At 68.5% G+C, this 57,671-nt stretch carries 47 protein-coding genes and 2 tRNA genes (1 of these 49 running past the window's edge); 26 read left to right on the forward strand and 23 right to left on the reverse strand.

Going from position 1 to position 57,671, the window contains the following annotated elements:
* Positions 1–190: 190 nt before the first annotated feature.
* The 9 genes from B7Z76_RS06980 to ubiG form a co-directional block, all read right to left on the reverse strand.
* Positions 191–1,137, reverse strand: a protein-coding gene (locus B7Z76_RS06980; RefSeq protein WP_291342977.1) for an IS630 family transposase whose coding sequence is annotated in 2 segments (ribosomal slippage) — positions 191–789 and positions 789–1,137 — 948 coding nt in all. Because the reading frame shifts where the segments join, the coding sequence is not laid out codon by codon here.
* 90 nt (positions 1,138–1,227) lie between these two features.
* Positions 1,228–1,992 (reverse strand): electron transfer flavoprotein subunit beta, encoded by a 765-nt coding sequence (locus B7Z76_RS06985; RefSeq protein ID WP_291342979.1) that lies wholly within the window; start codon positions 1,990–1,992, stop codon positions 1,228–1,230.
* Positions 1,989–3,065, reverse strand: coding sequence for an electron transfer flavoprotein subunit alpha/FixB family protein (locus B7Z76_RS06990; RefSeq protein ID WP_291342981.1), 1,077 nt, complete (start codon positions 3,063–3,065; stop codon positions 1,989–1,991). The genes B7Z76_RS06985 and B7Z76_RS06990 overlap by 4 nt, the downstream gene beginning before the upstream one ends.
* Positions 3,062–4,909, reverse strand: coding sequence for a DUF3483 domain-containing protein (locus B7Z76_RS06995; protein WP_291342983.1), 1,848 nt, complete (start codon positions 4,907–4,909; stop codon positions 3,062–3,064). The genes B7Z76_RS06990 and B7Z76_RS06995 overlap by 4 nt, the downstream gene beginning before the upstream one ends.
* Positions 4,909–6,945 carry an FAD-dependent oxidoreductase gene (locus B7Z76_RS07000; protein ID WP_174502210.1) on the reverse strand — a complete coding sequence of 679 codons (2,037 nt, stop codon included), beginning with the start codon at positions 6,943–6,945 and terminating at the stop codon, positions 4,909–4,911. The genes B7Z76_RS06995 and B7Z76_RS07000 overlap by 1 nt, the downstream gene beginning before the upstream one ends.
* A 64-nt stretch (positions 6,946–7,009) precedes the next feature.
* On the reverse strand, positions 7,010–8,101 hold the full coding sequence (locus B7Z76_RS07005; RefSeq protein ID WP_291342986.1) for a hybrid-cluster NAD(P)-dependent oxidoreductase: 1,092 nt from the start codon (positions 8,099–8,101) through the stop codon (positions 7,010–7,012).
* A complete protein-coding gene (locus B7Z76_RS07010) occupies positions 8,098–9,369 on the reverse strand; it encodes an aromatic ring-hydroxylating dioxygenase subunit alpha (protein WP_291343042.1) in 1,272 nt (423 codons plus the stop codon). The genes B7Z76_RS07005 and B7Z76_RS07010 overlap by 4 nt, the downstream gene beginning before the upstream one ends.
* A 173-nt stretch (positions 9,370–9,542) precedes the next feature.
* Positions 9,543–10,598, reverse strand: a complete 1,056-nt coding sequence (locus tag B7Z76_RS07015) for a GlxA family transcriptional regulator (RefSeq protein ID WP_174502207.1) — start codon at positions 10,596–10,598, stop codon at positions 9,543–9,545.
* A 124-nt stretch (positions 10,599–10,722) separates the two neighbouring features.
* Complete coding sequence (gene ubiG, locus B7Z76_RS07020; RefSeq protein ID WP_174502206.1) at positions 10,723–11,475, reverse strand: bifunctional 2-polyprenyl-6-hydroxyphenol methylase/3-demethylubiquinol 3-O-methyltransferase UbiG; 753 nt, start codon at positions 11,473–11,475, stop codon at positions 10,723–10,725.
* Positions 11,476–11,572: 97 nt separating this feature from the next.
* Here ubiG and B7Z76_RS07025 point away from each other — a divergent pair, with 97 nt between their 5' ends.
* The 9 genes from B7Z76_RS07025 (at position 11,573) to B7Z76_RS07065 (ending at position 22,520) form a co-directional block, all read left to right on the forward strand.
* Positions 11,573–12,790, forward strand: a complete 1,218-nt coding sequence (locus tag B7Z76_RS07025) for an aspartate kinase (protein WP_291342990.1) — start codon at positions 11,573–11,575, stop codon at positions 12,788–12,790.
* Positions 12,787–13,824 carry a nitronate monooxygenase family protein gene (locus B7Z76_RS07030; protein WP_174502204.1) on the forward strand — a complete coding sequence of 346 codons (1,038 nt, stop codon included), beginning with the start codon at positions 12,787–12,789 and terminating at the stop codon, positions 13,822–13,824. Before B7Z76_RS07025 ends, B7Z76_RS07030 begins: the two co-directional genes overlap by 4 nt.
* Positions 13,802–16,069 carry a putative PEP-binding protein gene (locus B7Z76_RS07035; RefSeq protein ID WP_291342991.1) on the forward strand — a complete coding sequence of 756 codons (2,268 nt, stop codon included), beginning with the start codon at positions 13,802–13,804 and terminating at the stop codon, positions 16,067–16,069. The genes B7Z76_RS07030 and B7Z76_RS07035 overlap by 23 nt, the downstream gene beginning before the upstream one ends.
* Before the next feature lie 46 nt (positions 16,070–16,115).
* On the forward strand, positions 16,116–17,468 hold the full coding sequence (locus B7Z76_RS07040; protein ID WP_174502202.1) for a helix-turn-helix domain-containing protein: 1,353 nt from the start codon (positions 16,116–16,118) through the stop codon (positions 17,466–17,468).
* Between the two features lie 22 nt (positions 17,469–17,490).
* On the forward strand, positions 17,491–18,615 hold the full coding sequence (gene ispG, locus B7Z76_RS07045; protein ID WP_174502201.1) for a flavodoxin-dependent (E)-4-hydroxy-3-methylbut-2-enyl-diphosphate synthase: 1,125 nt from the start codon (positions 17,491–17,493) through the stop codon (positions 18,613–18,615).
* A gap of 83 nt (positions 18,616–18,698) precedes the next feature.
* The gene (hisS, locus tag B7Z76_RS07050) at positions 18,699–19,934 is read left to right on the forward strand and encodes a histidine--tRNA ligase (protein ID WP_291342993.1); all 1,236 of its coding nucleotides are present in this window, start codon (positions 18,699–18,701) and stop codon (positions 19,932–19,934) included.
* 12 nt (positions 19,935–19,946) lie between these two features.
* Positions 19,947–21,005 carry a peptide chain release factor 1 gene (gene prfA / locus B7Z76_RS07055; protein ID WP_174502199.1) on the forward strand — a complete coding sequence of 353 codons (1,059 nt, stop codon included), beginning with the start codon at positions 19,947–19,949 and terminating at the stop codon, positions 21,003–21,005.
* Positions 21,002–21,844, forward strand: coding sequence for a peptide chain release factor N(5)-glutamine methyltransferase (gene prmC, locus B7Z76_RS07060; RefSeq protein ID WP_174502198.1), 843 nt, complete (start codon positions 21,002–21,004; stop codon positions 21,842–21,844). Before prfA ends, prmC begins: the two co-directional genes overlap by 4 nt.
* 241 nt (positions 21,845–22,085) lie before the next feature.
* Positions 22,086–22,520 (forward strand): DUF4167 domain-containing protein, encoded by a 435-nt coding sequence (locus tag B7Z76_RS07065; protein WP_174502197.1) that lies wholly within the window; start codon positions 22,086–22,088, stop codon positions 22,518–22,520.
* Between the two features lie 30 nt (positions 22,521–22,550).
* Here the strand turns inward: B7Z76_RS07065 and B7Z76_RS07070 are convergent, their stop codons facing one another.
* A complete protein-coding gene (locus B7Z76_RS07070) occupies positions 22,551–23,240 on the reverse strand; it encodes a tyrosine-protein phosphatase (RefSeq protein WP_174502196.1) in 690 nt (229 codons plus the stop codon).
* 29 nt (positions 23,241–23,269) lie between these two features.
* Between B7Z76_RS07070 and B7Z76_RS07075 the strand changes: the two genes are divergently transcribed.
* The 3 genes from B7Z76_RS07075 to trpS are packed head-to-tail and all read left to right on the forward strand — an operon-like array spanning position 23,270 to position 26,391.
* Positions 23,270–23,758, forward strand: a complete 489-nt coding sequence (locus B7Z76_RS07075) for a CHAP domain-containing protein (protein WP_174502195.1) — start codon at positions 23,270–23,272, stop codon at positions 23,756–23,758.
* A gap of 55 nt (positions 23,759–23,813) precedes the next feature.
* A complete protein-coding gene (gene murJ, locus B7Z76_RS07080; RefSeq protein ID WP_174502194.1) occupies positions 23,814–25,346 on the forward strand; it encodes a murein biosynthesis integral membrane protein MurJ in 1,533 nt (510 codons plus the stop codon).
* A gap of 43 nt (positions 25,347–25,389) precedes the next feature.
* On the forward strand, positions 25,390–26,391 hold the full coding sequence (trpS, locus tag B7Z76_RS07085) for a tryptophan--tRNA ligase (RefSeq protein WP_174502193.1): 1,002 nt from the start codon (positions 25,390–25,392) through the stop codon (positions 26,389–26,391).
* Between the two features lie 97 nt (positions 26,392–26,488).
* Here the strand turns inward: trpS and pgmG are convergent, their stop codons facing one another.
* Complete coding sequence (pgmG, locus tag B7Z76_RS07090; RefSeq protein WP_174502192.1) at positions 26,489–27,907, reverse strand: phosphoglucomutase/phosphomannomutase PgmG; 1,419 nt, start codon at positions 27,905–27,907, stop codon at positions 26,489–26,491.
* Entirely contained in the window at positions 27,900–28,778 is an 879-nt protein-coding gene (galU, locus tag B7Z76_RS07095) for a UTP--glucose-1-phosphate uridylyltransferase GalU (RefSeq protein ID WP_174502191.1), read from the reverse strand. Before galU ends, pgmG begins: the two co-directional genes overlap by 8 nt.
* 146 nt (positions 28,779–28,924) lie before the next feature.
* Here galU and B7Z76_RS07100 point away from each other — a divergent pair, with 146 nt between their 5' ends.
* Entirely contained in the window at positions 28,925–29,347 is a 423-nt protein-coding gene (locus B7Z76_RS07100) for a MaoC family dehydratase (protein WP_174502190.1), read from the forward strand.
* 9 nt (positions 29,348–29,356) lie between these two features.
* Here B7Z76_RS07100 and B7Z76_RS07105 read toward each other — a convergent pair whose 3' ends face one another.
* The 5 genes from B7Z76_RS07105 to B7Z76_RS07125 all read right to left on the reverse strand — a co-directional run bounded on the left by B7Z76_RS07105 (position 29,357) and on the right by B7Z76_RS07125 (position 31,386).
* Positions 29,357–30,259: an alpha/beta fold hydrolase gene (locus B7Z76_RS07105; protein ID WP_291343000.1), complete on the reverse strand. Its 903-nt coding sequence runs from the start codon at positions 30,257–30,259 to the stop codon at positions 29,357–29,359.
* A gap of 81 nt (positions 30,260–30,340) precedes the next feature.
* Positions 30,341–30,871 carry a transcription termination/antitermination protein NusG gene (gene nusG, locus B7Z76_RS07110; RefSeq protein WP_174502188.1) on the reverse strand — a complete coding sequence of 177 codons (531 nt, stop codon included), beginning with the start codon at positions 30,869–30,871 and terminating at the stop codon, positions 30,341–30,343.
* Positions 30,872–30,880: 9 nt separating this feature from the next.
* Entirely contained in the window at positions 30,881–31,051 is a 171-nt protein-coding gene (gene secE, locus B7Z76_RS07115) for a preprotein translocase subunit SecE (protein ID WP_324482311.1), read from the reverse strand.
* Between the two features lie 87 nt (positions 31,052–31,138).
* A tRNA-Trp gene (locus B7Z76_RS07120) sits at positions 31,139–31,215 on the reverse strand.
* Between the two features lie 97 nt (positions 31,216–31,312).
* Positions 31,313–31,386, reverse strand: a tRNA-Gly gene (locus tag B7Z76_RS07125).
* Positions 31,387–31,491: 105 nt separating this feature from the next.
* On the opposite strand from B7Z76_RS07125, the gene B7Z76_RS07130 reads away from it, so the two are divergent.
* The 5 genes from B7Z76_RS07130 to B7Z76_RS07150 all read left to right on the forward strand — a co-directional run bounded on the left by B7Z76_RS07130 (position 31,492) and on the right by B7Z76_RS07150 (position 37,378).
* Positions 31,492–33,150: an acyl-CoA dehydrogenase family protein gene (locus tag B7Z76_RS07130; protein WP_291343003.1), complete on the forward strand. Its 1,659-nt coding sequence runs from the start codon at positions 31,492–31,494 to the stop codon at positions 33,148–33,150.
* 14 nt (positions 33,151–33,164) lie between these two features.
* Complete coding sequence (locus B7Z76_RS07135) at positions 33,165–34,190, forward strand: aldose epimerase family protein (RefSeq protein WP_291343005.1); 1,026 nt, start codon at positions 33,165–33,167, stop codon at positions 34,188–34,190.
* A gap of 169 nt (positions 34,191–34,359) precedes the next feature.
* Complete coding sequence (gene recA / locus B7Z76_RS07140) at positions 34,360–35,391, forward strand: recombinase RecA (RefSeq protein ID WP_291343007.1); 1,032 nt, start codon at positions 34,360–34,362, stop codon at positions 35,389–35,391.
* A 96-nt stretch (positions 35,392–35,487) separates the two neighbouring features.
* Positions 35,488–36,468 (forward strand): GDP-mannose 4,6-dehydratase, encoded by a 981-nt coding sequence (gene gmd, locus B7Z76_RS07145; protein ID WP_291343009.1) that lies wholly within the window; start codon positions 35,488–35,490, stop codon positions 36,466–36,468.
* Positions 36,469–36,478: 10 nt separating this feature from the next.
* Positions 36,479–37,378 (forward strand): GDP-mannose 4,6-dehydratase, encoded by a 900-nt coding sequence (locus B7Z76_RS07150; RefSeq protein WP_174502182.1) that lies wholly within the window; start codon positions 36,479–36,481, stop codon positions 37,376–37,378.
* 17 nt (positions 37,379–37,395) lie between these two features.
* Here B7Z76_RS07150 and aat read toward each other — a convergent pair whose 3' ends face one another.
* Positions 37,396–38,079 (reverse strand): leucyl/phenylalanyl-tRNA--protein transferase, encoded by a 684-nt coding sequence (aat, locus tag B7Z76_RS07155; protein WP_174502181.1) that lies wholly within the window; start codon positions 38,077–38,079, stop codon positions 37,396–37,398.
* 154 nt (positions 38,080–38,233) lie between these two features.
* On the opposite strand from aat, the gene alaS reads away from it, so the two are divergent.
* Complete coding sequence (gene alaS, locus B7Z76_RS07160) at positions 38,234–40,870, forward strand: alanine--tRNA ligase (RefSeq protein WP_291343012.1); 2,637 nt, start codon at positions 38,234–38,236, stop codon at positions 40,868–40,870.
* A 72-nt stretch (positions 40,871–40,942) separates the two neighbouring features.
* Here the strand turns inward: alaS and putA are convergent, their stop codons facing one another.
* On the reverse strand, positions 40,943–44,755 hold the full coding sequence (gene putA / locus B7Z76_RS07165) for a trifunctional transcriptional regulator/proline dehydrogenase/L-glutamate gamma-semialdehyde dehydrogenase (protein ID WP_291343014.1): 3,813 nt from the start codon (positions 44,753–44,755) through the stop codon (positions 40,943–40,945).
* A gap of 134 nt (positions 44,756–44,889) precedes the next feature.
* Here putA and B7Z76_RS07170 point away from each other — a divergent pair, with 134 nt between their 5' ends.
* The 7 genes from B7Z76_RS07170 (at position 44,890) to ilvD (ending at position 54,722) form a co-directional block, all read left to right on the forward strand.
* Positions 44,890–46,791, forward strand: a complete 1,902-nt coding sequence (locus tag B7Z76_RS07170) for a nucleoside-diphosphate sugar epimerase/dehydratase (protein ID WP_291343016.1) — start codon at positions 44,890–44,892, stop codon at positions 46,789–46,791.
* 9 nt (positions 46,792–46,800) lie between these two features.
* The gene (locus B7Z76_RS07175) at positions 46,801–47,955 is read left to right on the forward strand and encodes a DegT/DnrJ/EryC1/StrS aminotransferase family protein (RefSeq protein ID WP_291343017.1); all 1,155 of its coding nucleotides are present in this window, start codon (positions 46,801–46,803) and stop codon (positions 47,953–47,955) included.
* A complete protein-coding gene (pip, locus tag B7Z76_RS07180) occupies positions 47,942–48,892 on the forward strand; it encodes a prolyl aminopeptidase (protein WP_291343019.1) in 951 nt (316 codons plus the stop codon). The genes B7Z76_RS07175 and pip overlap by 14 nt, the downstream gene beginning before the upstream one ends.
* A 109-nt stretch (positions 48,893–49,001) precedes the next feature.
* Positions 49,002–49,985: a TAXI family TRAP transporter solute-binding subunit gene (locus tag B7Z76_RS07185; RefSeq protein WP_174502175.1), complete on the forward strand. Its 984-nt coding sequence runs from the start codon at positions 49,002–49,004 to the stop codon at positions 49,983–49,985.
* Positions 49,986–50,027: 42 nt separating this feature from the next.
* Entirely contained in the window at positions 50,028–52,604 is a 2,577-nt protein-coding gene (locus tag B7Z76_RS07190; protein ID WP_174502174.1) for an MMPL family transporter, read from the forward strand.
* Positions 52,601–52,807 (forward strand): ribbon-helix-helix domain-containing protein, encoded by a 207-nt coding sequence (locus B7Z76_RS07195; protein ID WP_174502173.1) that lies wholly within the window; start codon positions 52,601–52,603, stop codon positions 52,805–52,807. The genes B7Z76_RS07190 and B7Z76_RS07195 overlap by 4 nt, the downstream gene beginning before the upstream one ends.
* A gap of 61 nt (positions 52,808–52,868) precedes the next feature.
* Positions 52,869–54,722 carry a dihydroxy-acid dehydratase gene (gene ilvD, locus B7Z76_RS07200; RefSeq protein WP_291343023.1) on the forward strand — a complete coding sequence of 618 codons (1,854 nt, stop codon included), beginning with the start codon at positions 52,869–52,871 and terminating at the stop codon, positions 54,720–54,722.
* A gap of 12 nt (positions 54,723–54,734) precedes the next feature.
* Here the strand turns inward: ilvD and B7Z76_RS07205 are convergent, their stop codons facing one another.
* From B7Z76_RS07205 to B7Z76_RS07220, 4 genes are all read right to left on the reverse strand, one after another.
* Positions 54,735–55,952, reverse strand: a complete 1,218-nt coding sequence (locus B7Z76_RS07205; protein WP_174502171.1) for a YbfB/YjiJ family MFS transporter — start codon at positions 55,950–55,952, stop codon at positions 54,735–54,737.
* A gap of 99 nt (positions 55,953–56,051) precedes the next feature.
* Positions 56,052–56,762, reverse strand: coding sequence for an ABC transporter ATP-binding protein (locus B7Z76_RS07210; protein ID WP_174502170.1), 711 nt, complete (start codon positions 56,760–56,762; stop codon positions 56,052–56,054).
* Positions 56,759–57,523, reverse strand: coding sequence for an ABC transporter ATP-binding protein (locus B7Z76_RS07215; protein WP_174502169.1), 765 nt, complete (start codon positions 57,521–57,523; stop codon positions 56,759–56,761). Before B7Z76_RS07215 ends, B7Z76_RS07210 begins: the two co-directional genes overlap by 4 nt.
* Positions 57,520–57,671: the final stretch of a branched-chain amino acid ABC transporter permease gene (locus tag B7Z76_RS07220; protein ID WP_174502168.1), read on the reverse strand. 835 nt of this gene lie beyond the right edge of the window; 152 of the gene's 987 nt are visible here — the last part of the coding sequence; its start codon lies beyond the right edge, outside the window; its stop codon occupies positions 57,520–57,522. Before B7Z76_RS07220 ends, B7Z76_RS07215 begins: the two co-directional genes overlap by 4 nt.

A 57,671-nucleotide genomic window follows, 5' to 3' on the forward strand; every position in this document is an offset into this window, starting at 1 on the left:
AGGCTCGCTCAGGCGGGACGGAAAAAAAAGAGTCCCCGGTCCGCCTCCCCAACCCACCCTGCCAGCAGTGCGCCAAGCCATCCTTGACCGTCTTTCTCGCTCACCGCCGCGGCATTGCCCTCACTGCGGATGTAGCCTCATCAGTAATCACAACAAACTTCCGCCAAAGTAGTGCTAGAGCGGTAGTCGATCATATTGGATCATATCCAGCTGCGGCGAACATGTTTTGGCATTCTGCGGGTGTGATGAGGTCGACGAGTTGTCCGATTGCGGCCCAAAGGGTGTCGATGGTCCGCGCGCCCTCTTTTCGCAGCAAGGCTTTGAGCTTGCTGAAGGCGTTCTCGATGGGGTTGAAGTCCGGGCTGTAAGGCGGGAGGTGGCGCAATTCAGCGCCTGCCGCTTCAATCAATTCGTGCACCCTCGGCCCTTTGTGGCTGGACAAGTTGTCCATCACGACGATGTCGCCAGGCCGCAAGATCGGCACCAGGCCCTGCTCGATCCATGCCTCAAACACCATCCGATTGACCGGGCAGTCGATTACGAAGGGGGCAACGATGCCGCTGTTGCGCAGGCCGGCTATCACCGTCGTGGTCTTCCAGTGGCCATGCGGCACACTCATCCGCAAGCGTTCACCGCGCCGACAACGGCCATGGCGACGGGTCATATTGGTGCTGGCCCAAGTTTCATCGACAAAGATCAGCCGGTCGGGGTCGAGATCTTCCTGGCCTTCAAACCACGCCCAACGCCGGCTCAGGACGTCAGGGCGCTCCTGCTCGGCGGCGTGCGCGGTCTTTTTTTGCGCGTGATGTGATGCCGCTGGAAGAAGCGCCTCAGCGTCCCGTAACCGAATTGGTGGCCCTGTGTGGCCAGCGCGCTGCGCAGTTCCTCAATCGTCGCATCGCGCATCTGCTCCAGCAGGTCGAGAACCACATGCGCCTGCTTCTCGATCCGCCCGGAGCGTCGGTCGCCACCATGTCGACCGGGCTTCAGGTTCCCCTGCGCGCTCAGCAGGCTGCGCCACCGACTGACGCTCGCTGCGCTGACACCAAACCGTGCCGCCGCCTCGCGGTGCGTCGCTCCCTGTTCCACAGCCGCCACCACACGGCCCCGCAGATCCTCCAAAAGAGTCTTTGCCATTCCTGCCAGCCTCCAAACTCCGGCAGATAGCTTGAATCAGATTTCAACCGCTTCCAGTACCCCAGCGATTCAGATGGTTCGGCTACCGCTCTAGCGGGGCCTGAACCGCGCCACGAAATCGAGGATCGCCGCCGCCGCCTCGTCCGGCGCCGGCCGCACAAGCACCCGTCCGCCGGCATCCCGCGTCTCGCTCACCGCCTGCAGCCGCGCCTCGGCCGAAACGTCGCCGCCAACATCGCCGATCAGCTTCGGCCGCGCCCGGTAGGGCCGGATTTCGGCTCCTTCCGGCATCACCGCCGGCATCAGCGCCGGTCCCGCCACTTCGTTCACCCGCCCGGCCAGCCGCGCCCGATGCACATAGGGTAGCGCCGCCGGTGCCGCCGGATGCACGGTGATCACCGCCGCCCGGCGCACCGTGGCCGCCCGCCGCCCGCCGCGCGGCAGCGCCTGCGTCACGGTAAATTCACCGTCCGTTAGCCCGATCGAGATCGCATCGGCGACGATCGGCCATCCCAGCGCCCGCGCCAGCCGATAGGGCAGCAGCCCGCCATCCGCCCCGCCCCGGCCGCGCCGCCCGGCGAGGATGAGATCCGGCATCCTTCCCTCCAGCACCGCCACCAGCGCACCGAGCGGATCGTCCGCCGCCCCGGCGCCGACCAGCGTCAGACCATCGATCCCGTGGCCCAGCACATCCAGCACCGCATCGTCGCGCCCACCGGCATGCAGCCCCTCGACCACCCCGCTCGCCCCGGCAATGCGCCGCGCCAGCGCTATCGCTTGCAACTCCACCGGCACCGGGCAGGGCTCGCCCGTCGCCGGATGCCGGCCGGCGGATAGCAGCACGACGATCCTCACGCCTCAGCTTCCAGCCGCGCGAGCAGCGCCGGCAGCACCGCCTGCGCATCGGCCACCACCGCCAAATCCGCCCGCGCGATCATCGCCGCGTGCAGATCGGTATTCACCGCGACCACATGCTCCACCGTGCCGATCCCCTGCAAATGCTGCGGCGCACCGGAAATCCCGAACGCCACATAGCAGTCAGCGTTGAGTACGGTCCCCGAGGCGCCGACCTGCATCTCCCGCGGCAACGCGCCGGCATCGCATACCACCCGGCTCGCCCCCGGTGTTGCCCCGAGCGCGCGCGCGAGATCGAGAAACCCCGCGAAATCCGCCACCCCGTTCCCCGCCGCGATCACGAATCCCGCCTCGTCCAGCCGCACATTCGCCGCTTCCACCGGCAGGGGCGACAGCCGCACCGCCATCGCCACATCCCTCGCCGGATCGCCCGGCGGATCAACCGGCTCGGCCGCGTGCGCCGGCCCGCGCCAAGGCGCAATGCGGTCGGCCGCGATGCTCAGCAGATGCGGCGGCGCCGCCCGCCATTCCACCCGCCCTGCGGCAGCCGGGCGGATCGCCTGCCGCGCCGACAGGCTCTCGACCGCATCGAACAGCGTCTCGTCGCGGAGTGCGGCCACCCGCCGCGCCAGATCCCCGCCATCCGCGCTCTCGGCGAATACCACATGGCGCGGCCGATGCGCGCCGATCACGGCGGCGACCGCTGCCGCCAACGCCGCCGGATCGTCCCGCTCGGGCAGCATCATCACCCGGTCCGCCCCCGCCGCCCCCGCGTCCTCCGGCAGGCTCGGCGCCAGCAGCACCACCGCCGCCCTCCCGCCGCCATCGAGCAATCGCGCCGCCCCCAGCACCTGCCGGTCATGGCGCGACAGCATGCCGCCCGCCATCTCCACCACGGCGAACACCAGATAGGCTGGCTCGGCGATGGTCACGACCGCGGCCGCCGCCTTTGCGACGACTGCATCCTGCGCGATTACCCCGCCGCGATGCATTCGGTCGATCCGCCGGCGCGGCGCCTCGGTCACCACCACCGCCGCGCGCTCGGTGCGCGGATCGCGGCGCTTCGCGCTCACGCCCGCACCGCCGCCGGCACCGCTTCCATCGCCTCATGCACCAGCTCGGCAATGTCGCGCACCGCGGGCCGTGCGCCCGTCACCCCTTCCAGCATTGCCGTGCAGCCCGGGCACGCCACGGCGACGATCCCGGCCCCCGTCTCCCGCGCCTGCGCCATCCGCAAATCCGGAATCCGCCGCTCGCCCGCGATGTCCGAAACCGGCGCGCCGCCCCCGCCGCCGCAGCAGAACGAGGCCGCGCCATGCCGCTCCATCTCGCTCACCGCCACGCTGATCCGCCCCAGCACCCGCCGTGGCGCGTCATACTCGCCGTTGTAACGGCCGAGATAGCACGGGTCGTGATAGGTCACCGTCACGCCGGATATAGCCCCCGGCCGGATCGCGCCATTGCCGATCAGCTCGTCGATCAGCGCCGTATGGTGCTGCACCATATAGTGTCCGCCGAACGCCGGATATTCCTGCCGCAATACATGCAGCGCATGCGGATCGGCGGTGATGATCCGGCTGAACCGCCGCCTCGCCAGCGACGCCACATTGGCGCGCGCGAGGCGCTCGAACCCCGCCTCGTCGCCGAGCCGCCGGGCGAGGTCGCCGCAATCTCGTTCTGCTTCCCCCAGCGCCGCGAAATCCAGCCCCGCCGCCCGCATGATTGCCACCAGCGCCCGCAGCGTTCGCCCGTAGCGCGCGTCGAACGCCCCATCGCCGAGCCAGAGCAGGATGTCGGCGCTCTCGCCCTCGCCCAGCACGCGCAGCCCGCCGGCGGCGAAATCGAGCCGCCGCCCGGGCTCGAACCCACCCGGATTGAACGCGTAGCGCAGCTCCGAAAGCACCTGGTCCGCCTTGCCCGGTGCAGCGCCCTCCGCGAGTGTCAGGTGCCGCCGCAGGTCGATCACCGCATCCACATGCTCGATCATCATCGGGCAGGCGGATACACAGGCGCGGCAGGTCGTGCAGGCGAACAGCGTCTCCGCGTGCAGCCGCCCGAGCACCGGGCCCGGCGACGAAATGCCGGGATGCGGCGAGCCGGCATAGGAAGGCGCGTCAGGATGCAGCGCCGCCGCCAGGTCCTGGATCAGCGCCTTCGGGTTCAGCTTCTGGCCGGCGGCAAAGGCCGGGCATGCCTCCTCGCACCGCCCGCACTGGATGCAGGCATCGAACCCCGCCAGCCGGTTCCAGGCGAAATCGCCGATCGTCGCCACACCGAATTTTTGCGCTGGCAACAGCCCGCTCTCCGCCGCGCCCGCGAAGCGCTCAGGCCGCGGATGCGCCGCGAGATGCACCGCCCCGGCCAGCGCGTGCCGCATCGGCCCGGCCGCGATCCCCGCCACCAGCCGCGCCCCGCCCCAGGCGGCAAGCCCGATCCCCGCCAGTGCCGGCAGCCACAGCCCGAGCAGAATGCCGAGCGAGGCCAGGAACCCGCCCGCCGCATAGGCAGCCAGATCCCGCGCCAGCCCCTCGAACGCCCCGCCCGAGAGTGACGCCGGCCTTACCGGCTGCCGCCGCTGCGCCACCAGCCGCGCGCCGAAAATTGCGAAACCAAAGCCGAATGCGGCCAGCAGCCACAGAATTTCCGCGCCACGCAGCGCCGGGATGACGCCCAGCAGCACAAGCGTAGTGCCGCCGAGCAAGCCCCCGGCAATCGCCTGGTGCATCCGCGCCGCCGCCGCCCGCAATGCAACCACGCCATGCGCGTCGACGAGATACCGCCGCGGCAGCGCCGCCAGCCCGCGCGCCCAGTCCACCGGTGCCGCCCCGCCGCGCCGCCATGATGCGGCAAGACGCAGCGCCTGCCCCACCACCCCGGCCAGCAGCAGCCAGGCCAGCAGGACGAACAGGCCCGCCATCAGAAATCCTTGCAGAGCCGCAGCGCGTCGTAGATCGCGGCGTGGATGTTGCGCCCCGCCGCCGCATCGCCGATGCGATAGAGCGCGTATCCTGCCTCCGGCCAGGGCTGCGCCCGCCCTGCCACCAGCGCGCCGGCATCGATCCGCCCCCGGTTGACCGACCCCGCCTTCAGCGGATCATACAGCGCGTCATCCGGCAACGTGCCGAAATCGACGACGACATGATCCACCACCCGTTCTTCCTCGGCGAGATCCATCGTGTTGCGCAGCACCGCAACCAGCCGGTTCTCCTCCCGCCGCACCGCGAGCAGGTCGAGATTAGGCGTCATGATCACGTCATGGCGGTAGAGTTCGCGCAGATGGATCGGCTGGTTGGTGGTGCCGACCTCCTCGGCCGCCATCCGGTCGCCGGTCGCAAGTTCCACCAGCGCGCCGCGCTTCGCCAGGAACTCGGCGCAGGAGGCGGCATTGTGCTGCCCCATCCCGTCATAGAGCAGCACCGAACCGCTGAGCGCGATCCCGTCGCGCAGGATCGCGGCGGTTGTTGTCACCAGTTCCGCCCCCTCCATGAAACCCGGATTGGGGACGCCGCCGGTCGCGAGAATCACGATGTCCGGCCGTTCCGCCAGCACCATCGCCGCATCCGCCGCGAGACCGAGCCGCAGATCCACGCCGAGCCTGCGCACCTGCGCGCCGAGCCAGCGCGGAATGCCCGACAGCGCCTCCCGCCATCCCGCCTTCGCGGCGATGTTGATCTGCCCGCCGAGCGCCGTCTCCCGCTCGAACAGCACCACCTCGTGGCCGCGCTCGGCACTCACCCGCGCGGCCTCCAGCCCGCCCGGCCCGCCGCCGACGACAACCACAAGCCGCCGCCGCGCTGCCTTGCCGATCACGTGCGGCATCGTCGCCTCGCGTCCGGTCGCGGCATTCTGGATGCACAGCGCATCCGCCCCGGTATAGATCCGGTCGATGCAGTAGCCGGCGCCGACGCACTGGCGGATATCGTCCTCCCGCCCGTCCTGCAGCTTGCGCGCGAGGTGCGGGTCGGCGATATGCGCCCGCGTCATCGCGATCATGTCGACATGCCCTTCCGCCACCGCGCGCGCAGCGGTGGCAAGGTCGGTCACCCGCTGGGCGTGGAACACCGGCACTTCAACCTCGCGGCGGATCGCGCTGGCCAGCGGCAGGAAGGGGGCTACCGGAAAGGACATGTTCGGCAGCGAGACCGCATGCGCCAGATGGTCCCGCGCCTGCCCGCCGAGCACATTGATGAAATCGACCAGCCCGCGCCGCGCATGCGCCTCGGCGATGGCCACGCAATCCTCGTGGCTCAGCCCCTCGGCCAGCATCTCGTCGCCCGACATGCGGATGCCGATCAGGAAATCATCCCCCGCCGCTGCCCGCATCGCCTCGAGAATCTCGAAACCGAACCGCATCCGGTTTTCCAGCGATCCGCCATATCCATCGCTGCGGTGATTGACCGAGGGCGACCAGAACTGGTCGACCAGATGCCCGTGCGCCGCCGAGAGTTCGCAGCCATCGAGCCCGCCCTCGCGCGCCCGCCGCGCCGCCGCCGCGAAATCGGCGATCACCCGATCGATATCCTCCTGCTCCATCTCGCGCGGGATCGACCGGCTCGCCGGCTCCCGCCGCGGCGAGGCGGACAGCGTCGGCAGCCAGTTCTCGGTATCCCAGCGCGTCCGCCGCCCCATATGCGTGAGCTGGATCATCAGCGCCGCGCCATGCGCGTGCACGCGTTCGGAAAACTGCTGAAAATACGGAATGACGCTGTCATCGGCGACGGAAATCTGGTTCCAAGGTGCCGCCGGACTGTCGAGCGAGACCGAGGACGATCCGCCGAACATCGTCAGCCCGATGCCGCCCTTCGCCTTTTCCGCGTGATAGAGCTGATACCGCTCCTGCGGCTTGCCGTCGCGGCCATAACCCGGGGCGTGGCTCGTGCTCATGATCCGGTTGCGGAACGTCGTCCGGCGGATCGTCAGCGGGCGGAACAGCGCCTCGGCATGGGCGATCATGCGCGGCCTCGCCGCTTCGGGACTCTCGGTGGCGCCAGCGCCACAGCGGGCAGCGGCCGCATCATCAGCGTTCGATCACGAGATCGGTCAGCGGTGTCGAGCAGCAGATCAGGATCAGGTCCTGGTCGATCTCGCGCTGGCGGATGCCACCCTGGTGCTTCATGTCCACCCGTCCCGAGACGAGCCTGCTCTTGCAGGTGCCGCACACGCCCTTGGTGCAGGACGAGGGAAGCCGCATTCCCGCCTCGCGCGCGGCGGCGAGAATATGCTGCCCGGGCGCGACCCCGATCGTCCGGCCGGACTTGCTGAACGTGACCTCGAAGGTTTCCGCTCCCTGCGCGGCGAGCACCTCCTCGACCGGCGGCGGCACGCCGAAATCGAAACTTTCCTCATAGTAATAGCGCATGTCGTAGCCGAGGCCGACGAGCCCCTCGCGCACCACCTGCATGTAGGCCGGGGGGCCGCAGTTGAAGATCCAGCGTTCGGCGAAATCCGGCGCCAGAAGTGCCAGCAGCTGCGGCGTCACCCGCCCGCGCGGCCCGCCCCAACGCCCGCCGGCGCCATCCGCCTCGCACACCGGAATGACCCGCAGGTTGGGCATCTGCCTCCCCATCACCGCGAGTTCGTCGCGGAAAATGATGTCCTCCGGCGCCCGCGCGAAATGGATGAACACGATATCCGCGTCTGGAGCGAGATCCTGATGCGCGCGCGTCATCGACATCAGCGGGGTGATCCCCGAGCCGCCCGAGAGGAACAGGTATTTTTCCCCCGGCGTCGCCACGAAGCTGAAATCGCCGAGCGGCCCGATCGCGCGGATCTCCATCCCCGGGCGCAGATTGTCGTGCAGCCAGGGCGAGACCACGCCGTCCGGCTTGCGCTTCACCGTGATCGAGATCTGGTCCGGCCGCGTCGGGCTGGAGGCGATCGTATAGCAGCGCTGCACGATCTCACCGCCCACCGGCACATCGAACACGAGGAACTGCCCTGGCCAGTAGCTGAAGCGCGAGGGCGTGCGGCCGACAAAGGTGAAGGTCCGCACATCGTGCGTCTCCAGCCGCGAATCCACGCAGACAAGAATGTCGTCAGCCTCCGGATCCCACGCGGACAGGCTGCCATCGCGCGCGGCGCGGCAACGCTCGGCCGGCGTCATGTTCATCGCGCCGGTTCGATCCCGAGCTGGGCGGCCATGCGACCGATATACCAGTTGGCGAAAGCCTCGACCTGGCCTTCGGTTTCGGTCGAGTACGGCCCCGGCACATAGCCAGCACTCGCCGCCCCCGCCTGGGCGAGGCCGACCAGCGCGCCGTCCTGCAGATTGGTTTCGCGCCACACCCGGATCAGGTTTTCGAGATCATAGTCCACACCCTGGATCGCATCGCGATGCACCAGCCACTTGGTGCGCAGCAGCGTGCGGTCCGGCGAGAGCGGCAGGACCGAGAAGGTCACGATGTGGTCGCTCATGAAATGATGCCAGGAATTTGGCTGGGTATGGAACGAGAGATCGCCGAGCCGCTTTTCCTTTGCCCGGCCGAGCAGCAGCCGGCTCGCCACCCTGGTGTCAAGCGTCTGCGATTCACCTTCGCGGTCCATCGGCATCCGCCCGATCCTGAACCCGGAAACCATGTCGTCGAGATGGCCGATTTCCTCGGAGGGAAAGCCGCTCGCCGTCCAGGCGCTGCACGAGCGCGCGACCATGTCGTCATAGCTCCGTCGCAGCGCCGCGCGCGCAGGATCGTCCTCGCGGGCGTCGAAGCCGAAGCCGAACTCGAAGATCGAGGACGTCAGCTCCGGATGGTTCATCGCGCAGTGATAGCACTCGCGGTTGTTCTCCATCGTCAGCTTCCAGTTGCCCTCCTCGATCAGGTCGATCTGCTGGGCCACCTTGCAGTTGGCGATCTCGTGCGGTGCGACATACGGCCCGACGATCCGTGCCATCTCGTCGAAATCCGCCGGCGGCGTCTCGGCGAGGCAGACGAAGAGCAGTCCCTCCAGCGAGCGGAGATGGATCTTCTTCAGCCCGTTGCAGGAATGATCGAACCCCTCGCCCATATGCTCGGCATGCAGGAGCGCGCCGTCGAGCCCATAGGTCCAGGTGTGATACGGGCAGACCAGCCGCCCCACGGCCGCCTTCTCGGTCGAGACCAGCCGCGCCGCGCGGTGCCGGCAGACATTGTGCATGGCATGGATCGCGCCATCGTCGTCGCGGCAGATCAGGATCTCGTTGTTGCCGATCTTCAGCGTCATCACGTCGCCAGGCTCGGGTACGTCCGGCTCGACGCCGACGAAAATCCAGTGCCGGTTGAAGATGTATTCGAGATCGGCGCGGAAGATGTCCGGATCGGTATAGAACTCCCGCTCCAGCATGTATCCGGGGCGCCGACGGGCCACCAGGTCGCGCAATGCGGGGGAAGCGACATCCGTCATGACGTTCACTTTCAATAGCGGCACTTTCAATAACGGCACTTTCGACAAGGATCAGCGCCCGGCAACGGAATGTGACGGTTCGGTGATGCAGCGTCTTTGGTTTTTGCGACATTGCGCCAGAACGATTTCGCAGGCCGCTCGCATGGCGGCCATGTGTTTTTCACATATTGCCGTCAGAATGGGCGCGGACCGGCATGAAGCCCCGACCCATCGCCGCCGGAGCCGCCCCGCATGGCCACCCCTGGCCGCATCTGCGAGGGCGACAGCCCATGCAGCGCCTTGAACTGGCGGGAGAAATGCGCGCAGTCTGCAAAGCCGGCCTCCAGCGCGATATCCGTCACCGACCGGTCGGTCGTCTCCAGCAGCCAGCGGGCATAGCGTAACCGCAGCGTGCGATAGAGCAGCGAGGGCCGCTGCCCGAGTGCGGCTTCGAAGCGCCGTTCCAACTGCCGCGTCGACAGGCCAAGTCGCCGCGCGATGATGGCGATCGGCACCGGGTCGGACAGGTTCTGTTCCATCATCAGCAGCGCCCGGCGCACCTGCCCGTCGGCCACGTCATGCGCCACCGGCGGGTGCGGCTGCACCGCCTCCTCGCCGCGCGTGCGCGCCAGTTGCAGTACCTGATGCGGCTTCTGCGCCAGCCTGCTGCCGAGATGCCGCTCGATCAGCAGCGCCGCGAGATCCGCCGCGCCAGCCCCGCCAGCGCAGGTGATCCGGTCGCCATCGATCTCGAACAGCCGGTCGCCGGTCACCTCGTGATCGGGAAAGGCTGCGCGGAAATCCTGATAGTGCAGCCAGCTGACACAAACGCGCCGCCCCTGCATCAAGCCCGCCTGGCAGAGCAGGAAACTGCCGTTGCAGATGCCGACGAGCTTCACCCCAGCCGCCGCCGCACGGGTGAGATAGGCGCAAAGCGGTGCTGCGTTCTGGTTGAGCCCGGTCAGCAACCCGCCGATCGCCACCACGTAATCGAAGCCGGAGGGGTCGAGAAACGGCGTACCGGGCAGCACCTGCACCCCGCAGCTCGCGCGAATCGGCGCCGCAGTGTCGGACATGATCGTCCAGCGGCAATTGATCGGTCGCGAGAAATCCGATTCGTCAGCGGCGAGCCGCAGCGTGTCGACGAACATCGACAATGCCGACAGCGTGAAATCGTGCGTGAGGAGAATGCCGACCGAAAGCGGCCGCCGCTCCTCACCCCGCGCCCCGCTCGCCACCCGTTCGCCCATCGGTCACCTCCGCCATCGCGCCGCATACGAGCCATGCGGCGATGACGCATATGACCACACAAGGACGGCCCGGCATACCTAAAACATTCATCAACTTCTGGCGGGGCTGGACCGTGCCGCGGCGTCAGCCCGGCGCCACCGCCATCGCGATATAATTGATCCCGGTATCCCGCCCGATGCGAAACCCGCCTCGCAGCGGCGCCGGCACCATCCCCGCCGTCGCCGCCAGCCGCAGCCCGGCGGCGCGGCACATCGCGGCAAGCTCGCCCGGGGTGATGAATTTCCGCCAGTCATGCGTGCCGGGCGGTGCCAAGCGAAGTACATATTCCGCTGTATATTTTGCAAAAACAATAGATTGTGGCGTTCTATTCAGTGTTGATATGAATAACCGGCCGCCTGGCCGCAGCAACCCGGCCAGCGTGTCGAGAAACCCCTGCGGGTCTGGCACATGCTCAATCACCTCCAGCGCCGTCACTGCGTCGAACCGCACGCCGGAGGCGACGAGCGTGTCGGTCGTCGTCGCGCGGTAGTCGATCTCCAGCCCCTGTGCTGCCGCATGCGCCCGCGCCACCGCGATCGCCTCGGCCGCGGCGTCGATCGCCGTCACCCGGCAACCGGCACGCGCAAGGCTTTCCGCCAGCAGCCCGGCACCACAGCCGACATCGAGCAACTCCACCCCCGCAGCCTCGCCGCGCACCGCCGACATGTGATCGACGATCCACCGGCTGCGCGCCGGGTTCATGGCGTGAAGCGCGCGCATCGGCCCGTGCCTGTCCCACCAGCGCGCCGCCAGCGCGTCGAACTTCCGCACCTCCGCCGCGTCCGCCCGTCCGGCGGACTGCCCGTCATCCATGCTCACATCCTCTCCGGCCTGCATTGCCCTTCTCCCGGGCTCTCGCTATGTGAGCCTGCCGGGAGACGGCAGCAAGCGCCGCTCCCGCGTTGATACCAGTTTCACGGCAAGATCGGATCACATGGCGCGCATCGTGATGAAATTCGGCGGCACTTCTGTCGCCGATCTGGACCGGATTCGCAACGTCGCCGCGCGCGTCAAGCGCGTGGTGGACGAGGGGCACGAGGTCGCCGTCGTCACCTCGGCAATGGCCGGCGCCACCAACCAGCTCGTCGCCTGGTGCCAGGAACTCTCCCCGCTCTACGACGCGCGGGAATACGACACGGTGGTGGCCACCGGCGAACAGGTCACGGTCGGCCTGCTCGCGATCGCCCTGCAGACCATCGGCGTCGACGCCCGCTCCTGGACCGGCTGGCAGATCCCCATCCGCACCGACGGCCAGCACGGCAAGGCGCGGATCGATAGGATCGACGGCGCCGAGCTGATCCGGCGCATGCAGATGGGCCAGGTGCCGGTGATCGCAGGCTTCCAGGGCATCGGGCCGGATAACCGCGTCACCACCCTCGGCCGCGGCGGGTCCGATACGTCCGCCGTTGCCGTTGCCGCTGCCGTCAAGGCCGACCGCTGCGACATCTACACCGATGTCGACGGCGTCTATACCACCGACCCGCGCATCGTCCCGAAAGCGCGCAAGTTGCCAGCCATCGCGTATGAAGAGATGTTGGAGCTGGCCTCGGTTGGTGCGAAAGTATTGCAGACTCGCTCCGTCGAACTCGCAATGAAGGAGCGGGTGCGGGTGCAGGTTCTCTCCAGCTTCACCGATGCCCCGGGAACGCTGGTCGTTGATGAGGATGAAATCGTGGAACAGGAAATCGTCGCCGGCATCGCCTATTCGCGTGACGAGGCCAAGGTCACCGTCCGCCGCGTGCCCGACCGCCCCGGCGTCGCCGCCTCGGTGTTCGGTCCGCTCGCCGAGGCCGGTATCAATGTCGACATGATCGTGCAGAACGTCTCCGCCGACGGCACCACCGACATGACCTTCACCCTCAACAAGACCGAGCTGCCCCGCGCCCGCCTCGTGCTCGACGAGAAGCGCGACGAGATCGGCTTCGCCGACCTCGCGACCGATCCCGACGTCGCCAAGATCTCGGTCGTCGGCGTTGGCATGCGCAGCCATGCCGGTGTCGCTGGCACCATGTTCCGTTCGCTCGCCGCCCGCGGCATCAACATCCAGGTGATTTCGACCAGCGAGATCAAGGTGAGCGTGCTGATCGACGCCGAATACACCGAACTCGCCGTGCGCGCCCTGCACACCGCCTATGGGCTCGACGTCGCGTGAGCGCGCTCGATCAGCTCTGGGCCCGCGGGCGCGATTTTCTCGGTACCGAAACCGCGATCATGGGTGGCGCCATGAGCTGGGTCAGCGAGCGCCACCTCGTCTCCGCCATCTCCAATGCCGGCGGCTTCGGCGTGATCGCCTGCGGCTCGATGAGCCCCGAACTGCTCGATGCCGAGATCGCCGCAACGAAGGCGCTCACCACGAAACCCTTCGGCGTCAACCTGATCACCATGCACCCGCAGCTCCTTGAGCTGATCGCGGTCTGTGTCCGCCACGGCGTGGGGCATGTCGTGCTCGCCGGCGGCCTGCCCTCCTCCGCCGCGGTCCGCGCGGTCAAGGACGGCGGCGCCAAACTCGTCTGCTTCGCGCCCGCCCTGGTGCTCGCGAAACGCCTCATCCGCAGCGGCGCCGACGCGCTGGTGATCGAGGGGTCCGAGGCCGGCGGCCATATCGGCCCGGTCTCGCTGGCGGTGCTGGCGCAGGAAATCCTGCCCGTCATCACCGAGGTTCCGGTCTTTGTCGCTGGCGGCATCGGCCGCGGCGAGGCGATCCTCGCCTTCCTCGAAATGGGCGCCGCCGGTGTGCAGCTCGGCACCCGCTTCGCCGCCTCCGCCGAGAGCATCGCCCACGCCAATTTCAAGGCCGCCTTCCTCAAGGCCAACGCGCGCGACGCGATCCCCTCGGTCCAGCTCGATGCCCGTTTTCCGGTCATCCCGGTGCGCGGCCTCGCCAATGCCGGCACTGCCCGCTTCATCGAGCATCAGGCCGAAACCATCCGCCGCTTCCAGACCGGCGAACTCGACAAGGAGCAGGCCCAGCTCTCGATCGAGCATTTCTGGGCCGGCGCGCTCCGCCGCGCGGTGATCGAAGGCGATGTCGAGCAGGGCTCGGTGATGGCCGGCCAGTCGGTCGGCATGGTCACCGCGATCCAGCCGGTCGCCGCGATCATCGCCGAGCTCATCGCCCAGGCCGATGCCGCCTTCGCTGCCCGCGCCACCGCCCGCCAGCCGGATGCCTCGATCGAAGCGGCCTAAGGGCGCGCCCCGCCCACGCAATATCCCGCTCGCCGCCTCGCGGCGGCTGTTCGCGAAGCTGCGCGACCGGCTGAGCTCCGGCAATTCCAGCCTGGCCGAGCTGGTGGAGCTGATCGCCGCTGAACTCGCGGTCGAGGTCTGCTCGGTCTATGTCGCCCGTGCCGGCGAAATGCTCGAACTCGCCGCCACCCACGGGCTGCGCATCGCCGCGGTCGGCCATACAAGGGTGCGGGTTGGCGAGGGCATCATCGGCCTTGCTGCCGCCAAGGGCGAGGCGCTCAACCTGCCGGACGCGCAGAACCACCCCGAATTCGCCTACCGGCCCGAAACCGGCGAGGAACGCTACGCCTCGATGCTCGCAGTGCCGATCCGCCGTGCCGGTCGCACGCTCGGCGTCATCGCGGTGCAGAATTCCGACCCCCGCGTCTACACCCCGCTCGAGGTCGAGACGATCTCGACCATCGCCATGCTGATCGGCGAGATTCTCGCCAGCCAGGGTGCCGCCGACATCGCCGCTGCCGGCTTCGGCGATGCTCTGGCACGGCGCTATTCCGGCCATCCGCTCGCCCCCGGCATCGTGCGCGGCACCGTGCTGCCCTTCGGCCGCTCTCCCGGCCCGCGCCACGTCCTCGCCGAAGACACGGCCGCCGAGCTGTCCCGGCTCGACCAGGCGATGGCCGATGCCGAAACCTCGCTCGACAACCTCGTCTCCGAGCATCTGCCCACCGGCCACGCCACCCGCGAGGTTCTGGAGGCCTACCGCCTGATCTCGCAGGGCACCGGCTGGCTCGAGCGCGTCCGCGCCGCGATCAATGATGGCCTGACCGCCGAGGCCGCGGTTGACCAGGTCGGCAGCGAGCTGCGCCGGCGCATGCGCAAGGTGGCCGATCCCTATCTGCGGGAGCGTGTCGCCGATATCGAGGACATGATCGAGCGAATGCTCGTAGCCCTTGGCGCCGGCACCGCGAAGCCTGAGGATGCGCGCGGCATGGTCCTGGTCTGCCGCCGCCTCGGCCCCGCCGAACTGCTCGACTGGCACCAGCGCGGCATTGCCGGCGTGGCGATCGAGGAGGCCAGCACCGGGGGCCACGCCGCAATCCTCGCCCGCGCGCTGGAAATCCCCGCCATCGCTGTCGAGGCCGGTGCCACCGAGGCTGCGCGTCAGGGCGATCCCGTGCTGCTCGACGCCGAATCCGGCGCCCTGATCCTTCGCCCCGATCCCGAGGTCACCGCGCTGTATGACCGCGCCCTCGCCGCCCGTGGCGCCCGCGCCGCCGAGCTTGCCGTCTTCCGCGACCGTCCGGCCCGCACCCAGGACGGCACCGAGGTCACGCTGATGCTCAATGTCGGCCTCGCCTTCGAGATCGACCAGCTCACCCGCACCGGCGCCGAGGGCATCGGCCTCTACCGCACCGAGATCGCCGCCCTCGCCGCTGCCCGCGTGCCCGGCGTCGCCGCCCAGGCGGCCGAATATCGCCGCGTCCTCCAGCGCGCCGATGGCAAGCGCGTCGTCTTCCGCACCCTCGATCTCGGCGCCGACAAGCTCCTGCCCGGCGAAGCCGACGACCAGGTGGAGAACCCGGCGATGGGCTGGCGCTCGCTGCGCGTCGGGCTCGACCGCCCGGCCATCCTGCGCAAGCAGCTCCGCGCCCTGCTGATGGGCGCGGTCGGTCTCGACCTCTCGGTGATGTTCCCGATGGTGGCGACGGTCGCCGAATTCCGTGCGGCGCGCGACCTGCTCGAGGCCGAGGCCGCGCGGCTCGACGAGAAGCCGAACCGCATCGAGATCGGCACCATGCTCGAAGTGCCCTCGTTGCTCTTCCAGCTCCCCGGCCTGCTCGCCGAGGCCGATTTCGTCTCCCTCGGCACCAACGACCTGATGCAGTTCCTCTTTGCCGCCGATCGCGGCACGCCGCGCCTCGCCGGCCGTTACGACGTGCTCTCCGCCCCGGTGCTGGAACTGATCGAGGGCCTTGCCGCGGCCTGCGCCGAGGAGGAGGTGGGTTTCTCGATCTGTGGCGAGGCCGCCGGCCGGCCGCTCGACGCGCTGGTCTTCGCCGCCATCGGGGTCGATACGCTGTCGATGTCCGGTGCTGCGATCCTGCCGGTCAAGGCGCTGTTCGCCGATGCCGATCTCGCCGCCCTGCGCCCGGTGCTGCGCGAACTCCGCCGCGCCGGCGCCGCCGGCACCTCGCTGCGCGAACCTCTCACGGCCTGGGCGCGGGAACACGGTTTGCCGATCTAGGCCGAACGCGCTAAACCGCCATCCGGACCGGGTCGAGACCGGGCAAATGCACGGACCGGGACTCTATTTCGCCCGGCTGCTGTGGCAGGTCGCCGCCTCTCGGCCGTCCTCCCTCAACTCCGCCCCGCGGGCATTCAAGGGCATCATGAACGGCGACAACGACCTCACAACTGCCGGATACGACACATCCTCCCGTGGCGGGCCGGAAGCCGTCGGCGCCGAATTGCGCGCCTTCCGCGAGCGTCTGGGCTGGAAACTGCCGGATATAGCGGCACGCCTGAAGATCAGGCGGGTGTTTCTCGAGGCCATCGAATCCGGCAATCTCACGGCACTGCCTGCGCCGACCTACGCGGCCGGCTTCATCCGCTCCTATGCCGAGATCATGGGACTCGATCCCGAGGAAATCCTCCGCCGCTTCCGCGCCGAGGGCATGAGCCGCAGCCGCCCGCCAGCCCTGAGCTTCCCCGAGCCGTTGCCGGACCGCGCCGTTCCGCCCGGCGCCGTACTCTTCCTTGTCGCCGCGGTCGGCCTCGCCGGCTATTTCTTCTGGTATCGCCATTCGGAGCATGAACTCCGGATGGCGCGCATGGTCCCCGAGGTCCCGGCCAAACTCGCCCCGCTGGCGATCCCGAAATCATCGGCACCGACGCCGGCGCCAGCGCCGGCCAAAACCGCTGCCGCCGGCGCGCCCGCATCGGGAACCAGCGCCCCTGCGCCGTCCGCCGCCACACCGCCGGCGGCATCGGCTTCGGCGGGAGCGCCCCCGGCTGCCACCGCGCAAGCCAGCGCATCCCAAGCCGCGGTGTCGCAGACGGCGTCTTCCACCCCACCGGGGGCGACGCCCGGCACCCCCGCTGCGTCAACGCCCGGCTCGGCCGCCGCAGACAGCGCGATGCCGAACCCGACGGCGGGCACCGGCACGGCAGATAGCGCCGCGAACCCCGGCGGCAATTCCGGTGCGGTCATCGCCGGCACATCAGCCTCCACTGCCGCCGGAACGCCGGCCGCTGCCGCCGGCACGGCCGCCGCTGGGACCACGCCCCCCGGCACCGCAGCTACGAGTGCTTTGCCTGCTGGCCAGGCTCCCGCAGCAGCCGCGTCGGTCAGCGCTAACCCGCTGGTGATCAGCGCCAGTGCCGACAGCTGGGTTGAGGTTCGTGGCCCGCACGGCACCATCCTGTTCAGCCGCGTGCTCAAGGCCGGCCAGTCCTGGCCGGTGCCGAACGAGCCGGGCCTGACCATGACCACGGGCAATGCCGGCGGCACCGAACTGGTCCGCAACGGCACTGCCGGCGCGCCGCTCGGCAAGCCCGGCGCGGTGCTCCACAGCGTTCCCCTCACGCCGGCCGCGCCCGCGGGCGGCGCAACCGCCCCGGTCGCCAGCCCGGCAGCACAGTAACCCCTCCACGGAAGCGAGCCCGATGAACTACCGCGAATACCAGCAGATCATCCGCCGCAAGTCGCGGCAGATCAGCGTCGGCCCGGTCAAGGTCGGTGGCGACGCGCCGATCACCGTGCAGACCATGACCAACACGCCGACCGACGACGTCGCGGCCACGGTGGCCCAGATCCAGCGTGCCGAGCGCGCCGGGGTCGACATCGTCCGCGTCTCCTGCCCCGACGAGGCGGCTACCGCTGCCCTCGCCGACATCGTGAAGCAGGTGAACGTCCCCATCGTCGCAGACATCCATTTCCACTACCGCCGCGCGATCGAGGCGGCGAAGGCGGGGGCGGCCTGCCTGCGCATCAACCCCGGCAATATCGGCAGCGCCGAGCGCGTGCGCGAGGTCGTCGCCGCCGCCCGCGATCACGGCTGCTCCATCCGCATCGGCGTCAATGCCGGCTCACTGGAGAAGCACCTGCTCGAGAAATACGGTGAGCCGAACCCCGACGCCCTGGTCGAATCCGCCCTCGAACACGCGAAGATCCTTCAGGATCACGACTTCCATGAATTCAAGATCAGCGTGAAGGCGTCGGACGTGTTCATGGCCGTCGCCGCCTATCAGCAGCTCGCCGAGGTCTGCGACCACCCGCTGCATATCGGCATCACCGAGGCCGGCGGACGGCGCACCGGTACGGTCAAATCCTCGATCGGGCTGGGCTCGCTGCTGTGGGCCGGCATCGGCGACACGATGCGCGTTTCCCTCTCCGCCGAGCCGGAGGAAGAAGTCGCTGTCGGCTGGGACATCCTGAAGTCGCTCGGCATCCGCCATCGCGGCGTGCGCGTCATCTCCTGCCCCTCCTGCGCCCGCCAGGGCTTCAACGTGATCGACACGGTGGCCCAGCTCGAAGACCGTCTCGCCCATATCGAGGAGCCGATCACCCTCTCGATCATCGGCTGCGTGGTCAACGGGCCGGGCGAGGCGCTAATGACCGATCTCGGCGTCACCGGCGGCGGCAATGGCCGCCACATGGTCTATGCCGCCGGCAAGACCGACCACACGATCGAGGGGGCGGCGATGATCGACCATGTCGTCGACCTCGTCGAACAGCGTGCCGCCCGCCTGCGCGAGGAAAAGGCGGCGGCGAAGCAGGCGGCGGAATAGCCCGCCCGCGCGTTGCGGACTGTTCAGCGGCGGCGATTTCCGGCAAACCACCGGCAATCTCCGCTGTCTGAAGGATTTCCGCCTTGACCAAGCCCCAACCCGTGCGCGGCACCCAGGACATCATCGGCGAGGACGCGCGCCGGCATCACCACGTGATCGAGACCGCCCGCCGCATCGCCGCGCTCTACGGCGCCGCCGAATGGGCCACGCCGGTCTTCGAGCTCACCTCCGTCTTCGCCCGCAACCTCGGCGAAACCTCCGATGTGGTGACCAAGGAGATGTATAGCTTCGAGGATCGCTCCGGCGAATCCGTCACGCTGCGTCCCGAGGGCACCGCCGGCGTCTGCCGCGCCCTGGTCTCCAACGGCCTCACCCAGACCCTGCCGCAGAAAATCTTCTACCAGGGTCCGATGTTCCGCTACGAGCGCCCGCAGAAGGGCCGCTACCGCCAGTTCCACCAGATTGGCCTCGAGATCATCGGCGCCGCCGAGCCGCTGGCCGATGCCGAGGCGATCGCCTGCGGCCAGCAGATCCTCGACGAGCTTGGCGTCGGCGCCAGCATCACCCTGCACATCAACACGCTGGGCGACCGCGACAGCCGCGATGCCTACCGCACCGCCCTGGTGGATTATCTCTCCCGCTATGAATCCGAGCTTTCCGACGAGAGCAAGGTCCGCCTGGTCAAGAACCCGCTGCGGATCCTCGACACCAAGGATGCGAACGACATCCGCCTCCTTGCCGACGCCCCGCTTATCTACGACCACCTGAACCCCTCCTCCGCCGCCTTCTATGACGGGCTCAAATCCGCACTTGCCGCCTTTGGCATCGCCTTCGTCGAGAACCCGCGAATCGTCCGCGGCTTCGACTACTACAACCATACCGCCTTCGAATTCGTCTCCACCGCCCTCGGCGCGCAGGGCACGGTGCTCGGCGGCGGCCGCTACGACCAACTGGTCGAGCAGATGGGCGGCCCGCCCACCCCCGGCGTCGGCTGGGCGGCGGGCATCGAGCGCCTCGCCATGCTGCTGGCAGCCCCCCCCGCCACGCCGCGCCCCGTCGCCATCATACCGATGGGCGAGGCCGAGCAGACCGCCGCGATCGAGATCCTCGCCACCCTCCGCCGCGCCGGCATCGCCGCCGAGGCCGCCTATCGCGGCAACCTGAAGAAGCGTCTCGAACGCGCCAACCGTATCAACGCCCGCGCCGCGGTGCTGATCGGTGCGGACGAACTCGCCCGCGGCGCCGTCACCCTCAAAACCCTCGACGACGGCGCCCAGCGCGAACTCCCCCGCGCCGAGCTTCTCGCCGCCCTCGGATGACCAGCTGACGCGATGACCCTGGAGCAGAACCTCGACCGTATCGTTCTCCGCGCCGAGGAGTTGCGCGCGATGCTCGCCGCCGGGGTCGATGGCGAGCGCTTCGTCGCCGCCTCGCGCGAGCTGGCCGAAATCGAGCCGGTCGAGCAGCAGATCCTTCTGCTCCGCGCCGCCGAGCGTGCTCGCGACGAGGCCGAGGCCGCCCGCGCCGATCCCGAGCTGCGCGAGCTGGCCGATGCCGAACTCCTCGCCCTGCGCGAGACCCTGCCGCGTCTCGAACACGAAATCCGCCTCGCCCTCCTGCCGCGCGACGCCGCCGACGAACGCCCCGCCATCCTCGAAATCCGCCCCGCCGCCGGCGGCGACGAGGCCGCGCTGTTTGCCGCCGAACTCTTCGCCGCCTATCGCCGCTACGCCGATTTGCGTGGCTGGCGCTTCGAGGTGCTGGACTATACCGAGACCGAGCTTGGCGGCCTGCGTGAGGGCATCGCCGAAATCACCGGCAGCGCCGTCTTTGCCCGCCTCAAGTTCGAAAGCGGCGTCCACCGCGTCCAGCGCGTCCCCGCCACCGAAACCCAGGGCCGCATCCACACCTCCACCGTCACCGTCGCCGTCCTGCCCGAGGCGGAGGATGTCGATGTCGAGATCAACGAGGCCGATCTCCGGATCGACGTCTTCCGCGCTTCCGGCGCCGGCGGCCAGCACGTCAACAAGACCGAGAGCGCCGTCCGCATCACCCATCTGCCCACCGGCATCGTCGTCGCCATGCAGGAGGAGCGCAGCCAGCACAAGAACCGCGCCAAGGCGATGAAGATCCTGCGCGCCCGGCTCTACGAGCAGTCCCGCGCCGCCGCCGCCGCCGGCCGCGCCGCCGACCGCAAGTCCCAGGTCGGCACCGGCGACCGTTCCGAACGCATCCGCACCTACAATTTCCCCCAGGGCCGCGTCACCGACCACCGGATCAACCTCACCCTGCACAAGATCGACCGCGTCATGCTCGGCGAGTTCGACGACATCATCGATGCGCTGACCGAGGAAGACCAGGCCGCCCGCCTCGCCGCCGCCGGCGCATGATCCCGACCACCGAGGCCCTGCGCGAACTCGGCCGCATCCTCGCCGCGGGCGGCGTCGAAAACCCGACCCGCGAGGCCCGCCTCATCCTCGCCCACGCGCTCGGCGTCGACCTCGCCGCACTCTGGGCGCTCGACGAGGTCGATCCCGAACCCGCTTTAGCCCTCGCCCGCCGCCGCGCCGCCCGCGAGCCGCTCGCCTACATCACCGGCGCAAAAGGCTTCTGGAGCCTCGATCTCGCCGTCTCGCCGGCAACGCTCATCCCCCGGCCAGACAGCGAAACCCTCATCGAAGCCGCGCTGCGCCACCGCCCCGACCGGGACAAGATCCGCACGATCCTCGATCTCGGCACGGGCACCGGCGCGCTGCTCCTCGCCGCCCTCACCGAATACCCCGACGCTTGCGGCCTCGGCATCGACCGCGTGCCCGCTTCCTGCGCCCTCGCCCGCGCCAATGCCGCCCGCACCGGCCTTGCGTCCCGCGCCGCCTTCTGCTGCGCCGACTGGGCAGAGGCGATCGCCGCCCGTTTCGACCTCATCCTCGCCAACCCGCCCTATATCCCGAGTGCCGACATCCCCGGCCTGATGGCGGAAGTCGCCGCCCACGAGCCCGCCTCCGCCCTCGATGGCGGCGCCGACGGGTTCGACGCCTATCGCCGCATCGTCGCGGATCTGCCGCGCCTGCTCGCCCCGGGCGGGCTCGCCATCCTCGAAGCCGGGATCGGCCAGGCCCAAGCCCTTATCGCCCTCGCCGCCGCGCACGGGCTGGATGCGGCCGCCGAACCCGATCTCGCCGGCATCCCCCGCGCCGTGTTCATGTCAGGGGCGGGAAAATATTCGTGAAAAACCATTTGGCGTTCCGGCCGAATCAGACTAGATAACAATTCCGTATTCGATACCCGGCCTCATGAGGCCGGAACGGCGGGTTCCCGACCGCTTCGTCCCGCGACGCGGTGCCGGTTCCGCAGGTGCCGTATCGAACTCGTTTGAACGACCACGCCATGAAAGACGCTGCCCGACCACGACCAGGGAAACGACGGTCCGGCACGCGCATGGTCGCACTGCAACAGGATACCGGAACTCTATGAACATAAAACGTATGCGCGGGCGCAACAATCGTGGTGGCGGCGGCGGTTCTTTTCGCAGCTATCAGGGGGGCACCCCGCTGAACCGCAATCACGTCTTTGACAGCAATGGCCCCGAACAGCGGGTCCGCGGCACCGCCCAGCAGCTTTACGACAAGTATCAGCAGCTTGGACGCGATGCCTCAAGTGCCGGCGACCGCGTTCTCGCCGAAAGCTATTTCCAGTATGCCGAACATTATTTTCGCATCATTTCAGCGATGAACCAGGCAGCCCAGACACAGCACGGCAACGGCCACGCCCGGCGCAACGACGCCTCGCAATCCTCCGACGCCCAGGACGATCAGGATCTTGCTGAACCCGCCCCCGGCCTCGGCGACCAGCCTTCCACCGAAGCCCGCGAAATCCCGATCAGCGCCGCACCGCCCGAGGTCTGATCGCGACCAGCCGCCCGCGCCGCCGCCCGGTCACTCCCGGGCGAGCAGCCGGTCGTTGACGAACCGTGCGATCCGCCGCCCCGGCCGATTGCGTGTCTCGCGCGCGTAGCGCTCGCGCAGCGCCTGCTCGTGATAGGCGTCGCGCACCCAGTCGAGAAACGCCATACCGCTGCCCTCCTCCTCGTACATATCGAGGAAGGCGTCCAGAATCCCGGTATTCGACTGCCGGATATGGCCGAAGCGCAGGCTGAGCTGCCGCCGCGCCTCGGCGACGCTGCCGCCCTCGATCAGCACGAACAACGCGCTCGCGATCCCCGCCCTGTCGGCGCCGGACTTGCAGTGCACCAGCGCCGGCCGCCGCATCGTGCGGATGATCTCGGCCAGCCGCAGGATGCGGTCGCGATGCGGCGCGCCGCGCGATTCCAGCGCCATGTCGTAGAAATCGAGCCCGAGCCGCCGCGCCGCCTCGCGCGAGAGCGCGTCCGAGCCGTTGCGGCACTCGCCGCGCAAGTTGATCAGCGTGTTGAGCCCGACCAGGCGGCGGAATTTCGCCAGCTGGAACGGCACCGGATGGTTCGAGCGATACAGCGCGCCCGGCTTGACCGGCGCAAAATTGGTCCAGCCCAGCCGCAGCACGGCGTGGTCGACGAACAGCGCGTCGATCCAGGCATTGCGCCGTCCCGCCGGAGTCGACAGGTCGCCGCGATAAATCGTGTCCATGCCGGCTGACTAGCAGGTATTCTCTGCCCATGCGACTCGCTCTGCCCGCCCTCGTGGCGCCGCTGCTGCTCGCCGCCTGTGCCAGCTCGCGCTTCGCCGGATACGGCACCCCGACCACGCTCACCTGCGTGCCCTATGCCCGCGCCGTCTCCGGCATCGAGATCACCGGCGATGCCTGGCGCTGGTGGGACGAGGCCGACGGGCGATACCCCCGCGCGCAGCGCCCCGTCCCCGGCGCCGTGCTGGTCTTCCGCCGCCACGGCGCGATGACCGCCGGGCATGTCGCTGTCGTTACCCGTGTCCTCGGCCCGCGCGAGATCCTCGTCACCCAGGCCAATTGGCTGCCCGGCCGCATTCAGCGCGCCACCCCGGTGCTCGATGTCTCGCCCGCGAATGACTGGACTTCGGTGCGCGTCTGGTACGCGCCCGATCACGAACCCGGCCGCACCATCTACCCCACCGACGGCTTCATCCTCCCCGCCCACGCAAGGCTGGAAACCGTCCCCGCCCCCCGCTAATGCTCTGCGCTGGTTGCGGCCGATCCGGCCGGACGCCAACCGCCAAGGAGCAAGAATGCTACGCAATGCGCTGACCGTGGGCGCCTGGACGATGGGCAGTCGGGTGCTCGGCTTCGCGCGCGACATCCTGATCGCCGCCCTGCTCGGTGCCGGCCCGGCGGCGGACGCATTTTTCGTGGCGCTGCGTCTGCCCAACCTGTTCCGCCGCCTGTTCGGCGAGGGCGCGTTCAGCGCCGCCTTCATCCCCGCCTATGCCGGCGCCCTCGCGCAGGACGGCGAAGCCCCGGCCCGCCGCCTCGCCGAGGAGGTCACTGCCATCATGGCGCTGTTCCTCTTCGCGCTCACCATCCTCGGCCTCGTGTTCATGCCCCTCGTGCTCGACATCCTGGCCCCCGGCTTCCGCGCCGATCCGGCAAAATTCGCCCTCGCGGTCCGGCTTTCGCGCATCACCTTCCCCTATCTCTGGCTGATCTGCCTCTGCGCCCTGTTCTCCGGCGTGCTGAACGCGCGCGGCCATTTCGCCGCTGCCTCCGCGGCACCCATCCTGTTCAATGTCTGCATCATCGCAACCCTTCTCATCCTGCACGCCGCCGGCCAGCGCGTGCCCGAGGCGCTGGCCTATGGCGTCGCTTTGTCGGGGATCGTGCAGTTCGTCCTGCTCGCCTGGGCGATGGCTCGCGCCGGCTCGCCGCTGCGCCTGCGCGTCCCGCGCCTCACGCCGGGGGCGCGCACCGTGCTGCGCCGCCTCGGCCCCGGGCTGATCGGCGCTGGCGTCACCCAGCTCAACCTCACGGTCGATACCATCATCGCCTCGCTGTTGCCCACCGGCACGGTCTCCGTGCTCTATTATGCCGACCGGGTGAACCAGCTTCCCCTCGGCGTCATCGGCACCGCGGTCGGCACCGTGCTGCTGCCGAGCCTCTCGCGTCAGTTCCGTCGCAACGAGACCGACGCCGCCCGCGAGTCGCTCAACCGCGCCATCGCGGTCTCGCTGCTGCTCACCCTGCCCGCCGCTGCCGCCCTCGCCGCGATCGGCCTGCCAGTGATGCGCACCCTCTTTGCCCATGGCGCCTTTTCCGACACCGATGCCGCGCGCAGCGCTGCCGCCCTCGCCGTCTATGCTTTCGGCCTGCCCGCCTTCGTGCTGGTGAAACTGTTCGCCCCCGGCTTCTTCGCCCGCGGCGACACCTCCACCCCGGTCAAGACCGGGCTCGCCGCGGTCGCGATCAACCTCGCCCTAAACCTCGCCCTGATGCATCCGCTGCAACAGGTCGGCATCGCGCTCTCCACCAGTCTCGCCGCCTGGTTCAACGCCATCGCCCTCGCCCTCCTGCTTCGCCGCCGCGCCGATTTCGCGCCGGACCGCGCGCTTGCCCGCCGCATCCTTGCCATCGTGCTGGCGAGCGGGCTGATGGCCCTGGCCCTGCTCGCCCTGCGCCGCACCGCGCTGATGCATCTCGCTCCCATTACCAGCCTCGCCCTGCTGATCGCTGCGGGCCTCGCCGTCTTCACGCTTGGGGGCATTCTCCTCGGCGCCGTCCGCCCGGCCGAGCTGCGCCTGCTCCTGCGCCGCCCCAAACCCGCCTGAACGGCGCTTGACCGGGCCGCCGAAGCGCGCTGATACAGTGGCCATGGCACGCATATTTTCGGGCATCCAGCCCACCGGAATCGCGCATCTCGGCAATTATCTCGGCGCGATCCAGAACTGGGTCGCGTTACAGGAGGGCAACGAGGGCATCTACTGCCTGGTCGACCTGCACGCGCTCACCGTCTGGGTCGAGCCCGAGGCGCTGCGCCAGCAGACGCGGGTGAACGCCGCCCTGCTCGTCGCTTGCGGCATCGACCCCACCCGCAGCATCCTGTTCCACCAGTCGGCGGTGCACGCCCATGCGCGCCTCGCCTGGATCTTCAATTGCGTCGCCCGCTTCGGCTGGCTCAACCGCATGACCCAGTTCAAGGACAAGGCCGGCAAGGATCGGGAGGCCGTCTCCACCGGCCTGTTCGTCTATCCCAACCTGATGGCCGCCGACATCCTCGCCTATCACGCGACCGAGGTGCCCGTCGGCGAGGACCAGAGCCAGCATCTCGAACTCGCCAACGACATCGCGCAGAAATTCAACCACGATTACGGGGTGGAATTCTTCCCCGCGATCACCCCGCGCATCATCGGCGGCAGCGCGCGCATCATGAGCCTGCGCGACGGCACCAGGAAAATGTCGAAATCCGACGCATCGGATCAGAGCCGCATCAACCTTACCGACGATGCCGACACGATCGCCCAGAAGATCCGCCGCGCCAAGACCGACCCGGAACCGCTGCCCGAGCGCCCGGCGCAGCTCGATTCCCGCCCCGAGGCCCGCAACCTCGTCGGCATCTACGCCGCCCTCGCCGACATCACCGCCGAGGACGTTCTGCGCGAGCACGCCGGCAACGGCTTCGGCCCGTTCAAGGAACGGCTGACCGAGCTTGCGGTGCAGAAACTCACCCCGATCGGTGCGGAGACCAAACGCCTCGCCGCCGATCCCGCCGAGATCGACCGCATGCTCCAGGCCGGCGCGGCTCGCGCCGCCGCCATCGCCGCGCCGATCGTCGCCGAAGCCGAGCGCCTCGTCGGCCTGCTGCCCGCGGGCTGAAACGAAAACGCCCCCGGGCTGGGCCGGGGGCGTATCGTCAATCTTTGAAATCCAGCGGCTTTGAGCAATTTCCGATCCTGATGGATCGGCTGATGCTCTAATGCCCGGCATTCGCCCCGGAGAAATCCGGCGCGAGACCCGAGGCCGCAAGTTGCGAAGCGAGGATCTGCTTCAGCCGCGCCAACCCCTCGTTCGATCCGGCTTCCGCACGCGCCACCAGCACCGCCTGGGTGTTCGAGGCCCGCAGCAGCCACCACCCGTCCTCGGTCGTCACCCGCACACCGTCGGTCTCCGATACGTTGGCGCCATCCGCCCGCAGCCGCTCGGCCACCTCGGCGACAACCTCGAATTTGCGGTCCTCCGCGCAGTCGAAGCGCAGCTCCGGCGTGTTGATCACTTGCGGCAGGCTCTTGCGGAAGGTGGAAACGCTCTCGCCGCTCTTGTTCACCGCGTTCAACACGCGGATCGCGGCATACAGCGCATCATCGAACCCGTACCACTTGTCGGCGAAGAAAATGTGACCAGACATCTCGCCCGCAAGCGGCGCGCCGGTTTCCGCCATTTTCGACTTGATCAGCGAATGCCCGGTCTTCCACATCAGCGGCGTGCCGCCGGCGGCGGCAACCTGGTCGAACAGCACCTGGCTCGCCTTCACATCGGCGATGATCGTTGCCCCCGGATGCGCCGCCAGCACGTCGCGCGCCAGCAGCACAAGGAACTGGTCGCCGAACAGGATCTCGCCGGTATCGTCGACGATGCCGATCCGGTCGGCGTCGCCGTCGAAGGCGATGCCGATATCCGCCCCCTGCTTCTTCACCGCGGCCACCAGTTGTTCGAGATTCTTGGGCACCGTCGGGTCCGGGTGATGCGCCGGGAACCGTCCGTCGATCTCGGCGTTCAGCACCATGTGCCGACCCGGCAGCGCCTGCACCAGCCGCGCGACGATGTCGCCCGCCGCCCCGTTGCCGGTATCCCAAACCACGTTGAGCATCCGGTCGCCGCCTTCCCAGTCCTCCAGCAGACGAGCCAGATAGGCATCGCTGACGTCCTTTTCCTCGACCGTCCCCGCGCTCTCCGGCTCGACATCGCCGGCCGCCGCCAGACGGCCAAGCTCCTGGATCTGCGCGCCGAAGAACGGCTTGCGCCCGAGCATCATCTTGAAGCCATTGTAGTTCGAGGGGTTGTGGCTGCCCGTCACCATCACCGCGCCATCGGCCTCGCCGGTCGTTGCCGCGAAATAGAGCATCGGCGTCGGCCCGCAGCCGATATCGGTCACCTGCATGCCGCTCGCCACCAGTCCGGCGATCAGCGCCCGCGACATCGCCGGCGAAGAAAGCCGCCCGTCGCGGCCCACGGTCACCCGGCTGCCGCCCTTGCGCGCCACCATCGAGCCGAAGGTCCGCCCGATCGCGAAGGCGTCGGTCTCGTGCAGGGTTTCACCGACAATGCCGCGAATGTCGTATTCGCGCAGCATCGTCGCGGGGAATTGATGAGAGAAACCGGTTTTGTCATGCATCTGAATAAGCCTTTAGAAAATGCCGGATCGACGGCCCGAGATCGGCGCGCTGCAGACCGAAGGCAATCTGTGCTTCCAGATAGCCTGCCTTGTCGCCGCAGTCGAACCGGCGTCCCTCGAACTTGAGCCCGTGGAAAGGTGCGGCCCCGATCATCTTCGCCATCGCGTCCGTCAGCTGCACCTCGTTGCCGGCGCCGCGCTCCATCCGCGAGAGATGGGCGATCACCTCCGGCAGCAGCACGTAGCGCCCGATGATCGAGAGGTTGGACGGCGCTTCCTCGCGCTTCGGCTTTTCAACGAGCCCCCTGACCTCGACGAGGTTGCCTTCCACCGTTCCGGTCTTCAGCACGCCATAGCGATGGACATGCTCCATCGGCACCTCCTCGACCGCGACCACATTTCCCCCGGTCGCCCGATAGGCGTCGGCGAGTTGGCCAAGGCAGGGCGTCCGGCTCAGCACCAGGTCGTCGGGCAGCAGGATCGCGAACGGATCGTCGCCGATGAACGCGCGCGCGCACCAGATCGCGTGGCCAAGCCCGAGCGGCACCTGCTGGCGCACCGTCACGATCGACCCCGGCTCCATCGCCTCGCTGCGCAGCATGTCGAGCGCATCGCCCTTGCCGCGTTCGTTCAACGTCGCCTCAAGCTCGAAGGCGATGTCGAAATGGTCGATCAGCGCCGTCTTGCCACGCCCGGTTACCATGCAGAACTGCTCGATGCCTGCGGCCCGCGCCTCGTCGATCGCGTACTGGATCAACGGCTTGTCGACGACCGGCAGCATCTCCTTGGGGATCGCCTTCGTCGCCGGAAGGAATCGCGTACCCAGCCCGGCAACGGGAAGGACTGCTTTTTTCAAAGGCTTGATCGGCAAAGCACTGTCTCCCTCAAAACGATATCAGCGCGTGAAGCCCTGCCCCTGGAATGGACGGCCTGGTGCCCGTGTGGCAGTTATTCCGCTTGCGCGCCAAATGCCACGTTGCAGCTGAATGAACAAGAACATCCAAGAAAGATTAAAATATGGCTGAAATCATCAAAATCGGTGACAGTTTCGAGACCGAACACGTTTTCGAGGAAAGCGCCTCCCGCGCTTTCGCCCTGCTGGTGGGCGACACCAACCCGATGCACCATGACGAGGCGCTGGCCAAAGCCTCCCGTTATGGCGGGCTGATCGCCAGCGGTACCGAGACCACGGCGCGGATGATGGGCCTGACCGCGGCGCATTTTTCCGGCCTCGGCCCTACCGTGGGCATGGAGTTCACCTTCCGCTTCCGCCGTGCCGTGCCGATGGACGCACGCACCCGCATCCGCTGGGAGGTAACCGGCATTGAATATAAGGAAGGCCTTGGCACCATCGCGGTCTGTGCCGGGACACTCACCCTGGTCGAGACCGGAACCGTTGCGGTCGAGGGCACCAGCAAGGGCGTGCTGCTGGACTCCTGAACAGCGACCTCAGGGGCTAGGGTGAAACGGCACCTCGCGCCCTTCCAGCCAGGCCTCGATCATCGCGTTCACCGATTCCGGCGCCTCCTGCTGCACCCAGTGCGACACGTCCGGCAGGCTGCGAAAGGTGAAATCGTCGACCAGTGCCGCGGTGCCCTCGGTCAGTTCGAAGCCAAGCGCAGGGTCGACCTCGCCCCAGATCATCAGCGTCGGCACCGCAAGCCGCTTCGCCGGCGCGAGCCGGCGCCACGGGTTGCGCAGATTCGCCCGGTACCAGTTGATCATCGCGGTCAGCGCGCCGGGAATCAGCGCATTGGCGCGATAGACCTCCAGCACTTCGTCGGGGAACCGGCTCTTGTCCACCGCCAACCCGCGAAATACCCGGGCGATCCAGGCGGCCCGGTCCGCAGCCAGCACGCGCTCGGGCAGCCAGGGGAGCTTGAGCCAGAAAATGTACCAGGAGCGGCGCAACTGCCGCCACCGGCGCAAGCCGCGGGCGAAGAGATCGGGATGCGGCAGGTTCATCACGATGAACCGCTCCACCGGCCGGACCCGGTTCAGCACGAACAGCCAGCCGAGCGCCCCGCCCCAGTCATGCCCGATCAGCAATACCCCGTCATCGATGCCGCGCGCCCGTGCTGCGTCGATCAGCCCGGCCACGTCGCGCAGCAGCAGCGAGGCGCGGTAATTCTCCACCCCCTGCGGGCGGGACGAATGCCCATAGCCCCGCAAGTCCGGTGCCCAGGCAGTGTAGCCTAGCCGGGCGAGCAAAGGCAGCTGGAAGCGCCACGAGAAGCGGCTCTCCGGAAATCCGTGCAGGCAGAGTGCGAGCTTTCGGCCGCTCCCCGCCGTGTCAACGTCGAATTCGAGACCGTTGGCGGCAATCCTGACGGTTTCGATCGTGTTGTCCATATCGCCCCCCTTTCGCGGCCGTTCCGGCCCTCCGGGCCAGCCTCCGCACCGGAGAATCCGCCGTGCGGCGGGGGCGCCGTGTCAGAGCTTTTCGACCTGCCCGTATTCGAGTTCGACCGGCGTCGAGCGCCCGAAAATCGAGACGGACACCTTAACCCGACCCTTGTCCTCGTCAATGTCCTCGATCACGCCGTTAAAGCTGGTGAACGGCCCGTCAGCGACGCGTACCTGCTCGCCGATCTCGAAGACGACCGCCGGACGGCGATGCTCGGTGCCTTCCTGCACCTGCTGGATCATGCGCTGCGCTTCCGCCTCGGAAATCGGCGTCGGCCGCAGCTTGCTGCCGAGAAATCCGGTCACCTTCGGAATGTCGCGCACGAGATGCCAGGCATCGTCGGTCATTTCCATCTTCACCAGCACGTAGCCGGGGAAGAACTTGCGTTCGGCGTTGACCTTCTGGGCGCGGCGGATCTCCACCACCTCCTCGGTCGGCACCATCACCTGCTCGATTTCGTCCGCCAGACCCTTCTGGGCAGCGGTTTCCATGATCTGGGTCGCGATCTTCTTCTCGAACCCGGAATAGACGTGCAGAACGTACCAGCGCTTTGCCATGACCCTACCTCAGCCCCCGACACCGAACAGCAACCGCATCGCCCCGCCGATCACCTGATCGACCGCGAGGAAGAACACGATGGTCACCACGACCATGGCCAGCACCACGCCGGTGGTCACCAGTGTTTCCTTGCGCGACGGCCAGGTGGTCTTGGAGGCCTCGCTGCGCACATCACGCAAGAATTTCGCCGGGTTGAACGCCAATGTCAGGTTGCTCCATGAAAACTGCCGATAATCGCCTGTAGCGCCGGCCCTCGGGATTCCGGCTGGCAGGGGTGGAGGGTCTCGAACCCCCAGCCTCCGGTTTTGGAGACCGGCGCTCTAGCCAATTGAGCTACACCCCTGCGGCGCAGACTGCCCGCAAACCGCGCGCATCCGTCCGCCTTGCACAACGACCCGGCCCCGCTGTCAAGTGCAGACAAGGCGCAAGGTCGTTCAGGCTGGAGCGGGTGACGGGAATCGAACCCGCACAGCCAGCTTGGAAGGCTGGAACTCTACCATTGAGCTACACCCGCAACATTGGCGGGTATAAGCGCAGCGCGCGTCGTCATCAATAGAGCCGGGCGCGAACATGACATGCCGGGCGAGACAAACCGGGCCAGCCTGTCTATGCTGAGACGATGGCTGTAACCCACGAGGTCTTCAACCAGGCCGGCGAACCGCCCGATCACGACGCCTTCACCGCCGATGCCGCCCTTGCCGAAGCGGTCGCCGCCTACGGTGCCTCCTGGGCGGTTCCCCATCTCGCCGCGGTCGGCACGCGGGTCGGTTCCGCCGAACTGCGCGCCCTGGCGCGGGAGGCGAATCGCAACCCGCCCGAACTCGCCGTCTTCGACCGCTTCGGCCACCGTATCGACGAAATCGCCTATCATCCCGCCTGGCACGGCCTGATGCGCATGATCCGCGCCGACCGCTTCCACAGCCTGGCCTGGACCGAGCCCCGCCCCGGCGCTCATGTCGCCCGCGCCGCGGTGGCCTATCTCTGGGGCCAGGGCGAGCCCGGCGTCTGCTGCCCGGCGGCGATGACCTTCGCCGCGACCGCCGCCCTTGCCCACGCGCCAGACCTGCTCGCCCGCTTCCGCGACCGCATCCTTGCGCCCGGCTACGACCCGCGCCCGCTGCCGCCGGCCGAGAAACCGGCACTCGGCGTCGCCATGGCGATGACCGAGAAACAAGGCGGCTCGGATCTGCGCCAGACCCGCACCACCGCGACCCGCGCGGGCGATTCGTGGCAACTGACCGGCCACAAATGGTTCTTCTCGGTGCCCACCAGCGATCTCTTCCTCACCCTCGCCCGTACCGGCGAGACGATCTCCTGCTTCCTCGCCCAAGGCTGGCGCGACGATGGGAGCCGCAACGCGGTGCGGATCCAGCGCCTGAAGGACAAGCTCGGAAACCGCTCCAACGCCTCCTCGGAGGTCGAGTTCGACGGGCTTGAGGCGGTCATGGTCGGCGCCGAGGGCCGCGGCATCGCCACCATCATCGAGATGGCGCATCTCACCCGCCTCGAATGCGCGCTCGGCGCCGCAGCGCTGATGCGCCAGGCCACCTCGCTCGCGCTCCACCACGCAGTCCATCGCCGCGCCTTCCAGCGCGCCCTGATCGACCAGCCCCTGATGCGCGCCGTCCTTGCCGACATGGCCCTGGAAGCCGAGGCGGCGCTCTGGCTTGCCCTGCGCGCAGCCGCTGCAACCGATGCCGCCGCCCGCGACCCCGCCGAAGCCGCCCTCGCCCGGATCATCGTCCCGATCGCGAAATACTGGACCTGCAAGCGCGCCCCCGCCCTGCTCGCCGAGGCGCTGGAGTGCCATGGCGGCAACGGCTTCGTCGAGGAGCACCCGATCGCCCGGCTCTACCGCGAGGCGCCGCTGAACGGCGTCTGGGAGGGGGCCGGCAACGTCATCTGCCTCGACGTGCTGCGCGCGCTGACCCGCACGCCCGAGGCCGTCGCCGCCCTTGCCGCCGAACTCGCCCCCGCCCGCGGCGCCGACACCGCGCTCGACGCGCTGATCGCCGGCGTGGAGGCGAGGCTCGAATGTCCCGAAGCTGCCGAGCCCGTCGCCCGCCGCCTCGTCGAGCATCTCGCCCTCGCCCTCTCGGCCGCGCTGCTGCTCCGCCATGCTCCCGGCGCCGTCGCCGAGCGCTTCATCGCCGCACGAATCGTTCACCCCGCACTGGCCTTCGGCGCCGCTGGCGCCACCGGCGGCGACGCTGGCATCCTCGCCCGCGCCGCCGTCATCCCCCCGGACACCAGCCCAAACGCCTGCCAAGACGCCTGAAGGACCGACCGGCCATGCCCGACCCCGTCATCGCCCCCTACGGCACCACACGCGCCGGCGCGAAGGTGCGGCGGATCACCCTCGCGAATGCGGCCGGCATGTCGGTCAGCCTGCTCGACTATGGCGGCATCGTCGAGGAACTCCTTGCTCCCGACCGGCGCGGCCGCCTCGCCAATGTCGTGCTGACCTGCCCGACCCTCGCCGACTACGAGACGAAGAGTCCCTATTTTGGCGCGATCGTCGGCCGCTACGCCAACCGCATCGCCGGCGCGGGCTTCACGCTCGACGGAGTCCGTCATATTTTGCCGGCCAACGAGGGCGCCAACACCCTGCATGGCGGCCCGGCCGACGGCCCCGCGCCCAATTTCAGCCACCGTGTGTGGGACATCGTCGCGGCCACCGGCAGCGCCCTCACCCTTCGCCTGCATAGCCCGGACGGCGAGAACGGCTTTCCTGGCGATCTCACCGTCTACGTCACCTACACGCTGATGCCGGACAACACGCTCCGCCTCGACTATGCCGCCCGCGTCGCCGGCCGTGCGACGGTGATCAACCTGACCAACCACGCCTATTTCAACCTCGCCGGCGGCGGCACCGCGCTCGACCACGACATCGCCGTTGCTGCCGCGCGCTACCTTCCCGCCGATTCCGCAAACATCCCGACCGGCGCCATCGCCCCCGTTGCCGGCACCTGGCTCGACCTCACCCGACAGCAGCGACTCGGCCCCGCCCGCGCCGGACTCGACCATTGCCTTGTGCTCGACAAGCCCGAAGGCGTGATCGGCCTCGCCGCCCTCCTGAGCGATCCAGCCTCCGGCCGCGTCCTCACGGTCGAGACTACCGAGCCCGCCGTGCAGGTCTATGCCGCCGGCAAGCTTAACCTGCCGCCCTATGGCCCCGGTGACGGAATCGCCCTCGAAACCCAGCATTTTCCCGATTCGCCCAACCGCCCGGCCTTTCCCTCTACCAGGCTCGACCCCGGCGAAGCGTTTCGCTCCAGCACGGTGTGGCGCTTCACGACCGACCAGACGAGAACATGACAGGAACAATTGGTTAATAAATTCTTATCAAACGCGTTGCCGTTATGTTCTCTTCATGCAAAACTCACCCTCGACGGATGTATCCGCACGCCGTAAGATGAATTCGCGTTCAGGTTGCATGATTCGACCATTGCCCACGCAGCCGCCCTTCACGCTTCAGGAGTTACCGATGGATAAGAACAAGGCACTCGATGCCGCCCTGGCCCAGATCGAGCGCGCCTTCGGCAAGGGCTCGATCATGCGCATGGGGTCGCGCAGCGAGTCCGAGACGATCGATGTCATTTCCACCGGCTCGCTCGGGCTCGACCTCGCCCTCGGCATCGGCGGCCTGCCGCGCGGCCGCGTGATCGAGATCTACGGGCCGGAATCCTCGGGCAAGACCACCCTCGCCCTGCACGCCGTGGCCGAGGCGCAGAAGCGCGGCGGCACCTGCGCTTTCGTCGATGCCGAACACGCGCTCGACCCGATCTATGCGCGCAAGCTCGGCGTCGATGTCGATAATCTGCTGATCTCCCAGCCCGACACCGGCGAGCAGGCGCTCGAGATCGCCGACACGCTGGTCCGTTCCGGCGCGATCGATGTTCTTGTCGTCGATTCGGTTGCCGCCCTGGTTCCCCGCGCCGAGCTCGAGGGCGAGATGGGTGACAGCCATGTCGGATTGCACGCCCGCCTGATGAGCCAGGCGCTGCGCAAGCTCACCGGCTCGATCTCGCGCTCGAAGACACTGGTGATCTTCCTCAACCAGATCCGCCTCAAGATCGGTGTGATGTTCGGCAACCCCGAAACCACCACCGGCGGCAACGCGCTGAAATTCTACGCCTCGATCCGCATGGATATCCGCCGCATCGGCGCGATCAAGGACCGCGAGGAAGTCACCGGCAACCAGACCCGCGTGAAGGTGGTCAAGAACAAGCTGGCCCCGCCCTTCCGCCAGGTCGAGTTCGACATCATGTATGGCGAAGGTATTTCCAAGGTGGGCGAACTTCTCGATCTCGGGGTAAAGGCCGGCATCGTCGAGAAATCCGGCGCATGGTTCTCCTGCGACAGCCAGCGCATCGGCCAGGGTCGCGAGAATGCGAAGCAGTTCCTGCGCGACAATCCCGAGGTCGCCAGCTCCATCGAGCAGCGCATCCGCGCCCAGGCCAATCTCGTCGAGGCGTCGATGATCACCGACGAAACCGAGCCCGAAGCCGCCGAGTAACAGCGGCGCGGCGGGCAGTTGCCGGAGCCCAGCCTTGATTTCGGCTCGCCCGCTATTTAACAACGCCGTTCATTAACCAAACTCAGGGTCAGTTTCATGAAGCGTGCGCTCATAACGGGCATTACCGGCCAGGATGGCGCCTACCTCTCGCAACTCCTGCTCGGCAAGGGTTACGAGGTGTTCGGCGTGATCCGCCGCTCCTCGCATCGTGGCGTCGAGGATCATCGGCTGCGCTGGCTGGGCATCGCCGATCGCGTCACGCTTCTCGATGGCGACCTCTCTGACCTCTCCAGCCTGGTCCGTATCGTCAAGGAGGTCCAGCCCGACGAGGTGTACAATCTCGCCGCCCAGTCCTTCGTCGCCTCGTCCTGGCGCCAGCCGATCCTGACCGCGAACATCACCGCCATCGGCGTCACCAACATGCTCGAGGCGTTGCGCGCCGAAAAGCCGGATGCCCGCTTCTATCAGGCATCGTCCTCCGAAATGTACGGTTTGATCCAGGAGGACATGCAGAGCGAGACCACCCCCTTCTATCCTCGCTCCCCCTATGCCGTCGCCAAGCTCTACGGTCACTGGATCACGGTGAATTACCGCGAGAGTTTCGGCATGCACGCCTCCTCCGGCATTCTCTTCAACCATGAGAGTCCGCTGCGCGGCGTCGAGTTCGTGACCCGCAAGGTGACTGACGGCGTTGCCCGCATCAAGCTGGGCCTTGCCACCGAGCTGCGCCTCGGCAATGTCGACGCCAAGCGCGACTGGGGCCACGCCCGCGACTATGTGAAGGCGATGTGGCTGATGCTCCAGCAGGACATCCCGGACGATTACGTCGTCGCCACCGGCCGCACCACCACCGTGCGGGATATGTGCCGGATCGCATTCGAGCATGCCGGGCTGGACATCGAGCGCCATCTCGTCATCGATCCCGCCTTCTACCGCCCAGCCGAGGTCGACGTGCTGCTCGGCAACCCCGCCAAGGCGCAGCGGGCACTTGGCTGGCAGCCGGAAACCTCGCTCGAGCAGATGATCGTCGAGATGGTCGAGGCCGACCTCGCCCGCCTGCGCGAAACCACGCGCTAGTCCTGCCTCGATGGCAGCGCCAACCCGCATCATGGTCACCGGGGCCGGCGGCTTCGTCGGCCGGCACCTGTGCGCCACGCTTGCGGCCAGTTTCCCTGCCGCCAAACTGCAGGCGCTGCGTGCCGACATCACCGATCCCGGCGCGCTGGATGCCGAAATCAGCGCCGCAGCGCCGGAGGCGTGCATCCATCTTGCCGGCGTGGCCGCGGTGCCGGCCGCCCGGCAGGATCCGCGGCGCGCCTTTGCCGTCAATCTCGACGGCACGCTCAACCTCGCCCGTGCCCTGCTCACACACGCGCCGCGCTGCCGCCTGATCTACGCCGGCAGCGCCGACTGCTACGGTGCGACCTTCCGCACCGGTGTGCCGCTCGACGAATCCGCCCCGCTCGCGCCGCTCAACACCTATGCCGCCAGCAAGGCCGCAGCCGATCTCGCCCTTGGCGCAATGGCGGCCGAATCCGGCCTGCTTGTGCTGCGCCTGCGCCCGTTCAACCATGTCGGTCCCGGCCAGAGCGAGGCCTTTGCTCTCGGCTCCTTTGCCGCACAGCTTCGCCGCATCGCCGCCGGCGAGGCGCCTGCCGTGCTCCGCGTCGGCAATCTCGACGCCGAGCGCGATTTCCTGCATATCGCCGATGTCACTCGCGCCTATGCGCTTGCCCTGGACCGGTTCGACGAGCTGCCCGACGCGACGATCCTCAACCTCGCCTCCGGGACACCGCGCCGCCTGCGCGACATGGTCGAGGCGATGATCGCAACGCTCGGCATACCGGTTGCCATCGAACTCGACCCCGCCCGCCTCCGCCCAAGCGACATTCCCCGCGCCACCGGCAACGCCGCCAGGGCTGCCGCCCTGCTCGGCTGGCAGCCCACGCACAGCCTGCAAGACATCGTCAACGCCGTCCTGCAATAGACTGATTTTAAGTTTCTTTAACCTTCGTCAGCCTTGTTCGCCCCGGCGGCCGCAAGACAGGCGATCTCGGCGGCGAGCCGCGGTGCCGGCGGGTCTGCCAGCCAGCGCGCCGGTTGCGCCACGGCCGCGGCGAGCCTCGCGTGATAGGAAGCCCGGCTTACCTCCATCGCGCCGAACCGGGCCAGATGCACGGTCAGGAACTGCGTATCCAGCAGCGTGAACCCACCCAGCCTGAGCCGTGCGACCAGATGCACCAGCGCCAGTTTCGACGCATCGCGCTCCCGCGAAACCATGCTCTCACCGAAAAATGCACCGCCGATCGCGAGACCGTAAAGCCCGCCGACCAGAACGCCCTCCCGCCATACCTCGATGCTGTGGGCATGGCCGCGCTCGTGAAGTTCGATGAACAGCCGCTCGATCCCGGCATTGATCCAGGTTTCCATCCGTCCCGGGGCAGGCGCCGCGCAAGCGGCGATCAGTGCCGGGAAATCGCGGTCGGCGACGATCTCGCAGGGCGTTGCCCGCAGCGTGCGCGCCAGCCGCCGCGGCAGATGGAAGCCGGAGAGCGGCAGCACCCCCCGTCGCTCGGGATCGAGAAAATGCAGCGTCGCCGAATCCCGCCGCTCCGCCATCGGAAAGAGGCCGAGCCGGTAGGCGCGCAGCAACAGGTCGGCGGTCAGCTCGGCGTCATGCGGTGCCATGGCCGATGATGTCCCGAAACGCCTGGCCCGACAACTGAAGCATCATCCATTCCCGCGGGTTCGCCTTCCCCATCGACCTGCGCGCGGATGACATTACCGCAACCCTGCGGTATGGCAGGGGGAGAACCATGTCTCAGGAATGACCGGCCGCTCCATGACCTCCAGCAACGACATCCGCGCAACCTTTCTCGACTTCTTCGCCCGCAACGGCCACGAGGTGGTGCCCTCGGCCCCCCTGGTGCCCCGCAACGACCCGACGCTGATGTTCGTCAATGCTGGCATGGTGCCGTTCAAGAACGTCTTCACCGGCCATGAGCACAGGCCCTATGTCCGCGCCGCATCCTCGCAGAAATGCGTCCGCGCCGGCGGCAAGCACAACGATCTCGACAATGTCGGCTACACCGCCCGGCACCACACCTTCTTCGAGATGCTCGGCAACTTCTCGTTCGGCGATTATTTCAAGGACGTCGCGATCGAGAATGCCTGGACCCTGCTCACGAAGGATTTCGGCATCCCGAAAGACAAGCTGCTCGTCACCGTCTACCACGAGGACGATGAGGCCGCCTCGCTCTGGAAACGGATCGCCGGATTGCCGGACGAGAAAATCATCAGGATCGCGACGGACGACAATTTCTGGCGCATGGGCGATACCGGCCCCTGCGGTCCCTGCTCGGAAATCTTCTACGATCACGGCCCCGCGATTCCCGGCGGCCCGCCGGGCAGCCCGGACGAGGATGGCGACCGCTTCATCGAGATCTGGAACCTCGTATTCATGCAATTCCTCGAGGAACCGGCCGGCGTGCGCAACCGCCTGCCTCGCCCCTCGATCGACACCGGCATGGGCCTCGAGCGCTTCGCGGCCATCCTCCAGGGCAAGCACGACAATTACGACACCGACACGCTGCGCGCCCTTATCCTTGCGTCTGCCGAGGTTTCGCAAACTGATCCCGACGGCGCGCACAAGGTCAGCCACCGCGTGATCGCGGATCATCTTCGCGCCACCTCCTTCCTGATCGCCGATGGCGTGCTGCCCTCGAACGAGGGCCGCGGCTATGTGCTGCGCCGGATCATGCGCCGCGCCATGCGCCACGCCCACCGGCTCGGCATGCGCGAGCCCTTCATCTACCGCCTGGTTCCCGCACTCACCCGCCAGATGGGCGTGGCCTTTTCGGAACTCCCCCGCGCCGAGGCCCTGATCGTCGAGACGCTGAAGCTCGAGGAGCAGAAATTCGCGGTGATGCTCGAACGCGGTCTTTCGCTCCTCGAAGACGAAGTGCAGAAACTCGGCTCGGGCGAGAAACTCCCCGGCGCTGTCGCCTTCAAGCTCTACGACACCTACGGCTTCCCGCTCGACCTGACGGAAGACGCGCTGCGCGAACAGCATCGCGGCCTCGATCATGTAGGCTTCACCGCGTCGATGGCCGAGCAAAAGGCGCGCGCCCGCGCCGCCTGGGCCGGCTCCGGCGATGCCGCGACCGAAACCGTCTGGCTCGACCTGCGCGATCGTCTCGGCGGCACCGAGTTCCTCGGCTATTCGACCGAGGAGAGCGATGCCAGCCTCCTCGCCGTGGTGGTGAAGGGCGCCCCCGCCGGCCGCGCCGAGGCCGGGCAGGAGGTCGCCCTCATCTTCAACCAGACGCCGTTCTACGCCGAAAGCGGCGGGCAGGTCGGCGATACCGGCACGCTCACCGCCCCCGGCGTTATCATCCGCGTCACCGACACGCAGAAAAAGGCCGGCGATCTCTTCGTCCATTACGGCACGATCGAGGAAGGCGAGATTGCCCCCGGCGACTCCCTTCATGCCGAGGTCGATCACGCCCGCCGCGGCGCCATTCGCGCCCACCATTCGGCGACTCACCTGCTGCACGAGGCGCTGCGCCGCGCCCTTGGTCCGCACGTGACGCAGAAAGGCAGCCTGAACGCGCCGGACCGTCTGCGCTTCGACATCTCCCAGCCCCGCCCGGTGACGGGCGAGGAACTGCGCGCTGTCGAGCGCGAGGTCAACGCGCGCATCCGCGAGAACGCCGCGGTGGAAACCCGGCTGATGACGCCCGATGAAGCGGTCAAGCGCGGCGCGATGGCTCTGTTCGGCGAGAAATACGGCGATGAGGTGCGCGTCGTCTCGATGGGCGCCGGCGATGGCGGGAAGTCCGCCTATTCGATCGAGCTGTGCGGCGGCACCCATGTCGGCCGCACCGGCGATATCGGCGCCTTCCGCATCCTCGCCGAATCAGGGGTCGCTGCCGGCATCCGCCGCATCGAGGCTGTCACGGGCGAAGCCGCCCTCGCCGCCACCGAGGCCGCCGCCGACCTGCTGGAAGAGGCAGCCGCCACGCTCAAGGTCGCCCCCGCCGAACTCCCTGCCCGTATCGCTGCCCTGCTGGAGGAGAAAAAACGCTTCGAGCGGCAGGTCGCCGATCTGCAGCGCAAGCTCGCCACCGGCGGCGCCGCGTCCGAGATCGAGGAGGTCGCGGGTATCAAGCTCGCCGCCCGCAATCTCGGCGAGGTCTCGCCGCGCGACCTGAAATCGCTGGCGGATTCCATCCTGAAATCGATGGGCTCGGGCATCGCCGCCCTGGTGTCCACCGCCGAGGGCAAGGCGAGCATCGTTGTCGCCGTCTCGGCCGACCTGACCGACCGGTTCAACGCCGTCACCCTGGTCCGCGCCGCTTCGGAAGCGGTCGGCGGCAAGGGCGGCGGCGGAAGGCCGGACATGGCCCAGGCCGGTGGCCCGGATGGCGCCAAGGCCGACGAGGCGCTCGCCGCGATCCGCGCATCCCTCGGTGGCTAGAGCATCATCCGATCGGATGGAGTCATCTGATCGGATAACGATGCTCTAACCCCCTAAGGGGGGGGACAAAAATCAGCCGATCGACATCAGGCTGGCATTGCCCCCCGCCGCCGCGGTGTTGACACTGACCGACTGCTCCTCGAGCAGGAATTCGAGCGGATAATCCCACTCGAAATATTCCTCCGCCGGCAGGGCATGGACCGGCACGATCAGCCCGTCCCGCTCTGCCAGCGCCATCTGCAGCGCAATCAGCGCGTCGCGATGCCCCTCGAACAGCACGGCCTGGAAGTCCGCCCGCAGCACCGCATCCTCCGGTGCCAAAGCCGGGCGGATTTCCGCCGGCATGCGGGCGATCTCGGCCTCAGCCCCCACACAGAGCACCAGTGGCAGATTGCCGGTGGCATGGCACGCGGCAACCTGCCGCCACAACCCGGCAAAACTCGCGGCCCGACAAAGCACCCTCCCCTTCGGCTTGAGCCGCAACGTGTTCTGCTCGCCCACCGGCCCTGGCAACTCGGCGTCGCCGAACGAGCCGGCCGCCTCATACCGGCGCGCTGGCGCGGTCTCGATCCCCTGCTCCCGCATCCAGCCGATCAGCTTCGCCAGTGCCGGCGCCGCTTCGCCCGCGCCATGCGGCATCGGCCGCCGGGCCAGCAGCCGGCGCAGATAGAACGGCCCGCCCGCCTTCGGCCCGGTGCCCGACAGCCCATGCCCGCCGAAGGGCTGCACGCCGACCACGGCGCCGACGATGTTGCGGTTGACGTAGATATTACCGGCCTCGGCCTTGCCGATCGCCTGCGCGATCGTCTCGTCGATCCGGCTGTGCACGCCGAAGGTAAGCGCATAGCCAAGCGCATTCACCGCCTCGATCATGGCATTCCGCTGCTCGCGGCGATAGCGCACCACATGGAGCACCGGCCCGAACACCTCGCGCTCCAGCGCCGACGGATGGTCGATCTCGATCATCGTCGGCGCCACGAACCAGCCGCCCTCGGTCTCCGGCGGCAGCGCCACCGAGAATACCTTGTGCCCTCGCCCTGCCATTGCCGCGACATGGGTGCGGATATTGTCCCGCGCCTCCTGCGTGATCACCGGGCCGACATCGCTCGACAGCCGGTCCGTCGCCCCGACGGCGAGTTCCTCCATCGCCCCGCGCAGCATGGCGAGCAGCGCATCGGCAATGTCGTCCTGCACCAGCAGGATGCGCAGGGCCGAGCAGCGCTGGCCGGCGGAATCGAAGGCAGAGGTAATGATATCGCCCACCGCCTGTTCCAGCAGCGCCGAGGAATCGACCAGCATCGCGTTCTGCCCGCCGGTCTCGGCGATCAGCGGCACCGGCATCCCATGAGCATCGAGGCGACGCGCGAGCGTGGCCTGGATCATCCGTGCCACCGCGGTCGAGCCGGTGAACACCACGCCGCCGACCCTTGCATCCTCCACCAGCGCGGCGCCCGTCCGCCCATCGCCCGGCAGCAGTTGCAACGCATCCGCCGGCACCCCGGCCTCGTGCAGGATCCGCACGCCCTGGGCGGCGATCAGCGGGGTTTCCTCCGCCGGTTTCGCAAGCACCACATTGCCGGCGGCAAGTGCGGCAACAACCTGGCCGGTGAAGATGGCGAGCGGGAAATTCCACGGGCTGATCGCCGCCACCACGCCGAGCGGGCGGTGGGATTCGTTGTCGAACCCGTCCTGGAGCTGGCCCGCGTAATAGCGCATGAAATCGACCGCCTCGCGCACCTCGCCGATCGCCGCCGGGAGCGACTTGCCGGCCTCGCGCACGATCAGCCCGACCAGCGCCGTCATGCGGTGTTCGAGCAGGTCGGCGGCGCGGAGCAGGATCGCGGCGCGCTCGGCGGCGGGCGTCGCCTGCCAGATCGGCGCCATGGCGGCGGCGCGGGCAAGTGCGGCGCCGACCACGCCCTCATCCGGCTCGATGACGGTGCCCACTCGGTCGGCGGTATTCGCGGGGTTGAGCACGGCCCGGCCCGGTGCCGCTGGGTCGGCATCCGGCGGAGCGGCGCGCCAGTCCTTCTCGAGACTCGCCAGCAGCGCCGAGCCGAGCGAGGCGAGACGCTGCTCGCTGGCAAGATCAAACCCAGCGGAGTTGCGCCGCGTGCCCAGAATCGCCGCTGGCAGCGCGATCTTCGGATGCGGCGCACCGAGCGGCTCGATCTTCCTCGCAGCGGTGACCGGGTCCTCGATCAGCGCCTCGACCGGCACGCGCCGATCGGCGAGGCGGTTGACGAAGGAGGTATTGGCGCCGTTCTCCAGCAGCCGGCGGACGAGATAGGCGAGCAGCGTCTCATGAGTGCCGACCGGCGCGTAGATCCGGCAGGGCCGGTCGAGCTTCTGCGGCCCGACGACCTCCTCATACAGCGGCTCGCCCATGCCATGCAGGCACTGGAACTCGTAGTCCCCCACCTCGAAGGCCGGCCCGGCAAGGGCATGGATGCTCGCCAGCGTCAGCGCGTTATGCGTCGCGAATTGCGGAAATATCTCGGTGCGCGCCGCCAGCATCGCTCGCGCGCAGGCGAGGTAGGACAGGTCGGTGTGGATCTTGCGAGTGAATACAGGGAAGCCTTCCAGCCCGTCGAGCTGGGCGCGCTTGATCTCGCTGTCCCAGTAGGCGCCCTTGACCAGCCGGACCATCAGCCGGTGGCGGCTGCGGCGGGCGAGGTCGATCAGGAACTCGATCACCGCGCGCGCGCGCTTCTGGTAGGCCTGCACCACGAAGCCGATGCCGTTCCAACCGGCGAGGCCCGGCTCGAAGCAGAGGCCTTCCAGCAGGTCGAGCGAGAGGTCGAGCCGGTCGGCTTCCTCGGCGTCGATGTTGATGCCGATATCGTAGCGGCGGGCGAGCAGGGCCAGCGCCTTGAGCCGCGGCGCCAGTTCCTCCATCACCCGGGCGCGCTGGGCGCGGCTGTAGCGCGGATGCAGCGCCGAGAGCTTCACCGAAATGCCGGGCCCGCGATAGATCCCCTTGCCGCCCGAGGCGGCCCCGATCGCATGGATCGCCTGTTCGTAGTCGCGATAGTAGCGCGCGGCGTCGGCTGCGGTGAGTGCGGCCTCGCCCAGCATGTCGTAGGAATAGGCGAAGCCTTTCGCCTCGCGCTTGCGGGCATTGGCCAGCGCCTCGCCGATGGTGCGGCCCATGACGAATTGCTCGCCCATCAGTCGCATCGCGATGTTCACGCCGCGGCGGACCACCGGCTCGCCACCGCGGGCGAGCAGCCGGCTCAGCGCCGAGGACAGGCCCGCCTCGCTCGCGGTGGCGTTCAGCCGGCCGGTGAGCAGCAGCCCCCAGGTGGCGGCGTTGATAAAGACCGACTTGTTGCCGCCGAGATGGCTCTGCCAGTCGCCGGCGCCGATCTTGTCGCGGATCAGGGCGTCGCGCGTGGCAGCATCGGGGATGCGGAGCAGCGCCTCGGCCAGGCACATCAGCGCGATGCCCTCATGGCTCGACAGCGCGTATTCCTGGAGCAAGGTCTCGACCATGCCGGCATTGCGGCGGGCGCGCAGCGCGGTGACGAGGCTGGTCGCGGTCGCCCGCCCCTGTTTCGCGGCGGCGGCTGGCAGGGTCGCGCCCTCGATCAGCCCGGCGACGGCGTCGGTCTCCGGGATCCGGTAGGCGGCGGTGATCGCAGCCCGCAGCACGGTCTGCGGCTGCACGTCCTGGACGAATTCGAGGAAGGGCACGGCGGCCGGCGCATCGTCCTCCGCGGTGGCGGCGGCGTCGAGCGTCTCGCCGCGTTCGAGCCGTTCCAGCCCGGCAAGAATGAGCTGCTTGGCGAGGTGATGTGTCGTCCGCCCCTCGCGCTCGGCCTGGGCGCGGAGCCGGGTGCGGACCTGATCGTCGAGCTTGACCCCCATCGTGCTGACAGCCATTGCCGTCCCTCCTCTTGCGGTTGCACCTTTGATGCAGAGCGGGTTACACCTTTTGGTAAATTAGGTGCAACCAATTTCGTCGCTGCGGTGCACCCTATGACGGCGGCGGGCAATTCCGCTACAGACAGAGCACCATGACGTTGCAGCGCAGCCAGATCCGCATCGCGGTCAATTTTGCCCTCGACGGCCTGCTGGCCGCGCTGGCGGTGATCGCCGCCTGCTGGCTGGCCGACCCGGCGCAACCGATGCCTTCGCCACCCATCCTGCCGCTCGCCGGATCGGCGGCGATCTGGCTGATCGGCGCGCCGTTCGGCCTGCCACGACAGCACTGGCGCTTCACCGCCCTGCCCGACGCGATCGCAGTGCTGGCGAGCGCGGTCTCCGCCGCATTGCTGATCGTGCTTCTGCTCGTAGGCGTTGGCGCGCGGATCCCCTCGGCAAGCTTTCCACCGCTGCTGATCATCACGCTCGGCCTGGCACTGCTGGCGCCGCGCGTGCTTTATCGAATGGCCCGCACCCGGCGCGAGGTGCTGTCGGACGATGCCGAAACCGCGCTGCTGCTCGGCGATGGCGAGGGAGCGGAGCTGTTCCTCGCCGCCCTCTCGCGCGAAAGCCACCAGCGCTACCGGGTGATCGGCGTGCTGGCCGGTTCGGCGCGGGAGACCGGCCGGCGCATTCATAACGTGCCGATTCTCGGCGAGGTCAGCGGGCTGGCAACCGCGCTCGATCGACTGGCCGAGGCCGGGCAGATGCCGGCCGTGCTGGTCGTGGCGAGCCGCGAACTTGTCGGCCCGGCGCTGCGCGAGATCATGGACGAGGCCGAGCGCCGCGGCATCCGCACCGCCCGCGCCCCGCGCCCGACCGCCCTCTCGCCCACCACGCCGGGCGAGCCGGAGACCGCGCTGCGCCCGATCGCCATCGAGGACCTGCTCAACCGCCCGCAGGTCGCGCTCGACCGCGAGGGCATGGCGCGGATGATCCAGGGGCGCTGCGTGCTGGTGACCGGCGCCGGCGGCTCGATCGGCTCGGAACTGGCCCGGCAGGTCGCGGGGTTCGGGCCGGCGCGGCTCGTCCTGCTCGATTCGAGCGAATTCGCGCTGTGGCAGATCGATCTCGAACTATCGGAGCTGCTGCCGGGCCTCGCGCGCGCGGCGGTGATCGCCGATGTGCGCGACCGCGCGCGGATCGAGGCGCTCTGCGCCGAATGGCGGCCAGACCTCGTGTTCCACGCGGCGGCGCTGAAACATGTGCCGATCGTCGAGGCCAACCCGCTGGAAGGCATCGCCACCAACGCGCTCGGCACCCGCAACGTCGCCGATGCCGCGCGTGCCGCCGGCGCCGGGCTGATGGTGCTGATCTCGACAGACAAGGCGGTGAACCCCTCCTCGGTGATGGGGGCGTCGAAACGGCTGGCGGAGATGTATGCCCAGGGGCTCGACGTCGCGGCGCGGCGGCAGGCGGGGATGCGGATCGTCACCGTGCGGTTCGGCAACGTGCTCGGCTCCACCGGCTCGGTGGTGCCGCTGTTCCGCCGCCAGCTCGGCCGCGGCGGGCCGCTCACGGTGACGCATCCCGACATGCGGCGCTATTTCATGACCGTGCGCGAGGCCGTCTCGCTCGTGCTGCAGGCCGCCGTGGTCGGCCGCTCGAACGCGGCGCTGCCGGTCGCACAAGGCGGGATCTTCGTGCTCGACATGGGCGACCCGGTGAAGATCGTCGATCTGGCGCGGCAGATGATCCGCCTTGCGGGGCTCAGGCCCGATCTCGACATCCCGATCCGCTTCACCGGGCTCAGGCCGGGAGAAAAACTGTTCGAGGAGCTGTTCCACGGCGCCGAACGCCCGATCGAGACCGGGTTTGCCGGCCTGCTGATGGCCGCACCCCGGGTGGCGGACGCAGCCCTGGTCGGCCGCGCCTTCGACGAGCTGGCCGCCTTGATCCAGCGTGGCGAGGCGGCGGCCGCGCTCGCGGCGCTGGCGAGGCTGGTGCCCGAGTTCGGCGCGCAACCCCTCGCCGCGGCGGGCCCGACCGGCTAGATAACGCCGATGGACACCGATCTTCCCCCGATTCCGTTTCTCGATCTCAAGGCGCAGCAGGCGCGGCTCGGCGCCGGCCTGCGGACGCGGATCGACGCCGTGCTGGCGCATGGCCAGTTCATCCTTGGCCCCGAAGTCACCGAGCTGGAGCAGCGGCTCGCCGCCTTCTGCGGTGCGGCGCATTGCGTCAGCGTGAGCTCGGGCACCGACGCGTTGCAGATCGCGATGATGGCGGAGGGGATCGGGCCGGGCGATGCCGTGTTCCTGCCGGCCTTCACCTATACCGCGACCGCCGAGGTGCCGCTGCTGCTCGGTGCGACGCCGGTCTTTGTCGATATCGATCCGGCGACCTTCCAGATCGACCCCACGCATCTGGAGGCGCGCATCGGCGCGGTGCGCGCGGCCGGATTGCTGCGGCCGCGGGCGGTGGTTGGCGTCGATCTGTTCGGGCAGCCCGCGCCCTGGCCGGCGCTGCGCGATATCGCCGACCGGCACGGGCTGTTCACGCTGGATGACTGTGCCCAGGCCTTCGGCGCCGCCCTCGGCGGCGAGCGCCTCGGCCGCGCTGCGGATGCGACGGCGACCAGCTTCTTCCCCTCGAAGCCGCTCGGTGCTTATGGCGATGGCGGCGCGCTGTTCACCGAGAGCGATGAGCGCGCGGCGCTGTATCGCTCGCTGCGCACCCATGGCGAGGGGACGACGCGCTACGATGTGCAGCGGATCGGCATGAACGGGCGGCTGGACACGCTGCAGGCGGCGGTGCTGCTCGCCAAGCTCGACGTGTTCGAGGCCGAACTGGTGCGGCGCGAGACGATCGCCCGGCGCTATGACGCGGCGCTGGCATCGGTGTTTGCCACCCCCGTCCGCGTGCAGCAGAGTTCGAGCGCATGGGCGATCTATGCGGTGCTGCTGCGCGATGGCGCGGAGCGCGAGGCGATGCAGGCGCGGCTGCGCGCCCGCGGTGTTCCGAGCGCCGTGTATTACCCGAAGCCGCTGCATCACCAGCCGGCCTATCGCGCCGCGCATGACGGGGCGGCATTGCCGGTGTCCGAGGATGTGGCAACCCGGATCATGGCGCTGCCGCTGCATCCCGATCTCGACGACGCGCAGGTGGCGCGGGTGATCGAGGCCTGTCTCGAAGGGGCAGCAGATGCCGCGCGGTGATCTGTTTCCCGAGGTTGGCCCGTATCAGACGGGGTATCTGCCGGTCAGCGACGGGCATGTGATCTATTGGGAGCAGGTGGGCAATCCCCGCGGGCGGCCGGTGCTGTTCCTGCATGGCGGGCCGGGCGCCGGCGCAGGCGCGGTGCATCGACGCTTCTTCGACCCCGCATTCTGGCGCGTGGTGATCTTCGACCAGCGCGGCGCCGGGCGTTCGACGCCGCTCGGCAGCCTGGAGCGGAACACGACGCCGGCGCTGATCGAGGATATCGAGGCGCTGCGCGAGCATCTCGGCATAAGGCAGGTCCTGCTGTTCGGCGGCTCCTGGGGCTCGACCCTCGCGCTGGCCTATGCCCAGGCGCATCCCGAGCGTGTGATGGGCATGGTGCTGCGCGGAATCTTCCTCGGCCGGCCGAGCGAGGTGGACTGGTTCCTCGAAGGCATCGCCCGCTTCTTCCCTGACGCCCACGCGGCGCTGGTGAACTTCCTGCCCGAGACGGAGCGCGGTGACCTGCTGGGGAGTTATTTCCGCCGGCTCTGCGATCCCAATCCGGCGATCCACCTCCCGGCGGCGCAGGCGTGGTCGGTCTATGAGGGGTCATGCTCGACGCTGCTGCCGAGCTACGAGACGGTCAGCGCCTTCGCGCAGGACCGCACCTCGCTCGGGCTCGCGCGGATCGAGGCATATTATTTCCTCAACAACCTGTTCCTGCCGCCGGACGGGCTGCTCGCCGGAATGGGGCGGCTGGCCGGCGTGCCGGCGGAGATCGTGCAGGGGCGCTACGACATGATCTGCCCGCCCAACTCCGCCTTCGACCTCGCCGCCGCCTGGCCTGCCGCGCGGCTGACGGTGGTGCCGGATGCAGGGCATTCGGCGCTGGAGCCAGGCATCCGCGCGGCCCTGCTGGCCGGGCTGGAGCGGATCCGCAACCTGACCTGAGTTTGCCCCCCAGGCCGCTTCGGGCTTTAACCGGGCCATGAGGGCATGCTTTGCCCCGAATTTGCCCGGATCGGGCGCAACGATGCGGCGAATGGCAAGGAGATGCGACATGGCGCGGGGACGGCGCGCGGTTCTTGGAGCGATGATGGGAGCGCCGCTGGCCGCACGGGCCGCCGAGCTTTCGGCCATTCCGCTCGCCCTGACGATGGGCACCGGGCAGCCGGGCGGCGGATTTTCGGTATATGGCCAGGCCTGGGGGCAGGCGGCGCAGAAATCGGCGCGGATTTCGGTGTCCTATCGCGCCTCCGGCGGCAGTGCTGCGAACGTGCTGCTGGTGGAACAGAACGCGGCGCAGCTCGGCCTCGTGGTGCTCGCCGTCGCCAACCAGGCCTGGGCCGGCCGGGGGACGTGGACCAGCGGCGTGAAGCTCCAGGGATTTCGGGCCCTGTTCCCGATTTGCGGTGCCAGCCTGCAGATTTTTGCCCCGGCCCGCAGCCGCATCCGCCGGCTGCGGGATCTTGCCGGAAAAGTGATCGGCGTCGGCCCTGCGGGGGGCGCCGGCGCGGTGCTGGCCCCGGAGGCGCTTGCCGCTGCCGGGATCAGGCCACGGCTCGCGATCGAGGGGCTCTATGGCGAGCAGATCGACCTGCTGCATCGCGGACAGCTCGACGCGTGCGCCTTCTTCGGCATCACCCCGTTGCCTTCGGTGCGCGAGGCGGCCGCTCGCGGCGGTTTCAACCTGATCGGCTTCGCGCATGACGAGATCGTGGCGGCGGCCAGGGCGCTGCCCGGCATCGGCGCGGCGGTGATCGGGCGCCATACGCTGCCTCACCTCTCCGCCGCAGTGGCGACAATCGGCTCCGAGGCCATCGCCATCGGCGCCGCGAGCCTGCCGCGGAGCATCGCCGGCGTGCTGACAACGACGGCGATGCAGCACCGGACGGATCTGCTGCGCGATCTGCCCGGCAGCGGTCCCGCGCGGCTTGGCCCCGGCTGGATCGACCATAGCTCGCCGGTACCGTTTCACCCCGGCGCGGCGGTGGCACTGCGCGCGTCGGGGCTTGGCGTGCCGGACGCGCTCATCCGCGGCTGATGCGCCGGCCCCCTTCATGCGATCCTTGAGCGGAACCGTTCGATGCGAAGACTGATCATGACCGCGGTTGCGCTGAGCCGACGCCACGCGCGCGCGGTGATCGCGGCCTATCTCGCCGCCATCGTGCTCGGGCTCGCCTATACCGCGACGCATCTCGGCATCGACACCAATACCGATCACCTCTTCGCCGCCAGCCTGCCCTGGCGGCAGGAGCAGATGAAATTCGACAAGGCGTTTCCGCAGTTCCAGAACCTCATTGTCGCGGTGGTGCGGGCCGATGTGCCGGAAACGGCAGATGCGGCGGCCAGGGCGCTGGCGGCGAAGGTGGCGGCAGACAAGGTCGATTTCCACGATGCCACGCGCCCCGGCACCGGCAGCTTCTACGACCGCGACGGGCTGCTGCTGCTGCCCGAGACCCAGCTCGCGAAATTGCTGAACGCGATCGTGATCGCACAGCCTTTTCTCGGCCAGCTCTCCGCCGATCCCTCCGCCGCCGGGCTGTTCAGGGCGATCGATCTGATGGCGGTGGGGGTTGGCGCGGGGCAGGCCAATCTCGCCCCCTATCGCGCCCAGCTCGACACATTCCGCAAGGCGCTTGATGCCGCCGCCGCGGGCCATGCGACGCCGCTGTCCTGGCAGTCGTTGCTGATGCCGGGGGTGGCCGCCGAGCAGGGCGATGTGCGCTTCGTGCTGATCCATCCCGTGCTCGATCATGGCGCGCTGCAGCCGGGCGGGGTGGCGACGGCGGCGCTGCGCCGGATCATCGCCGGGCTGCCGGAGGTGAAGGACGGCGCGGCGCGGATCAGCTATACCGGGCAGATCCCCCTCTCGGACGAGCAGTTCGCGAGCCTGACCCAGGGGATGGTGGCCGGCCTGCTGATCAGCACCGCGCTGATCACGCTCTGGCTCGTGCTGGCGGTGCGGTCGTGGCGGATGATCGTGCCGATCCTTGCCACACTGCTCGCCGGGCTGGCACTGACGATCAGCTTCGCCGCCCTCGCCATCGGCACGCTGAACCTGATTTCGGTGGCGTTCGCGATCCTGTTCGTCGGGCTCGCGGTCGATTTCGCGATCCAGTTCTGCGTGCGGCTGCGCGACGTGCGCCACCGGGTGGACGACCCCGCGCTGGCGCTGATCGGGGCGGCGGACGAGGCGGGGCTGCAGATCGCGCTGGCCGCCGGGGCGACGGCCTGCGGCTTTCTCGCCTTCGTGCCGACCAGCTTCGTCGGTGTCGCCGAGCTTGGGCTGATCGCCGGCATCGGCATGGTGATCGCCTTCTTCTGCACGATCAGCTTCCTCCCCGCGCTGCTGGCCTTCACCCGACCGCGCGGCGAGGTGGAGCGGATCGGCTTTCCGATCGGCGACTGGGCGGATGGCACGCTGCGCCGCCATGGCCGCGCAGTGCTCGGCGTATTCGCCGCGACCGCGCTCGCCGGGATTCTCGCCGCCGCGACGCTGCAATTCGACGCCAACCCGCTCGATACCCAGAACCCGAACACCGAGGCGATGCGGACGCTGCACTCGCTGCTCGGCAAATCGGTGACGAATCCCTTCTACATCAACGTTCTGGCCAAGAACGTGACGGATGCACGCGCGCTTTCGGCGCGGCTCGGCAAGCTGCCCGAGGTGGCGCAGGTGATTTCCGGGGCCACCTTCGTGCCGCAGCACCAGAGCGCCAAGCTCGGCATGATCCAGCAGACGCAGGGCATTCTGGCGCCGAGCCTTGCGACCGGCGCGCCGCCGGCGGCCAGCCCCGAGCGTCTGCGCGCGGCGGCGGCCAAAGCCGCGGCGGCGATCGCCGCGGTGGCGGACAAGCTGCCGCAAGATTCGCCGCTGCGCGGCATCGGTGCTGCGCTGGAACAGCTGAAATCCGCCCCCGATGAGCGGGTAATGGCGATGAACGCTGCCCTGACCCGCTACCTGCCGGATGCGCTGCAACGGTTGAACCAGGCGCTCTCACCGCAGGAGATCACGGCGGCGAACCTGCCGGAATCGGTGCGGCGGGACTGGTTCCTGCCGGATGGCGCGGTGCGGGTGCAGGTGATCCCGACCGCGGCGGCGCAGCGCTCTGCGGGGCTGTGGCGCTTCGTGCGGGCGGTGGAGACGGTGGTGCCGGTTGCCGCCGGGCCGGCGGCGACCACGGTGGCGACGGCGGATACGATCCTCGGTGCCTTCCGCGAGGCCGCGGCGCTGGCCGCCGTCGCGATCGCGCTGATCCTGATGCTGTTTCTGCGCTCGGCGCGGGATTCGGCGCTGGTGGTGCTGACCCTGGCGCTGTCGGCCTTTCTGACCGCCCTGTTCGCCCATCTCGCCGGGCTGCAGCTGAACTACGCGAACATCATCGCCCTGCCGCTGCTGCTCGGGGTCGGCGTGTCGTTCAACGTGTATTTCGTGATGAACTGGCGCGACGGCATGAAACATTTGCTGGGTTCGGCCACGGCCCGGGCGGTGCTGTTCTCCGCATTGACCACCGGCACCGCCTTCGGATCGCTCGCCGCCTCGCGTGATCGCGGCACGGCGAGCCTTGGCGAATTGCTGCTGCTGAGCCTGGTGGCGGTGCTGATCGCCACTTTCGTTTTCCTGCCCGCGCTGCTCTCCGTGCTGCCACGCCGGGAATGAGTCTCGAAAAGCGCAGCCTTTCGCTGTCCGGACACCGCACCAGCGTGGCGCTGGAGCCGGAATTCTGGGCAGCGCTGGAGGCGGCGGCGGCGCGGCGGGGCGTGGCGCTCGGCACGCTGGTCCGTGAGGTGGACGCGGCCCGCGACCCCGAGCGCCCGCTTGCCTCGGCGCTGCGGGTATTTGCCCTGACCGACGCAGGGTAGCGCGGCACCTTCGCTGACCCTATAATATCCGTCAAAATCGCCAGACTGGAAACGAGACACCATGCCCCAATACCGTTCCCGCACCTCCACCCACGGCCGCAACATGGCGGGGGCCCGCGCACTCTGGCGCGCCACCGGCATGGGCGATGCGGATTTCGGCAAGCCGATCATCGCCATCGCCAATTCCTTCACCCAGTTCGTGCCCGGCCATGTGCACCTGAAGGATCTCGGCCAGCTCGTCGCCCGCGAGATCGAGGCCGCCGGCGGCGTGGCGAAGGAATTCAATACCATCGCCGTCGATGACGGGATCGCCATGGGCCATGGCGGGATGCTGTATTCGCTGCCCTCGCGCGAGCTGATCGCCGATGCCGTGGAATACATGGTCAATGCCCATTGCGCCGATGCGCTGGTCTGCATTTCCAACTGCGACAAGATCACGCCGGGCATGCTGATGGCGGCGATGCGGCTGAACATCCCGACCATCTTCGTCTCGGGCGGGCCGATGGAGGCGGGCAAATACATCGCCGATGGCGAGACCAAGGCGGCCGACCTGATCACCGCCATGGTCGTCGCCGCCGACCCGACCAAGACCGACGAGCAGGCGGCGGTGATGGAACGCTCCGCCTGCCCCACCTGCGGCTCGTGTTCGGGCATGTTCACCGCCAATTCGATGAACTGCCTGACCGAGGCGCTCGGCCTTGCCCTGCCGGGCAACGGCTCGCTGCTCGCCACCCATGCCGACCGCAAGCGGCTGTTCGTCGAGGCGGGATGGCAGATCGTCGATCTCGCGCGGCGCTATTACGAGCAGGACGACGAGGGCGTGCTGCCGCGGCAGATCGGCGGGTTCAAGGCGTTCGAGAACGCGATGTCGCTCGACATCGCGATGGGCGGATCGACCAACACGGTGCTGCATCTGCTGGCTGCGGCGCGCGAGGGCGAGCTGAACTTCACCATGGCGGACATCGACCGGCTCTCGCGCCGGGTGCCCAATCTCTGCAAGGTCTCGCCCTCGGTCAGCAATGTCCACATGGAGGATGTTCACCGCGCCGGCGGCATCATGGCCATTCTCGGCGCGCTCGACCGCGCCGGTCTGATCCATCGCGACTGCTCCACGGTGCATGAGAAGACGCTCGGCGAGGCGATCGACCGCTGGGACGTGATGCGCGGCGGCGAGACGGCAAAGACGCTCTACAGCGCGGCCCCCGGCGGGGTGCGGACGACCGAGGCGTTCAGCCAGAGCCGGCGCTACGAGAACCTCGATCTTAACCGCGAGAAGGGCGTCATCCGCGACGCCGAACATGCGTTCAGCAAGGATGGCGGGCTCGCGGTTCTGTATGGCAACATCGCGCTCGACGGCGCGATCGTGAAGACGGCGGGGGTCGATGCCTCGATCCTCGTCTTCGAGGGACCGGCACGGATCTTCGAGAGCCAGGAAGATGCGGTCGCCGGCATTCTCGGTGACAAGGTCAAGGCGGGCGACGTGGTGCTGATCCGCTACGAGGGGCCGAAAGGCGGGCCGGGAATGCAGGAAATGCTGTATCCGACCTCGTATCTGAAATCGAAGGGCCTCGGGAAATCCTGCGCGCTGATCACCGACGGGCGGTTCTCCGGCGGCACGGCGGGGCTTTCGATCGGGCATATCTCGCCGGAAGCGGCGCAGGGCGGAGCGATCGGCCTGGTCGAGGAGGGTGACATCATCGCCATCGACATCCCGAACCGCAAGCTCGACGTGAAGCTCGACGAGGCGACGCTCGAGGCGCGGCGCGCGGCGATGGAGGCAAAGGGCAAGGCGGCATGGCGCCCGGCGGCGCGCGAGCGCGTGGTTAGTGCCGCGCTGCAGGCCTATGCCGCGCTGACCACGAGTGCCGCCAACGGCGCGGTGCGCGACGTGACGCAGGTGCAGCGCGGGCGCTGACGACCATACGGATCAGGCGGCGGCTTCGGCTGCCGCCTGCGTGCGTCGGCGCGGGAGCAGCAGCAGGCAGGCCATGCCGGTGACCATCACCGAAGCTGCCATCCATAACGCGCCGTCGTAACTGCCGGTGAGTGCCGCGATATAGCCGGAGACGGCGGGCGCGATGATCTGCGCGGCGCCGAAGCTGATCGTCATCCGCGCCATCGCCTTCGACGGATTGCGCGGATAGAGCCGCCCGATGATCGTCAGCGTCATGCTGGTGACGCCGTTGAACGAACAGCCATAGAGTGCCGCGCCGAACAGCGAGAGTGCGACGCCGCGCGTGATCGCGCCGATCACGATGCTGAGCGTGAGCAGGGCGAAGGCGCCGAGCAGTGCCCTGATATCGCCCGTGCGGCGGGCAACGCGGTCCCAGAGCGGGGCGGTCGGGATCGCGCCGAGGCCGACCACGACCCAGACCAGATTCCCCATGCCGCGCAGCGCCGGCAGATGCGCCACCAGGGCGACGATGAAGGTGGCGCTGACGACATAGCCGACGCCGGCGCAGAAATAGGCGGCGACGAACAGCACCATCCAACGGGCGACGGGCGGCGTGTCCGCCAGGGCGGCGGGTCCGGCGGGATCGGCAGGTTTCGGCATCGGCATCCACGCCCAGGCGGGGATCAGGAAGACGATGCCGAACAGGCCGGAGGCAATCCACTCGCCCGCCCAGTCGAGCCGGCCGGCCATCGCCATCGGCAGCAGGCCGGAGACAACGATGCCAAGCCCGAGGCCGCCAAAGGGCACGCCGAGTTCGAGTCGCCTGCCATGATGGCGCAGCCAGGCAAGCATCAGCCCGGTGCCGAGCAGCAGCGCGCCCACCGCCGTCATCCCGGCGAAGAAGCGCAGCACCGCCCAGGCGACCAGGTTGGTGGTCAGGCCCATCGCCGCCGTGGTGATGACGGCGATGCCGAGCAGGGCGCGGTAGAACAGGAAGCGGGTGCGCAGGTCGCCGATCGCGGCGATCAGGAGGGTGCCGCTCATGTAGCCGGCATAATTTACCGTCGCGAGCCAGCCGCCGCCGGTGATGGAGAGATGCGCCTGCTCCTGCATCACCGGCAGGAGCGGCGTGTAGAGGAAACGGGCAAGGCCGACCGTAAGGACCATGCTGGCAATGCCCGCCGCCATGACTTTCGCGGCCTCGCGATCGGTAGCTGTCGTGGCGGCAGGGGAGTCGGCGATGGATGACATGGCAGGCCTCATGACTGACCTGCCATGCTTAACGGAACGGCGCCGTGACGCCAATCGCTCCAGCATCAGCCTAGATGGCTGACGCCGAACGTGAAAGCGTCAGCCTACGTGGCTGACGCCGGCGAGGTGTTCCATCCGCTCGGTATCGGCGCCAAGTTCGGCGGCGGAGCCGTCATAGGCGACCTCGCCGTCGGAAAGCACATAGGCCCGGTCTGCGAGTTGCAGGGCGAGATGCGCGTTCTGCTCGACCAGCAGGATCGACATACCCTCGTTTTTCATCCGCCCGATCGTGCGCATCACTTCCTGCACGATGACGGGGGCAAGCCCTTGGGAAGGCTCGTCGAGGATCAGGAACTTGGGGTTGAGCAGCAGCGCGCGAGCAATGGCGAGCATTTCCTGCTCGCCGCCGGAGAGTCGTCCGCCCTTGCTCGTCTTGCGTTCCTCAAGCCGCGGGAACAGCTTGTAGATGGTCTCGATGGTCCAGGGCCCCTTGGTCTCGGGGGGAACGAGCAGGTTCTCGTGGACCGTCATGTGCCCGAAAATCTTGCGACCCTCGGGAACATAGCCGACGCCGGCATTGGCGATGCGATGGGACGCCGCCTTAGTCACATCCTTGCCGAACAGCTTGATGTTGCCATCGCGCGGCGGGGTGAGGCCCATGACGCTGCGCATCGTGGTGGTCTTGCCGGCGCCGTTGCGGCCGAGCAGGGCGATCAGCTCGCCCTGGTTCACCTTCAGCGAAACGCCGTGCAGGATGTGGCTCTTGCCGTAATAGGTCTGCAGGCCCTCGGCTTCGAGAACGGCACTCATGCGGCGGTCTCCTCGATGGCGGTTCCAAGATAGGCGCTCTGGACGCGGGGATTGGCGGAGATTTCCGCCGCCGTGCCCTCGGCAAGGAAGGTGCCGTTGTCGAGCACGGTGATGCGGTCGGCGATGCCGAACACGATCGCCATGTCGTGCTCGACGAACAGCATGGTGATGCCCTGGTCCTTGTTGAGCCGGCGGATCAGGTCGGTCATGTGGTGGGTTTCTTCATCCCCCATGCCGGCGGTCGGCTCGTCGAGCAGCAACAGGCGCGGATGGCGCGACAGGGCGATGCCGATTTCCACCACGCGCTGGTCGCCATGCGACATCTCGCCGACGATGCGATCCGCCTTGTCGGCGATGCGGGTGACCTGAAGCAGTTCGTCCACCTTGTCATCGACCTTTGCGCGCGTCGCCCGCGAGATCCACGGGCGGAGCTGCAAGCCCATCGCCGTCTCCACCGCAACGCGGACATTCTCATAGACCGAGAGCGAGAGGAAAACCTGGGTGATCTGGAAGGTGCGGATGATGCCGCGGCGGACCAGGTCGTTCGGGCTGACCGCAGTAATCGGCTGGCCGTCAAAGATGATCTGCCCCTCGGTGGGCGGGAAGAAGCCGCTGATCAGGTTGAACAGCGTGGTCTTGCCCGCGCCGTTCGGCCCGATCACGGCGCGCAGTTCGCCCGGCTCGACCGCGAGCGAGATATCCTTGAGAGCCTGGAGCGCGCCGAACCGGCGGCCGACATGTTCGAGTTTCAGAAGGCTCACGACCGCCCCCTCCCCTTGATGAAGCCAAGCAGTCCCTGCGGGAAGAACAGCACCGACAGGACGAAGATCAGGCCGATATAGCTCATCCAGTTCTGCGTCACGCTCGACAGGTAGTCCTGCGCCACGATGTAGATCGCGGCGCCGAGAA

This window comes from Acidiphilium sp. 20-67-58, from assembly GCF_002255515.1.
GTDB lineage: Bacteria > Pseudomonadota > Alphaproteobacteria > Acetobacterales > Acetobacteraceae > Acidiphilium.

Bases quoted from the DNA above. Each gene is read 5' to 3' on its own strand.
- B7Z76_RS07015 (WP_174502207.1), bottom strand. From the start codon at position 10,598: ATGGGCGAACGGGTGGCGAGCGGGGCGCGGGGTGAGGAGCGGCGGCCG.
- pip (WP_291343019.1), top strand. From the start codon at position 47,942: ATGCCGCGCGGTGATCTGTTTCCCGAGGTTGGCCCGTATCAGACGGGG.
- B7Z76_RS07150 (WP_174502182.1), top strand. From the start codon at position 36,479: ATGGCAGCGCCAACCCGCATCATGGTCACCGGGGCCGGCGGCTTCGTC.
- murJ (WP_174502194.1), top strand. From the start codon at position 23,814: ATGCTACGCAATGCGCTGACCGTGGGCGCCTGGACGATGGGCAGTCGG.
- ilvD (WP_291343023.1), top strand. From the start codon at position 52,869: ATGCCCCAATACCGTTCCCGCACCTCCACCCACGGCCGCAACATGGCG.
- B7Z76_RS07040 (WP_174502202.1), top strand. From the start codon at position 16,116: ATGCACGGACCGGGACTCTATTTCGCCCGGCTGCTGTGGCAGGTCGCC.
- B7Z76_RS07175 (WP_291343017.1), top strand. From the start codon at position 46,801: ATGGACACCGATCTTCCCCCGATTCCGTTTCTCGATCTCAAGGCGCAG.
- B7Z76_RS06995 (WP_291342983.1), bottom strand. From the start codon at position 4,909: ATGGCGGGCCTGTTCGTCCTGCTGGCCTGGCTGCTGCTGGCCGGGGTG.
- B7Z76_RS07105 (WP_291343000.1), bottom strand. From the start codon at position 30,259: ATGGACAACACGATCGAAACCGTCAGGATTGCCGCCAACGGTCTCGAA.
- B7Z76_RS07025 (WP_291342990.1), top strand. From the start codon at position 11,573: ATGGCGCGCATCGTGATGAAATTCGGCGGCACTTCTGTCGCCGATCTG.
- B7Z76_RS07000 (WP_174502210.1), bottom strand. From the start codon at position 6,945: ATGATCGCCCATGCCGAGGCGCTGTTCCGCCCGCTGACGATCCGCCGG.
- prmC (WP_174502198.1), top strand. From the start codon at position 21,002: ATGATCCCGACCACCGAGGCCCTGCGCGAACTCGGCCGCATCCTCGCC.
- B7Z76_RS07010 (WP_291343042.1), bottom strand. From the start codon at position 9,369: ATGACGGATGTCGCTTCCCCCGCATTGCGCGACCTGGTGGCCCGTCGG.
- ubiG (WP_174502206.1), bottom strand. From the start codon at position 11,475: ATGCAGGCCGGAGAGGATGTGAGCATGGATGACGGGCAGTCCGCCGGA.
- B7Z76_RS07205 (WP_174502171.1), bottom strand. From the start codon at position 55,952: ATGTCATCCATCGCCGACTCCCCTGCCGCCACGACAGCTACCGATCGC.
- B7Z76_RS07210 (WP_174502170.1), bottom strand. From the start codon at position 56,762: ATGAGTGCCGTTCTCGAAGCCGAGGGCCTGCAGACCTATTACGGCAAG.
- B7Z76_RS07065 (WP_174502197.1), top strand. From the start codon at position 22,086: ATGAACATAAAACGTATGCGCGGGCGCAACAATCGTGGTGGCGGCGGC.
- pgmG (WP_174502192.1), bottom strand. From the start codon at position 27,907: ATGCATGACAAAACCGGTTTCTCTCATCAATTCCCCGCGACGATGCTG.
- B7Z76_RS07170 (WP_291343016.1), top strand. From the start codon at position 44,890: ATGACGTTGCAGCGCAGCCAGATCCGCATCGCGGTCAATTTTGCCCTC.
- alaS (WP_291343012.1), top strand. From the start codon at position 38,234: ATGACCTCCAGCAACGACATCCGCGCAACCTTTCTCGACTTCTTCGCC.
- nusG (WP_174502188.1), bottom strand. From the start codon at position 30,871: ATGGCAAAGCGCTGGTACGTTCTGCACGTCTATTCCGGGTTCGAGAAG.
- recA (WP_291343007.1), top strand. From the start codon at position 34,360: ATGGATAAGAACAAGGCACTCGATGCCGCCCTGGCCCAGATCGAGCGC.
- B7Z76_RS07005 (WP_291342986.1), bottom strand. From the start codon at position 8,101: ATGAACATGACGCCGGCCGAGCGTTGCCGCGCCGCGCGCGATGGCAGC.
- trpS (WP_174502193.1), top strand. From the start codon at position 25,390: ATGGCACGCATATTTTCGGGCATCCAGCCCACCGGAATCGCGCATCTC.
- B7Z76_RS07035 (WP_291342991.1), top strand. From the start codon at position 13,802: ATGCCTCGATCGAAGCGGCCTAAGGGCGCGCCCCGCCCACGCAATATC.
- B7Z76_RS07075 (WP_174502195.1), top strand. From the start codon at position 23,270: ATGCGACTCGCTCTGCCCGCCCTCGTGGCGCCGCTGCTGCTCGCCGCC.
- B7Z76_RS07130 (WP_291343003.1), top strand. From the start codon at position 31,492: ATGGCTGTAACCCACGAGGTCTTCAACCAGGCCGGCGAACCGCCCGAT.
- B7Z76_RS07185 (WP_174502175.1), top strand. From the start codon at position 49,002: ATGGCGCGGGGACGGCGCGCGGTTCTTGGAGCGATGATGGGAGCGCCG.
- putA (WP_291343014.1), bottom strand. From the start codon at position 44,755: ATGGCTGTCAGCACGATGGGGGTCAAGCTCGACGATCAGGTCCGCACC.
- B7Z76_RS07195 (WP_174502173.1), top strand. From the start codon at position 52,601: ATGAGTCTCGAAAAGCGCAGCCTTTCGCTGTCCGGACACCGCACCAGC.
- B7Z76_RS07190 (WP_174502174.1), top strand. From the start codon at position 50,028: ATGCGAAGACTGATCATGACCGCGGTTGCGCTGAGCCGACGCCACGCG.
- aat (WP_174502181.1), bottom strand. From the start codon at position 38,079: ATGGCACCGCATGACGCCGAGCTGACCGCCGACCTGTTGCTGCGCGCC.
- ispG (WP_174502201.1), top strand. From the start codon at position 17,491: ATGAACTACCGCGAATACCAGCAGATCATCCGCCGCAAGTCGCGGCAG.
- gmd (WP_291343009.1), top strand. From the start codon at position 35,488: ATGAAGCGTGCGCTCATAACGGGCATTACCGGCCAGGATGGCGCCTAC.
- B7Z76_RS07100 (WP_174502190.1), top strand. From the start codon at position 28,925: ATGGCTGAAATCATCAAAATCGGTGACAGTTTCGAGACCGAACACGTT.
- prfA (WP_174502199.1), top strand. From the start codon at position 19,947: ATGACCCTGGAGCAGAACCTCGACCGTATCGTTCTCCGCGCCGAGGAG.
- B7Z76_RS07070 (WP_174502196.1), bottom strand. From the start codon at position 23,240: ATGGACACGATTTATCGCGGCGACCTGTCGACTCCGGCGGGACGGCGC.
- B7Z76_RS07135 (WP_291343005.1), top strand. From the start codon at position 33,165: ATGCCCGACCCCGTCATCGCCCCCTACGGCACCACACGCGCCGGCGCG.